This is a genomic window from Flavobacterium sp. B167r (genome assembly GCF_056824315.1).
Window position 1 is genome coordinate 4289451 of the sequence record NZ_CP124859.1, and the last position, 57671, is coordinate 4347121.

At 35.3% G+C, this 57671-nt stretch carries 31 protein-coding genes (2 of these 31 cut by a window edge); 2 read left to right on the forward strand and 29 right to left on the reverse strand.

The window, feature by feature from the left end:
• From QLQ96_RS18980 to QLQ96_RS19100, 25 genes are all read right to left on the reverse strand, one after another.
• On the reverse strand, positions 1-2115 hold the 5' portion of the coding sequence (locus tag QLQ96_RS18980; protein ID WP_482492505.1) for a glycoside hydrolase family 95 protein. 336 nt of this gene lie to the left of the window's left edge; 2115 of the gene's 2451 nt are visible here — the first part of the coding sequence; the start codon lies at positions 2113-2115; its stop codon lies off the left edge, out of view.
• Between the two features lie 235 nt (positions 2116-2350).
• A complete protein-coding gene (locus QLQ96_RS18985; protein WP_482492507.1) occupies positions 2351-3769 on the reverse strand; it encodes an acetylxylan esterase in 1419 nt (472 codons plus the stop codon).
• A 189-nt stretch (positions 3770-3958) separates the two neighbouring features.
• The gene (locus QLQ96_RS18990; protein ID WP_482492508.1) at positions 3959-6739 is read right to left on the reverse strand and encodes a glycoside hydrolase family 78 protein; all 2781 of its coding nucleotides are present in this window, start codon (positions 6737-6739) and stop codon (positions 3959-3961) included.
• A gap of 149 nt (positions 6740-6888) precedes the next feature.
• A complete protein-coding gene (locus QLQ96_RS18995) occupies positions 6889-8754 on the reverse strand; it encodes a six-hairpin glycosidase (RefSeq protein ID WP_482492509.1) in 1866 nt (621 codons plus the stop codon).
• A 219-nt stretch (positions 8755-8973) separates the two neighbouring features.
• On the reverse strand, positions 8974-9891 hold the full coding sequence (locus tag QLQ96_RS19000; protein ID WP_482492510.1) for a glycoside hydrolase family 43 protein: 918 nt from the start codon (positions 9889-9891) through the stop codon (positions 8974-8976).
• Between the two features lie 300 nt (positions 9892-10191).
• Positions 10192-11763, reverse strand: a complete 1572-nt coding sequence (locus QLQ96_RS19005) for a glycoside hydrolase family 28 protein (RefSeq protein ID WP_482492512.1) — start codon at positions 11761-11763, stop codon at positions 10192-10194.
• A gap of 238 nt (positions 11764-12001) precedes the next feature.
• Entirely contained in the window at positions 12002-13405 is a 1404-nt protein-coding gene (locus QLQ96_RS19010; RefSeq protein ID WP_482492514.1) for a glycoside hydrolase family 140 protein, read from the reverse strand.
• Positions 13406-13663: 258 nt separating this feature from the next.
• Positions 13664-16813 carry a DUF6298 domain-containing protein gene (locus tag QLQ96_RS19015; RefSeq protein WP_482492516.1) on the reverse strand — a complete coding sequence of 1050 codons (3150 nt, stop codon included), beginning with the start codon at positions 16811-16813 and terminating at the stop codon, positions 13664-13666.
• A 219-nt stretch (positions 16814-17032) separates the two neighbouring features.
• Positions 17033-18739 carry a polysaccharide lyase gene (locus QLQ96_RS19020; RefSeq protein WP_482492517.1) on the reverse strand — a complete coding sequence of 569 codons (1707 nt, stop codon included), beginning with the start codon at positions 18737-18739 and terminating at the stop codon, positions 17033-17035.
• A 46-nt stretch (positions 18740-18785) separates the two neighbouring features.
• The gene (locus QLQ96_RS19025) at positions 18786-19472 is read right to left on the reverse strand and encodes a DUF3826 domain-containing protein (RefSeq protein WP_482492519.1); all 687 of its coding nucleotides are present in this window, start codon (positions 19470-19472) and stop codon (positions 18786-18788) included.
• 127 nt (positions 19473-19599) lie between these two features.
• Positions 19600-21312 (reverse strand): polysaccharide lyase, encoded by a 1713-nt coding sequence (locus QLQ96_RS19030; RefSeq protein WP_482492521.1) that lies wholly within the window; start codon positions 21310-21312, stop codon positions 19600-19602.
• 104 nt (positions 21313-21416) lie between these two features.
• The gene (locus tag QLQ96_RS19035) at positions 21417-23414 is read right to left on the reverse strand and encodes a RagB/SusD family nutrient uptake outer membrane protein (protein ID WP_482492522.1); all 1998 of its coding nucleotides are present in this window, start codon (positions 23412-23414) and stop codon (positions 21417-21419) included.
• 20 nt (positions 23415-23434) lie between these two features.
• A complete protein-coding gene (locus QLQ96_RS19040; protein ID WP_482492524.1) occupies positions 23435-26770 on the reverse strand; it encodes a SusC/RagA family TonB-linked outer membrane protein in 3336 nt (1111 codons plus the stop codon).
• Positions 26771-27434: 664 nt separating this feature from the next.
• On the reverse strand, positions 27435-28217 hold the full coding sequence (locus QLQ96_RS19045; RefSeq protein WP_482492525.1) for a rhamnogalacturonan acetylesterase: 783 nt from the start codon (positions 28215-28217) through the stop codon (positions 27435-27437).
• A gap of 4 nt (positions 28218-28221) precedes the next feature.
• Complete coding sequence (locus QLQ96_RS19050; RefSeq protein WP_482492527.1) at positions 28222-29205, reverse strand: pectinesterase family protein; 984 nt, start codon at positions 29203-29205, stop codon at positions 28222-28224.
• A 20-nt stretch (positions 29206-29225) separates the two neighbouring features.
• Positions 29226-31247 carry an aceric acid hydrolase gene (locus QLQ96_RS19055; protein ID WP_482492529.1) on the reverse strand — a complete coding sequence of 674 codons (2022 nt, stop codon included), beginning with the start codon at positions 31245-31247 and terminating at the stop codon, positions 29226-29228.
• 136 nt (positions 31248-31383) lie between these two features.
• The gene (locus QLQ96_RS19060; RefSeq protein ID WP_482492531.1) at positions 31384-33834 is read right to left on the reverse strand and encodes a pectate lyase family protein; all 2451 of its coding nucleotides are present in this window, start codon (positions 33832-33834) and stop codon (positions 31384-31386) included.
• Entirely contained in the window at positions 33831-36158 is a 2328-nt protein-coding gene (locus tag QLQ96_RS19065; RefSeq protein ID WP_482492533.1) for a DUF5703 domain-containing protein, read from the reverse strand. The genes QLQ96_RS19060 and QLQ96_RS19065 overlap by 4 nt, the downstream gene beginning before the upstream one ends.
• A 113-nt stretch (positions 36159-36271) precedes the next feature.
• Entirely contained in the window at positions 36272-37696 is a 1425-nt protein-coding gene (locus QLQ96_RS19070; RefSeq protein WP_482492534.1) for a sialate O-acetylesterase, read from the reverse strand.
• 294 nt (positions 37697-37990) lie between these two features.
• Positions 37991-41377, reverse strand: a complete 3387-nt coding sequence (locus QLQ96_RS19075) for a glycosyl hydrolase (RefSeq protein WP_482492535.1) — start codon at positions 41375-41377, stop codon at positions 37991-37993.
• A gap of 292 nt (positions 41378-41669) precedes the next feature.
• Entirely contained in the window at positions 41670-45014 is a 3345-nt protein-coding gene (locus tag QLQ96_RS19080) for a glycoside hydrolase family 2 TIM barrel-domain containing protein (RefSeq protein WP_482492537.1), read from the reverse strand.
• Between the two features lie 125 nt (positions 45015-45139).
• The gene (locus QLQ96_RS19085) at positions 45140-46264 is read right to left on the reverse strand and encodes a glycoside hydrolase family protein (RefSeq protein ID WP_482492539.1); all 1125 of its coding nucleotides are present in this window, start codon (positions 46262-46264) and stop codon (positions 45140-45142) included.
• A gap of 157 nt (positions 46265-46421) precedes the next feature.
• Entirely contained in the window at positions 46422-48098 is a 1677-nt protein-coding gene (locus tag QLQ96_RS19090) for a glycoside hydrolase family protein (protein WP_482492540.1), read from the reverse strand.
• 169 nt (positions 48099-48267) lie between these two features.
• The gene (locus tag QLQ96_RS19095; RefSeq protein ID WP_482492542.1) at positions 48268-50454 is read right to left on the reverse strand and encodes an alpha-L-rhamnosidase-related protein; all 2187 of its coding nucleotides are present in this window, start codon (positions 50452-50454) and stop codon (positions 48268-48270) included.
• A gap of 190 nt (positions 50455-50644) precedes the next feature.
• On the reverse strand, positions 50645-51436 hold the full coding sequence (locus QLQ96_RS19100) for an AraC family transcriptional regulator (protein WP_482492543.1): 792 nt from the start codon (positions 51434-51436) through the stop codon (positions 50645-50647).
• A gap of 126 nt (positions 51437-51562) precedes the next feature.
• Between QLQ96_RS19100 and QLQ96_RS19105 the strand changes: the two genes are divergently transcribed.
• Positions 51563-52771: an MFS transporter gene (locus QLQ96_RS19105; RefSeq protein ID WP_482492545.1), complete on the forward strand. Its 1209-nt coding sequence runs from the start codon at positions 51563-51565 to the stop codon at positions 52769-52771.
• Between the two features lie 308 nt (positions 52772-53079).
• On the opposite strand, the gene QLQ96_RS19110 is transcribed toward QLQ96_RS19105, so the two are convergent.
• The gene (locus tag QLQ96_RS19110) at positions 53080-53295 is read right to left on the reverse strand and encodes a SymE family type I addiction module toxin (protein WP_482492547.1); all 216 of its coding nucleotides are present in this window, start codon (positions 53293-53295) and stop codon (positions 53080-53082) included.
• Between the two features lie 147 nt (positions 53296-53442).
• On the opposite strand from QLQ96_RS19110, the gene QLQ96_RS19115 reads away from it, so the two are divergent.
• Positions 53443-53652: a helix-turn-helix transcriptional regulator gene (locus tag QLQ96_RS19115; RefSeq protein WP_482492549.1), complete on the forward strand. Its 210-nt coding sequence runs from the start codon at positions 53443-53445 to the stop codon at positions 53650-53652.
• A gap of 43 nt (positions 53653-53695) precedes the next feature.
• On the opposite strand, the gene QLQ96_RS19120 is transcribed toward QLQ96_RS19115, so the two are convergent.
• From QLQ96_RS19120 to QLQ96_RS19130, 3 genes are all read right to left on the reverse strand, one after another.
• On the reverse strand, positions 53696-55642 hold the full coding sequence (locus QLQ96_RS19120) for a nuclease-related domain-containing DEAD/DEAH box helicase (protein WP_482492551.1): 1947 nt from the start codon (positions 55640-55642) through the stop codon (positions 53696-53698).
• 198 nt (positions 55643-55840) lie between these two features.
• The gene (locus tag QLQ96_RS19125; protein WP_482492553.1) at positions 55841-57421 is read right to left on the reverse strand and encodes a sodium:solute symporter; all 1581 of its coding nucleotides are present in this window, start codon (positions 57419-57421) and stop codon (positions 55841-55843) included.
• On the reverse strand, positions 57418-57671 hold the end of the coding sequence (locus QLQ96_RS19130) for a Gfo/Idh/MocA family protein (RefSeq protein ID WP_482492555.1). The gene runs 811 nt beyond the window's last position; 254 of the gene's 1065 nt are visible here — the last part of the coding sequence; its start codon lies beyond the right edge, outside the window — the gene reads right to left on this strand; it ends in the stop codon at positions 57418-57420. The genes QLQ96_RS19125 and QLQ96_RS19130 overlap by 4 nt, the downstream gene beginning before the upstream one ends.

Below are 57671 nucleotides of genomic sequence, written 5' to 3' on the forward strand. Positions count from 1 at the left end.
AGGCAATAAATGAATCGCTCCTTCTTGACTTTGCATCAACATTTCAGCAAAACCGGCAGTACAGCCAAAATTTCCATCAATTTGAAAAGGCTGATGCGCGTCTAACATATTCGGATACGTTCCTCCTCCTTTTCTCTGATCTGCTGTTACCAAATGCAACTGATCTTGAATTAATTTATAAGCGTGATTTCCATCTAAAAGTCTTGCCCATAAATTCACTTTCCAACCCATAGACCAGCCTGTAGATTCGTCTGTTCTGTAAATTAGCGATTGTTTAGCCGCTTCAAATAATTCTGGTGTTTTTATTGGCGAAATCTGATTGCTTGGATACAATCCGTACAAATGCGAAACGTGTCTATGATTGTCTTTCGGATTATCCCAATCGTCTTGCCATTCTTGTAATTGATTGTGTTTTCCAATTTTCATTGGTGGCATTTTTGCCAAAGCATCGCTTACTTTTTTCGCATAAGCGGCATCTGGCGAAACCAATGCCGAAGCTTCCATAACATGCGTAAACAAATCAAAAATCAATTGATTGTCCATTGTTGTTCCTGATGTGATTGTTGCTTTTCCTGTTCCGCCAGCATGTGTATTTTCTGGAGAACTTGAAGGCACCACAACCAAATATCCTGTATTCGGATCCACAATCATAAAATCCAAAAAGAAATCGGCAGCACCTTTCATAATCGGATAAATCTCTGCTAAATACTTTTTATCTCCTGTATACAAATATCTTTCCCATAAATCCTGACAAACCCAAGCACCACCAGTCGGCCACATTCCCGAAGCAGCTGAATCTACTGGAGCAGTTACACGCCAAATATCGGTGTTATGATGTAAAACCCATCCGCTGGCATTATACATCATTCTAGCCGTTTCCGCTCCTGTAACACTTAACTCTTTTGCTATTTGAACAAACGGTTCGTGCATTTCCTGAAGATTCGTTACTTGTGCTGGCCAGTAATTCATTTCAGCATTGATGTTTGTCGTGTATTTGCTGTCCCAAGGCGGTGTTACCATATCATTCCAAATTCCCTGCAAATTCGCTGGCTGTCCGCCTGGCTGAGAACTTGAAATTAAAAGATAACGTCCAAACTGGAAGTATAAAGCTGCTAATTGCGGATCGAATTGTTTTGAGAAATCTCTAATTCTTTCGTTTGTCGGTTTCTTAATCAAATCATTCGAACCTAAATCTAAAGAAACTCTGTTGAAGAATTTTTGGTAAAAATCAACATTTGCTTTTTTGATTTCGTCGAAACTTTTTGGCAATGCCTGATCTAAAAATGATTTGCTTTTCGCAATTTCATCTCCAGAAATATCTTGGTAGTTTTTAAAATTAGTTGCAATCGAAATGTACAAAACAACTTCATCAGCTTTGTTAATGCTTAAAACGCCATTGCTTGCATCGATTTCTCCTCCTTTGTTTTTAGCCGTAAGTCTTCCTTGAAATTTTACTTTTCCTTTTACATTTTCAAAGTTAGTTCCAACTCCTGAAAGAATAATTTGATTTCCTTCTGTCGAAGCCGCGGTTTTATCAATCGGACTGTTCATGAAAACATTGCAAGTGATCTGACCTGGTTTATTCGCAGAAAGCTTCACCACAATAACTTGATCTGAAAATGCAGTTAAAATTTCTCTTGTAAACTCAACGCCATTTACTTTGTATTTTACTTTCGCTGTAGCATTGCTAATGTCTAAATCTCGGTAATAATCCGTATATTTTTGATGTCCTGCGAATGAAATATAAACGCTTCCAAAAGTCTGATACGGCATTCCGTCATTGGTTTGCGACATGATATCTTTCGTAGCCAAATCTTGGGCTTCATCAAATTTTCCGTCAAAAATAAGCTGTCTTACTTTTGGCAAAGCCTCAATTGATTTTGTATGTGCATTGCTGTTTGGAGAACCTGCCCAAATCGTTTCTTCGTTCAATTGCAAACGCTCTACTGCTGGATCACCAAAAACCATTGCACCCAAACGTCCGTTGCCCAACGGCAAAGCTTCGTTCCAGATTGCAGCTGGTTTATTGTACCATAATTTTAAGTCGTTTTGTGCAGTTGCAGTCAACGAAAAAATTCCAAAACAGATTGCTGTGATTTTAAATTTTAACTTCATACGTATATTTTTCTTTTTGCCACGAATTACACGAATTGCACTAATTTTTTTTTATTCTTAGCCACAGATTAAAGGATTTTCACTGATTAAAATCTGCCTGATCTGCTAAATCTGCGTGAAAAAATTTTACTCTCGCAGATTTAGCAGATCAAGCAGATAAAAAATCCTTTTAATCTTTTTAATCAGTGGCAAAAAAATAATTCGTGCGAATTAGTGAAATTCGTGGCAACTAACTTTATTTCTTAACCTCGTAAACTTTCAGATTTTTTTCTCCGAACATTTCATATAATTTGTTTATGTCTTTTAGAGCATTTTTTGGCAGTTTTTCTCCTTTATCTCCAAAAACAAAAAGCTTTTCTTTCGGTTCAATCACACAAGTCGATTCGTCGATTTCTCCTTTGTCGTTCTTTACTTTATTCAAATCTAAATTTAAATATTTCGCCATAAACGGATATAAAGCCATACGTTTCGAAATTCCGAAATCATGTCCTTCTTTCGCAAAATGAGCATTTTCAACTAAATCTTTCTTTCGGTATAATTCATAAGTTCTTTGAATGAACGGAAACTCCAATTCTGGAACTGCCAAAGTCCAATCTTTTCCATCAGAAACAATTAATTGCGGTTTTGGAGCCATCATGGCTGAGATTTCGGCATTGTTTGTTCCGTTTCCACATAAATGGATTCCGCGTCCGCTTTCGCATGGACATCCTCCTGAAAAGTGAGACGAAACCATCACAACTGGAGCTGAAACTTTTACACGGTCATCAATCGCTGCTAAAAACATGGTGTGCGATCCTCCGCCAGAACCTCCAGTAACGCCGACTCTTGTCATATCAGCATTTTTTACGGTTGCTAAATAATCCAAGAAACGAATTCCTGTTAACACCTGAACTGTCGATGCAATACTGTTTCGATGCGTTTCTTCAGGAAATTGCAATAACGATTCTCCCCAAGCAAATAAGTCATAAGCCACAACAATTGCTCCCATTTTAGCCATCATGGCGCATCTGTACTGCTCGTCTTTTCTATACCTTCCGTCGCCAAAATGTCCGTCGGGAGTTAGAATAACGGCCGCTTTTTTATTTAACGGATATGGTTTGTAAATTGACCCTGTTGCATAAACGCCAGGCAAAATTTCCAAAGCAATATTTTCTACACTGTAATCTTTGTAGGTTCTCTTTGGAGTTAAAAGTGGTTTAGACTTAGGTATGGGGGGCGCCTTATCCAAACCAAATGATTCAATCATACAAGCTTTTAACTCCATTTTGCGTTTTTCCCATTCTTCTTTCGTCGAATAAAGGCTTTCTAAGTAAAACAAACGTTCTTTTCCTTTATCAACAGAGACTTTATGGTTTTCATATTTACGAATGATATACGTTCCATCTGGCTGTTTGAAATACATTAATTCGAATGGAGCCAAAATATTAGTCAACGAAAGCGGCAAATTTCCCGGTTCAATTCTCCAATCGGCATAATCCAGCTCTTTTCCTTTTAATAAACCTCTGTCATCGTTGATTGTGACTTTAAAAAGCGTTTCAATTTTCTTTAAAGTTTCTGATACCGGTTTTCTGAAATTGGTATCAGAAGTGCTTTGCGCATTCGCAAATGTCAAAGCAAAAATGGAAACTAAGATGATGTATTTTATTTTTTTCATTATTATATTTTTTTGAATTGCCTCCAGTTTTAACTGGAGGAAAACAAATTGATTTTCAAAATTGGCTTTAGCCTAAATTAATCATTTGGTTAAAGCCTTCTGACATGTTCTATTTTGCAACCTCCATCTAAAGATGGAGGCAATTGATTTTTTTGAGCTTAACTATAATTCATAACTTATAACTCATAATTACAATTTGCATTCTATTGTATAAATTCCAGATCCTAATTCTAAAGTCGGCTTTTTATCTTTTTCATTAAAACCTGCTCTAACCTTTTTATCATCAATTTTTATTTCTGAATTCTTCGAAACTGGCAGTTTAATTGTCGCTGTTGTATTCACAGGAATTCTAACATTCAAGATAAACTTACCATCTTTTTTCTCCCAAGAAGAAGCAATTTTACCATAAACCGATTGATAATCCGCTTTCGCGAAAGTCATATCGCCAACCACTTCCGGCTGAATGAAGAAATGTTTGAAACCCGGTTTTTCAGGATCAGACATAATTCCGGCTAAACTTTGGTAAAACCATTCTTCTATTTGCCCTAACATAAAGTGATTCCATGAATTTCCTTTTGTTGGATCCCATTGCTCCGTTAAAGTGGTCAAGCCAAATTTAATCTGAAAACCATAACTTGGCGCATCATAATGATTGTGCATTCTGAACATGGTTTCGTTTTCTCCGTTTCTTGCTAAAGTCTGAAATAAATAGCGATTTCCAACATCTCCCGTTGTTAAACGATCTCCTTTATCTTTGATGTCTGCCAGTAAATTCTGCATTACCGCTTCTTTGTACTGAGGCTCTACAATATTCATAAAAATCGGAACTGAGTTACTAAACTGACTGTTAGTTCCGTATTGTTTGGTTTCTGGATTAAAAAATGCTGCGTTGAAAGCTATTTTTATTTCAGAAGCTAATGTTTCGTATTTCTCAAAATCTTCGGTTTTGCCTAATAACTTAGCCGCTTGAGCTGTCAAATACGCTCCATAATAATAATGTGAAGTTGCCGAAAGCGCAATCGGACTGTTTTTTGAATATCCAGCGGCATGAGTTCCGTAATCGTACCAATCGCCTAATCCGTGAGAAACGATGTGGTTTGTCGATTTTGTTTCTAAATAATCGACGTACTTTTTCATTATAGGGAAATATTTCTCTAATAATGAAGTATCTCCGTAATATTCGTAATACATCCAAGGCAAGATCACGCCTGTAACACCCCATTCTGGAGAATCGGTAAAATCGCCACCAAAAATCACATATTCTGGAACAATAGACGGAATTAAACCATTATCACGTTGTGAATCAGAAATATTCTGCATCGTAGCCGGAATATAATTTTCTAAATTATAATTGAACATTAAACCCGGGCCATTCAAATGAATTTCTTCTAACCAGCCTAACTTTTCACGTTGCGGACAATCCGTAAAAACACTTTGGAAATTACTTTTTATTGAGTTGTTTATCAGCTCATGTGTTTTATTGAAAATTTCATTCGAACATTCAAAACTTCCCGCTTCACCAGACGAATTGTAAATGAAATTCGATTTTAATTCTACTAAAGTTGGAAACTCCGCATTTTTAGCATCTTTGTAATTAATATTTTCAATTTGAACATATTGATAACCGTAGAAACTGAATTTCGGTGTCCATTCTTCAACTCCATCACCTTTTAAAGTGTAATCATAATAATAGGGTTTTCCAGATCTTCCCTGCGCGATTGTGCCTTCTTCATTTAATCCTTCCGCAACCCAAACACGAATCGATTGTCCTCTTTTTCCTTTTACTTTGATCGTTGGAAATCCAGAAAGATTTTGTCCCATATCAAAAACGTAGAAATTCGGTTTTAGCTCTTTTACCGTTTTAACTTCGTATTGTTTTTGGATAGTAACAGGCGGTGCAGTCTGCGGTCTTAAAACTCCTTTTGGCGCTTCTTGAATGACTATTTTTTTCCAATCTCTATCTTTAAAACCTTTTTTATTCCAGTCCTTTTGTTCTAAGTTGGCATTGTAATCTTCTCCACCAAAAATACTGTTATACGTAATCGGACTTTTGCTGTATTTCCAAGTTCTGTCTGACTTTATAATTTCTTCTGAACCATCATTGTATTTGATTTTCATTTTGAAAAATAAAGTCGGCGGACCAAAACTCACGAAGAATTTGGTATATCTTTCAGCCAGCGTATTGTACATTCCGTTTCCTAACAGAACGCCAATTACGTTATCGCCTTTTTGAAAATCTTTTGCGCTTAATTCGTAAACATTGTAATTAACCGTTTTGTCGTAATCCGTCCACAAAGGTGCAAATTGACTGTTACCTACTTTTTTTCCGTTGATTGTCAGTTCGTAATGTCCTAAACCTGAAATATAAACAACGGCTTCTTTGATTTCTTTTTCTACTTCGAAAGGTTTACGAAGCAAGATACTTCTGCGCGCCAAAGAATCGGAAGCATTGATAAACGAGTTCTTTTTTTCTCTGTTGAAAGTCGCAGTATGATACGTTCTTCCTTCCGGCAAATGACTATCTGCTTTTGTAATCGCACCAATCCAAGTTGGATTTAAATCTGATTCTAACGGCGCCATTCTGAAAGAAGCTGTTCTACTCCATTTTGAAATTTTTCCTGATTGATTCCAAACTTTAACTTTCCAGAAATATTTGGTCTCGCTTTTTAATGGTTTTCCGTTATAAACAATATGCAGGTTTTTGTCTGTATTTACTCTTCCTGTGTTCCAGATATCTCCATCGTCATTATTTAGTTTTTCTTCCGAAGAAGCTACTAAAATCAAATAAGCTAATTGTGATGCATCAGATTCTTTTGAAACTAATTGCCAGCTTAATTTTGGTTGAGTTTCTACAACTGCCAATGGATTTTCAGCCATTTCTGTTGTTAAGCGTACAGGCAGAATCTGTCCTTTAGAAACTATAGTTACTAAAAGAAAAAATGCTAATACAATATTTTTGAAATTCTTCATCTTTACTTGTTTGTCTGCTAATTATGTTTTTCGCAGATTTTGCAGATTGAGCTGATTTATTTTTTTGCCACGAATTACACCAATATCACGAATTTCTAGGATGTTCAATAAAAAATTAGTGCAAATTCATGTAATTCGTGGCAACCTAATTATAATTTTTTAGTTACCAAAGACTCGATATTGAATACTGCTTCTGGGATTTGTTTTCCTGTTTGAGGCAAATCATCGTAATCGTCTGTGTCTGGCGCTGTGTCTGGATTTGGAGAATATCTTTGTTCTCCTGTGCGGAACATAATTCGCTCGAAACCATCTGTTGGTGCATAAAATATCTTCGTTGATTCTTTTCCATCGTTTACTTTTATAGTGTATTGACGGTTTTTAGCATCTAATTTAACTGTGATTTTATACGCTTTATTTGCTTCGTATTTCGCAACCGAACTCAAACGAGCGCCATTTTTCACTTTTAATTCTCCGTCAGAATCAAAAATTAATCTTACGGATGGTAAACCTTGTTTATTTTGAAATTCAATCTGCAATAAACCATGATTATTCTGTTCTGGCATTACGGTGAAAACAGCTTCCATTTTTGATGCGAAAGGAATCACTCTTTCCGCACGAGAATAATCAAAATAATCCTGATCTCTTAAAGTCAGCCATTTTTTACCGTCGGCTTTCTTTTCGATTTTTGTGGATGCCCAAGAAAGATCATAAGTATTCCAAAACTTCAATTCTTCTCCGTTTGGAAGCGTATTGAAAACATCATTTACATTTTCTGTCACAACAGAAGTTACTGGAACCGGAATCGAAGCAACCCAAATATCTTCTTTATTTACGCTGTAACCCACCCAAATTTTTCCGTCTGGCGGAGTTCCGTCTCCTTCTGTGATGCCGCGTACGTATTGAGGTCCTGCAGATTTGTAGTTTCCGCCGTAACGCATCGGACTCACTTCTCCGTGAACCAACAATAAATCTTTATAATTCAGTCCGTCATCACTTGTAGAAATCGCCAAGGGCCAACGATATTCTGACGGATTATAAAGCGTTGCATAACGATTATCAGACGTTTTTTGTCCCCAGATTTTAGCATTACTGTTTACAAAACCTGGCGCGCGCAATGGCATATAATCCCAAGATTTTCCGCCATCTTTACTGATAGAAGTTAAAGCATGTTTCCATAAACCAACCACATTTCCATTTGCTAAATGATAATAGCTAAATGCTTTATACGGTTTCTGCAACGGAATCAATTCGTCATCGCGATCGGCTTCTTCTACCCATTGCTGCAACATTAATGGATTAGATAAAATTTCTTCGCAGGCTTTTTTGAATCCTTTGTCTTTTGAAGCGGTATAAAATGGGAATTTCGATTTCGATTTATCCCAAGTTTTATTGTATCTGATGAAATAGATTTCGCCAAAACTTCCATCTTTTTTGATTTCACGAATCACACGTCCAATTCCTTTTCCGTCGTTTGGATCGTCTTTTTCATCCATCGCGATTCCGTAATACGCCAAAGCAAAAAGTCTTTTGTCTTTTGAAGTATAAAAGCCCATTCTTTGGTGCATAATCGCATCTAGATTTTTGGCCACACCTTCAACTCCTTCTTTTTTCCATCCGTCAGGAATTCTATAAATCGGGAAAATAACTTCTGGTTTTGTCCAAGTTACTCCGTCTTTAGAACTCATAAATAAAGTCTGGCTTGGCGGAATATGTTCTCCCGAAGGATCACTTAAATAATGCAAGTAAAAAGTATTATTCCAATACGCCATCATCGGCTGGTGATTGTATGTCCAACCAAAACCATCTGCTTTTTCTGGGTGTTCACGGCTTGCACGCATAATTTGTGTCGCGTGAACTCCAACCGCCGGACTTAACATTCCGTGATGGTAATCGATGTTTGAAAGTGTTTTACCAACATAACGCACTGTGTCGTTTTGCGCATTTACAGCAGTTCCAACCAAAAGAATTGTGGCTGTAGCGATAATGTTGGTTTTTATGTTTTTGAAAGTAATCATATTTATATTTTTGGTTTCACGCAGATTCAACAGATTTTAGCTGATTTGTGCAGATATAATTTTTAATCTTTTTGATTTTCACAGATTAAAAAAATCTGCTTAATCTGCTTCAATCCTTTTAAATCTGCGTGAAATTTTTCTACCCTTTTTATCTGCTTGATCTGCCAAATCTGCGAGAAAAAATTTTTACTCTCGCAGATTTTGCAGATTTTACAGATTTTATTTCTTTTCAATTAATCCTTTTAAAACTTCGCTTGAGATTGTTGTAATCGTTCCATGTTTATGTCCTTCTGGAAGACTTATTTTCGATGAAACATCTTCAAAATGAACAAAATCTGAAGTGCTTAAAGCTTTATAATTTTTTGAACCGTAATTATCATAATACAACAGCCAATTTTTACCCACTTTTACAACGGTTGGACCTTCTGATAAATATTCGGTTAAAGGTTCAGAACTTTTTTCAAACGGACCTAAAGGCGATTTTCCGAAAGCTACTTTTATATTTCGCATTGGTCTTGTGTTGTCTTTTAAAACCAAAACATAGTCTTTCTTTCCTTTTTTGACAATCACACAGTCAATTACGCTAAAACCTGGATCGTAATATAATTTTGTATCCGAAAAAGTTTTGAAATCCTTAGTCGTTACATAATACATTCTGTGGTTGTTTTTCTCTTCTTCCACTCCTTTCGGATATTTAAACGGAATTGTCGATGCCCAAATAATAATGTATTCCTTTTTCTCATCATCATAAAAAATCTCTGGTGCCCAAACGTTTACCACTTCAGGTTCGTTTTTCATTACTGGAATATATTGCTGATCTGACCAATGCATCAAGTCTTTTGAACTTGCGTAACCAAAACCATTTCCGCCTTTCCAATCGGTTGTCCAAACCATGTGATACGTTCCGTCAGCTCCTTTTGTAATTGATGGATCACGCATGATCTTACTCGCTCCGATTTCTGGTTTTAAGAATGAACCTTCTAAACCTTTCCAGTTGTAACCGTCTTCACTATAAGCCAAATATAAGCCTTCTGTTGCTGGTTCTCTAAACGACGTAAAAAGATATAGTTCTTTCTTTTTCTGCGCGTAAGATATCGCAAAAAGTGAAAAGATTAATAGGATGAATATTTTTTTCATGTCTTATTTTATTTTCCTGCAAGGTTTTCAAAAACCTTGTAGGTATATATTTTACGTTTAATTCTGAAACCTACAAGGTTTTGAAAACCTTGCAGGATCAGACCTTTCTTATTGATAGCAAAAAAGCCAAATCTTTCTCTTTAGCCCCGATCGCAGTGGAAATCCTTTTGTGCCGGGGTTCGGCACAAAAGATTGTAACGAAGAGCGGGACGATGTTTCCAAAAATGCCTATTGTTTCTGCTTCTAAATATAATTATTAAAATACCAACAATGTTTTCAAAACCTTGCAGGAACGTGGAATTATTCTGTAATCGCTTTTTTATCTAAAGAAGCGCCTTTTTTAATTTTTGTTGTTACGTTGTTTAAAACATTGTTTTTCAAGAAAATATTTTTCGTTTCTTTTCCATCGGATTCGATAAAAATATCGGTTTGATTGAATGGAAAATTATTACTAATCAACGTGTTAGAAACATTATCTAATTTGATAACTGGAACTCCTTTTATCGGTGTTGAAGATCCAACGTTATCTAAAATAATATTTTTTGAATCTGATATTTTGAAGGAAGAACCTGCCGTTGCGTTTACTTTTACATCATGAAATTCAACATCTGTTGCGGTGCTCACGGTAAAACCTTCTTTTCCGTCCATATTAATATTTGAGAAAGTAATGTTTTGAATTGGCATTTCTGTGATTCCTAAAATCTGTCCCGCTTTGTTCACGTTTGAAGCTGTAATGTTGTTCATGTGAATGTTTCTGAAAATCGGCGTTTTCTCTGTTACAGGCTCAATTTTAGTGCCTTTATCGTAAAAAAGGCTTAATACAATTGCTTCTTCTTTGATGTTTTTCATTACGATATTATCGACGCGAATGTCTTCTACAACTCCACCTCTCCCACGAGCCGATTTGATACGGATTCCTCTGTCTGTTCCGTCAAAAACACAGTTTGAAATAGTGATTTTTTTGATTCCGCCAGACATTTCGCTTCCGATAACCACTCCGCCGTGACCGCTTAACATCGTACAGTTTGTGATGGTTACATTTTCTGTCGCTTTTCCGTATTTACGACCATCGCCATCTCTTCCCGATTTGATTGTGATACAATCGTCTCCCACACTAATATGGCAGTTTGAAATGTGAACATTCGTACAAGAAGAAGGGTTAATTCCGTCTGTGTTTGGCGAATGCGGATTAAAAATCGAAATTCCAGTAACAGTTACATTATCACAGAATTCTGGGTTAATTGTCCAAAAAGGTGAATTTTGAAAGGTCACGCCTTCGATCATAATGTTTTTACAGTTGTAAGCCTGAAAGAAAGAAGGTCTGAAAAATTTCTTATCAACTGTTCTTTTGTAATAGGGTTCTGTATAAAGACCTTTGTTTTGCTCTTCCCACATCGTTTGGTATTTGGTTGGAGGCAAAGGTTCTTTTGCTGATTCGATTCTGTACACTTCATTCCACCAAGCTTTTCCTTGTCCGTCGATTACCCCTCTTCCTTTGATGGTGATGTTTTCTACATCTTTTGCATAAAATAAAGGTTGGAAACTTTTCATTACGATTCCCTCGTAACGCATTTCTACGTAAGGCAAAAAATCATCGAAGTTTTCAGAGAACTTTAAAAGTGCTCCAGAATCTAAATGAATTGTGATGTTGCTTCTTAGTGTTAAAGCTCCTGTTAGATATTCTCCAGCCGGAAAAAAAATAGTTCCACCGCCATTTTTTGATGCTTTTTCAATTGTTTTCTGAATGGCATCAGTGCATTTTTGGCCTTTATTGTTTCCGCCTTCGTTTAAGATGTTGTACCAGCCATCATGTGCGAATGCTGTCAAACTGGTGATGAAGCAGAGTATGAATAGTATATTTTTGATTTTCATAGTTGTGTTGTTTTTTACTCTCGCAGATTTGGCAGATTGTGCAGATTAATTTTTTTGCCACTGATTTCACAGATTAAAAGGATTTTTTATCTGCTCAATCTGCCAAATCTGCGAGAGATTTTTTATTCTTATTTTTGTCACCCTGAGCGAAGTCGAAGGGCGCATTCATTATCATTCAATGTGTCCAATCTTTGCGGTTCTTCGACTTCGCTCAGAAGGATAATACTAGACTTTTATTTTACTTCGATCTCAAAATCAAAACCCAGTCATTTCCATCTTCTTTTTTTCCTTCTGGTTGAAAATTTTGAGTTCCTTTATTATCAAAAATTCCGATTTTGGTTTTCTTTCCATTTCTTGGATTGTACCAAGTTGCTTCGAATTTATCACCAGCAATTTTTCCTAGTTTTACTTCTATTATTCTTCCGTTATAAGTATAAAGTAAAGCATATTTTTCTCCTCTTATTGCAGAAATATAATCGTATTTTTCTCCTTGGTTAACGACTAATGAAACATCTGGAGTTCCTTCTAAAAACGGAAATTCTTCCATTAATTTCTTGATGTAAACCATTTGTTTTGATCCAGGCGCATTGATTGCTGATGTCCATAATTCTTTATTTCCGTAAGCTGGTTTATCGCCTTTTCTAAACATTTGCATTACAGCGTTGTGTCCGTACGTGTAACCTGCTGCTCCTGATAAAACCGACCAATATCCGTAACGACGTACATCGCTTGCGGTCCATTTTGGCTGTAAAGTATCGTGCAAACCGTGTGGAATTGCTTCGTAAGAAGGTTCTCCGTCAAGTGTAGGTTTTGTTGGCTTTAATTCGAAATCTCTTAATACAAATTTGTAATTGTCTTCTTTGAAATTCGTTTTTATTGAATCCTGATCGTATCTTCTGTGTCCTGATTGGAACATATTGAAATCCAACCATTTTTCGTTGTGGAAATTCTCTGAAGAATCGGTTCTTCCAAATGGGTGAAAAGTGACTAACTGATTTGGATTATTTGTTTTTAAAGTATTTCCAATGGCTTTCCAGATATCTTGAAATTCATTTCCGTGCGTGTCTCCACCGTTTAACCAAATTACATTGGTTCTGCTTTTATATCTATTAGCCAAAAACTGAGCGTATTCTGTTGCTTGTTCTTTGCTTACTTTATTTCCTTTTGAAACGTTTGTTCCCCAAACTGGAACCATTGCAACGTAAATTCCGTTTTTCTGAGCCACGTCTAAAGTGTAATCTACGTGATCCCAGTAATCGTATTGTTTTGGATCTTTGAAATCGTTTCCAGCCGTAATCAACGGTTTTGAAACGTCTTCGTTTATCAAAGCGGCATCGCCATAAACGTTAACGGCATTAATGTTGTGCAAAACCATCACCTGAACAACATTAAATCCTTTTTCTTTTCTGTCTTTAAAATATTTCTCAATTCCCTCTCGATCCAATTTTCCGAATGCGAGCCAGCCTGTATCGCCAAGCCAGAAAAATGGTTTTTCGTTTTCGGTAACAAAATAATGCTGATTTTTAGATACTTTGATTTCAGGCAGTGATGCTTTTGTTTTAGCAGATTGCGAAAATCCGCTTTGTGCTGTAAACATAAAGCTTATACTAAGAGCGCATAAAGATTTTATTTTCAGATTCATTTTGGTTTGTTTTTGAATTTATGTTTTTTGGTTTGTTTGCCACGAATTCACGAATTTTTCTTTTACAATCTTTGTGTTTTTATTTCACGCAGATTTCGCTGATTTTAGCTGATTTACGCAGATTATTTTTTTAAAAATCTGCTGAATCTGCTTTGATCTTTTTTAATCTGCGAAAATTTTTTTTACTCTCGCAGATTTGGGTAGTTAATCAGATTTAATTCTTTTCAAATTAATTCGTGAATTCGTGGCTATTAACTTTTACTTTTTCACTACAAAAAGCGCTTTTTCTTTTATTTCGGCTTGTGGAATCGTTACTTTTTTTCCTCCGCTGATGTTGGCTTTTTTGGTTGTATTTCCTGTTGAAGCATTGATTGCGAATACTTCAAATGTTCCTTTTTCGTTTGATAAATCGATTGTAACATCTTGATCGTTTTTTAGATAGAAAAGATAACTTTTTCCTTTGTTTTCTAATTTCCAAAGATTGTCTGAGAACGTATTTCCGTCAACTAATTTCATTTCGCTTAAAGCGGAATAAAACTGAGGCAATTCGATTTTTGGGATGTTTGGCATTGAAGCTCCCGCCATCAAAGCCGGCCATCCGAAACGAGAAGAACCATCTGTTGAATATAAAATCACTTTTTCAGGATATTTTTCTCTGTATTCTCTAACGGCACGATACACTTGATTATCGGTTTCTTTTCCTGTTTTCAGTTTTCTGGCGTGCTGTCTTGGTGCTAAATTAACGCCTCCTTGTGGAGCGTAAGCCGAACCGTCTTCTTTGTAATACCAATAACGAATGTCGATTACATCAACTGTTTTTACTCTTTTGGCGTCATTCAAAATTGCATCCTGAACGTCTTTGGTTGCACTTAAACCGATTAAGCCTTTTTTACCTGTTTCGTCTTTCCATTTTTGAGCTTCATCTAACCAGAATTCCATAAAGTGAAGCGGACCCGTATATTCAGCACTTGTTAACTGAATTACATTGCTGTTTTCTTGAAAATTTTCGAACGATTTTCTAATGAAACCTTGGTGTAATTTTCTTCTATCAGCATTCGTAATATCGTAAAACTGTTCCGCCATGAAAATACGCTTGTCTCCTGCGTATGGCGGTGGTTCTGGAAATCCTGAATTGTTGATGTTATTTGCCGAACGCCAAGGTGAACTTGCCCAATGCGCTCCAGCTTCTAAAATATTGTGCTGAAAATATTGCTGATTGATTAGCATTTGTCCGTTTGGTTCTGCCAATGTTGCAAACTGCGCTAAACGGCTCCAATACCAATCGTTGAATTTTGTTAAATCGTATTTGCTTAAATGATCCCAAGCCAAATCTTTTCCGCTTCTTGCAAAAGGCTGTTCGTAAAACGGAGGCCAAGTATCATCATCAATTCTGCGTACACGTTCGTGATCGTCCATTCTGCGGTCGTACCACAAACCATAATTGTGTTCTAAAGCGATAATGTTATTTGAAGTCAAATAATCAACTGTTTCCTGAACTCTGTCTGTTAATCCGTTTCCTGTTCTTCCTGGTACAAAACGAGTTACGTGCGGTAAAGATTTGTTTACAAAATCATCTGTAAGATCACCTCTCCACCAAGCCACATTCATTTGTTTTCCGGCGATTACTTTTCCGTTAAAAGTTAACCAGCCATTTTCTGTGATTACTTTTGATTTATTCTCCGATTTATTTGAAGCAGCAATCTTTAAATCATTTGCATTTTTTAAACCTGAATTATTAATGTTAATCGGGTTTTGTTTTGAAACCTCTTCAATCCATTCTGGCAAGCTTTGTTTGGTTGTAACCGAAGCTTTAGTCAATTCTTGCGCCACTTCGATTGTCGGGCTTGAAGATGGTTCCGATCCTAAATCATAAATAAAAGCTGGCGTTGGAAGTTTTCCTAATCTGTTTTCTAGTTGTGTGTAGAACAAACTTCTTGGACTAATATGTCCGTTTACGTCTTTCCAGTGTCCGTTTCCTCCAAATTGTCCCCAAACTCCAAAAGCCCAGTTTTGAGCAGTTGGCGGACTATAACATTCTACTTTTGAAGCTGAAGATTCCCAAATTACTGAATTTGCTGCTGTCCATCCTGCTCCTCTTCCGCCTTGTTCTCTGTTGTTGTAACTTAGTGCATCACCGTCAATATTGGCGATGTCAAATAAAACTCCCGTTGTCCAACTTCCAATTGCGCCGCTGTTATTGAATGGAAGATGTGATTCACACTGAACAAAAGCATTTGGACCCGCTGTTCCAAATCCTCCCACAGCAAAATCATGATATCCAAATTCTGAATAACAACGTTGAAAAAGTGTCTGCTGACCTTCTGTATAAAATGTATGTCTTCTGAATGAAGCAATTTCTGAAACGGGTTCAGTTGCAATACAATCTTCAACTGTAATCTGCTGACTTGTTTTTAAAATCGTAACTGCTCCGCCCGCAAAATGTTTGAAATTAACTTGTTTTACCCAAGCATTTCTAGTGTTTTCGATACTGATTGCCTGCCATCTATGTTCTTCGTCTTTTGCATTTGAAGCATTAAAAGTTGATTTAATCAAGATATTTTCAACTCCAGCATTTTCAACTCTTCCCGGCCATGAATAAACCGTAACTTTTGAAGCGCCGAAAACATCATCTAATGACATCGTGATTGGAGCATTCAATGTAACTTCATTTCCGTTGATTTTGGCTACAACTCTATTCCAAGTCATATCCCAAGCACCTTTTTTCCATCCAATCCAAGAAGTTTCTCCACCGAAATCCTGCATGTTTACTTCTTTAATGAAATTATCTGTCAAAGGTTTGCTGATTTCAATTTCGTCTGAAACTTTTAATTTTGAAGCGTTTTTTAATTGGATTTTCTGAGTTCCAAGTGGTGTGTAAGGGTTATTAAATTCGAAAGAATCTTTATACACTTTATCATTTACCCCTAAAATTCGAATTAAAGCTTCTCTTTCTAAACCTGTTCCTAAAAGTACAGTTCCGTTTTCTGTGTTTCCGCTTCCTCTTAAAACAACTCCCGATTTTCTGATGTATAATGTCCCGCTAACTTTGAAAATTCCTTTATCTAAAAGAACTGTTCCGCGAAAACCCGATTTATCTGGTTTTAATGCGCTTACATAATCAATTGCCCTTTGAATTTTCTGCGTTGCATCTTCTTCTTGTTTGGAAACAAAAATCTTGTTTTCCAGATTCGGAATTGCTGCTTCAGAATTTCTGTATCCTGCAAAAGAAAAGTCAGGAATTTGGTTTCCTTGATTGTCTGCTGTAAAAGAAAGTTTTCCTTCTTTTGTTTTTACAATGTCTGGGAAAGTGTTTTGGGCTGTGATTTCGGCATTAAATGACAGAGCAAAATACATTACGAATAATGTGTTTTTGAAAGAAGCAATATTTTTTAAATGAGTGAAATTCAATTTAATACTATTTTAGAATTTTACATTTTCCTCAATTTTGTCATTTCGACGTAAGGAGAAATCTCACGCGGGATTCACACACTGTTGTCGAGCTACTAGTGTGATTTCTCCTTACGTCGAAATGACAAACTATATGGATATTCTTTGTGTTATTAAACCTGACAGGTTTTTAGAACCTGTCAGGTTTGCTTTGAAAATATTCTTAATATAACTAAATCACTATTGTAATAATGACTTCAACTTAGCTAACGTATCTATATTATTTTCGATTTTTGTCCAATCTGTTTTACTCGTTGGATCAATTCCGTTAAAATACTTTTCGATGTTCGTATAACCGTCTCCGTTTGAATCTTTATTTGCATCTGAAGCATCGTTTGGATTTAAACCAAATTTCTTTTCCCAAGCATCTGGAATTCCGTCATTATCAGAATCTTTATAGGTTTTTCCTTTATAAGTCGGATACCCCCCAACTTGATCTGGATGCGTTATAATTCCTTTTTTATAAGAATCTGCAGGCAATCTTCTTTTGACAAAATCCTTTCCAATATTGTTTTCTAAACCGTCTTTCACTTCGATTTTTCCTGTTCTAACCTGCTTCAAAATTCTTTCGTCAACAGCGTCTCTTTTCGGAATTGTCGCTCCAACATTCGTTAAAACAAATTCGTAAGCTTCTTCTGCACCCATAATTTTGAATTGAGGCATTGAAAAAGGTTTTGGCTGTTTGATTGCTGCTAAAAATTCTTTTGTTTCTGCTTCTGGAAGATTTTCCAATTGCACTCCGCCATTCCAGTTATCTGCTGTAACTTCAGGAGAACCAACAACGAAATTCCCTGAAACATAAGCTCTTCCATATTGTTTTGGCTCAATATATCCAGACTCAGGTTTAACAATTCTATGTGCAATAGGCTGATCTGCCGGCGTTATTGGACCAGGTTTAAAATAATTGTTGATGATGTTCAACATCGAACGATAATCACCGCCATCTAAGGTACGATTCCACCAATTAAATACTACGTTATTCACAAAATTAAAGTCGCCATACATTCCGATAGAAGCGTTTCTAGAAATGTTGTCGGCCCACAAGTTACGCATAAAAGTACTATTTAATCCGCCAATTGTACTTCCAAATGCGTGATTATAAGTATCTAAACCTTCTGATGAAATAGTGTTTTGAATAGTGATATTACAAGCTGGTAATTTCTCCAATTTCGATTTTGCATTAGCCGCAAATTGATGTCTATATAAAGAAATATTTTCGTCTAATCCCCAACTAACTGAGCAGTGGTCCACGATGATATTTCCCATCGGATTTCCACCCAATGCATCATCTCTTCTTGTTACTTCAGTTGCACCACGTCTGAAACGCATGTGTCTGATAATAACGTCATGAGTATCAATTTCTAAAGTTTCTCCAGCAATACAAATTCCGTCTCCGGGAGCCGTTTGTCCAGCAATTGTAACGTAAGGCGCACGCATGCTGATTCTCTTTTTTAAGCGAATAATTCCCGAAACATTAAAAACGATTGTTCGCGCCCCAACAGCTTCACAAGCTTCACGAAAAGTTCCTTTTCCGCTGTCTTCTAAACTCGTAACTACGAATATTTTTCCGCCACGACCACCTTGTGTGTATGCTCCTCCGCCTTCTGCACCTGGAAAAGCAGGAATGTCTGCAAAAACAAAATCTTTTGGATAAGAAGCCCAAGGCAAATATGGTTTTCCTTGTTTTGCTTCTTCTTTAATAATATGGAGATTTGCATTCCAGATTTCACTCAATCTTGTTTCTTCGTCTGCTAAAATAGCGTCTGCTTTTGCTTGAACATCTTTTGGAATTACAGGATATTGGGCGTAAGCTGATGAAACTAGAGAACAAAATGAAAATGCCATCAATGTTCTCTTTAAAGTACGGTTTGGAAAAATATTTTGCATGAATTGTGGTCGTGTAGTTAATAGCTGTTGTGTAAGTTTTAAGAGATTATTCTTTTGAAGTAGAATCTTTTACTTTGTTTTTCTCTCTTTGCTCAACACGTTCGTGCCAATCTTTACTTTCTTTGTTCAGATCATAGCCTTGTTTTGATAAATAATTGTTGATTCTTCCTTTGTATTTACCAAACCAGCCGTGTTTTTCTTTAGAAGTACCACCGTCCATTGCATGTTCTCTCGCTTCTACTAAAGCATTATAAATGTATTCTTTTTGTTCTGCAGTTAAATTTGGAAGCATATCGTTGTAACCTGCAACCGTAATTGGAAGCACGCCATACGTCATTCCGTCTTTAACTTCAGTAATTTTTTCTTCTGATAATTCTTTACCTAATTTTTTAAGGTAAGATTTATGCAATTTTGCAATTGACTCATCAGCTTTTGTTTTCAGTTTGTCAATTTTTTCGTTTTGTTTTTCTTTAGCCAAAGAAGTATCTTCTTTTACTTTTTTGATTTCAGCGTCTCTTCCGTCTTGGATTTCGCTTAAATCTCTGAATTGCTGTGCTATTATATTTGAAACTGCTTTTTCTTTCGCTTCATTTTTCAAATCTAATTTCACAACGATTTTAGCGGCTCTTTCGTTTGTAACTTTGATATATTCAGGATCTAGATGTTGTTGTGCTATATTGCTTCCAAACACTAAAAGCATCATTAAAACAACTATATTTTTTATTGATTTCATCTTAATAAATTTTATGAATTACAATATTTAATCTGCCTGATCAGCTAAATCTGCGGGCTAATTTTTTTTCTCGCAGATTTAGCAGACTTGCAGATTTTTATTTTACTTTTTTTAATCTCGCCGATTCTTATTTTAAATCTAGCAAAGGTCTTACCAAAGTTTCTTTGTTATTAGCTAAATCTTTCCAGTTTACTTTTATCGCAGGATTTACACCGTTGATGTAATCTTCAATATTAGAATACCCGTCTCCGTTTAAGTCTCCTTGAGCATCAGATGGATCATTCGGGTTTAAACCGTATTTTTTCTCCCATGCATCTGGCATACCGTCTTTGTCTGTATCTACATAAGGTTTTCCTTTATATTCTGGATATCCTCCAACTTGAGAAATATCTGTAATGATTCCTTTTTTATAAGAATCCATCGGAAGACGTCTGTGTTCGAATTGATAGAATTCTTTTTTCTCTAATCCTTTTGCATATTCCGGAACTCCAGTTTTTACTGTTCTTACGATTCTTTCGTCAACTTTATCTCTAATTGGCAATGTTGCTCCAACATTTTTAAGTACAAACTCATAAGATTCTTCAGCCGTCATAAATTTATTGAACCAAGGCATTGGGAAAGGTTTTTCTGCTTTCATTTTAGCAAAATATTCTTTTGATTCATCGTAAGTCATCAACTCTCCTTTTTTGTTTTCTAACTGAATTCCTCCATCCCAGTTGTCTTTGGTAACTTTTTCGTTTCCGTTAACTACATTTCCGTTTACGAAAGCTCTACCGAAAACCACATAAGGCAATTTACTTCTTCCTGATTCTGGTTTCAAAATTCTATAGCTGATTGGCTGAGTTAAATCGGTTATAGGACCTGGTTTATAGAAATTGTTGATGATGTTGTAATTTGCAGTGTAATCTCCACCATCTGTAGATCTGTTATACCAGTTGAAAACTACGTTGTTTACAAAGTTGAAAATTCCGTTCCATCCGATAGAAGGATTTCTTCCTGCATTGTTCGCCCACATATTTCTCATGAAAGAACAATTTTCTCCACCTAAAGTACTTCCAAAAGCGTGGTTATAAGTATCCAAAGCTTCTCCAAATAAACTGTTTTGGATTGTAATGTTTACGGTTCCAACTTTAATGTCTGGATATCCTGGACCCGGGTTGTACATGTGTCTGTAAATCGACATATTTTCGTCTAATCCCCAAGTTGCAGAAACGTGATCGATCATAATGTTCCCAACAGGGTTTCCTCCGATAGCATCATCACGACGACCAACGAAAGTTTCTCCACGACGGAAACGTACGTGTCTGATAATTACGTCATGGGTATCAATCCAAGTTGATTCTCCAGCAATACAAATTCCATCACCAGGAGCGGTTTGTCCTGCAATTGTAATGTAAGGTGCACGAATAATTAATGGACTTTTCAATCTAATAATTCCGGCAACATTAAACACCACTATTCTCGCTCCACCTTGTTCGCAAGCTTCACGCAAAGTTCCTGCTCCACGGTCTTCTAAACTTGTTACCGTGTAAACTTTTCCGCCACGTCCTCCAAAAGTGTACATTCCTCCACCTTCAGCACCTGGGAAAGCTGGAATTTCAGCCTGAGGTAAATCTGTTGGTCTTGATGCCCACGGAATGTATGGTTTTCCATGTTTTGCTTCTTCTTCAATAACAACTAAAGCTTTTGTCCAAGCTTCGTCAGAAAGTCTTTGAGCTTCTTCTTTAATTGCTTTTTCTTGTGCCTGAACTTCCGGACTTATTTTAGGATACTGAGCAAAACATTTTGCACTTCCTAAAAAAAGCAGAGATGATGCGATAAATAATGCGGAATTTTTCATGTTAATTTCAACTTTTGGTAATTCATTTTAAACAAATCACCTGTATCTTTTAACGAATACAGGTGAAAAGCTTTATATATTAATCTGTTTCTTATAATAAAAATCTATTCTTGGTAATTGTATGATCCTGCTGCTCCATTACCATCTTTCCATCCAACAGTTTGTATCAGCCAAGGATTGTTAACCAAAGCACTTTGATTAAGTCCGTTTACATAATAATTTGGTCTCCATAGAATAGGAGTAGCTACATTTCCAACAGCATCCATCGGAGTTGGAGGAGAACGTAATTCAAAATTATTAGTATAGAAAGTTGCTAAAGCAGTAATTTGAGCTTGGAAATTTGCTGCATCTGGATCAACTGAAATAGAAGCACGAGCAGAAGCTAAAGGATCTGTACCTGCTGCACTAGTTCCGTTTTTATAGTGCAAATAATTCCCAATACGTTGCGTACCGTTTAATTGAGGGATTCCAAGTTTAGTGTTTGTCTGATCATTAAGTGAAGCTTCATCGCTATAAAGCATCCATCTTTGAACATCCCAAAAACGTTTTCCTTCATAAGCTAACTCTACTCTACGCTCATATAAACAAGCTTCAAGAGCTGCATATTTATCTCCCAATGTTCCGATCCCGTAATTATCAGTTGCAGGAATTCCTACACGTTTACGAATTCTTCCTAAATAATTAATTGTGTTACCAATATCTCCTTTAGCTGCATAACATTCTGCAATGTTCAGCAATAACTCAGCAAAACGATAATCTATAATATCTGTACCAGAAACTTGAAAGTTTGAAGAATTACTTACTGTTGGACTAGACATTTTACGAACAAAAGCTGGGCTTGATACATCATTACCTGTACTGAAAGCTACACCTGTAGTTGCATTCGTTGACCAACGGTATGCCCAAACAGTAGGTGCTGCAGTTGAAGGCAAACTGTTGTTGTAAGGCCAGTAACTACCTGAGAAGCCAAATGTTCTGTAAAAACGCGGGTCACGATCTTTAAAAAACAAAAACGGATCATAACTATTAGCTGCGGTTGGTCGTTTTCCATTAGCCATAGGAAATAAATCAATCATACCTTTTGGAGCTTTAACTCCACCGCTTCCTTGTCCTCCTTGGCTTGCCAAACGCATTGATCTTTCCCAAGAACTATTAGATTGTAAAGAAGGAGCAACTGTAGTGCTGCTTGCTAACAATTTAACTGTAATCGCTTCTGAGATAAATGCATTATCATTAATATAAAACATTCTTTCCCAATCTTTCGCAGTTGTTCCGTATAAACCATGCCCTTGCGAAGTTAATTCTGTTTCTGCTGCTAATCCAGCTGCTAAAGCTGCGTCCCAACGATCTGTTGCTGAATCCCAATTTTTGTTAAATAAAGGGCTAGCATACGTTAATAAAACACGTGATTTTTGAGCTAGCGCAGCTCCTTTAGTAAAACGACCATAATCACTTGCTGGCCATTTTGATGGCAGTAAACCTGATGCTAAATCTAGATCGGCAACAATTTGGTTAACCAATTCTGTTACTGTAGCTCTTGGTATTTTTATTGAAGGATCATCTTTAGCAGGAGTCTGAACAACTGTTACGATTGGAACACCTCCATAAGTACGCATTAAATCAAAATATTGGATAGCACGTAAATAATACATTTGCCCTTTGATCTGATCACGAAATGTTTGGTTCAAAGTAGCTCCATCCACATCAATTCTTTCCAACATAACATTAATATCTCTAATTCTGTTATAAGGGTCATTACTAGGATTTTCCACCAATGTTTTCCCGAAATATCCTGATCCGTCAGCAGCGTTTTCTAAAGTAATATTTGGATTAATCATAGCTGAAATTCCTCCTATTTCTTCTGTATAAGTAGTCTGCGTTGTTGTATAAGATCCAACAAGCATTGCGGTTGGTGTTTTATATGCGTCAAAGAAATCGAAATATAAATTATTTACGTACCAATTAACACGTTCTTCGCTTTTAAAGAACTCTGCATCGTAATACTTATATTGTGTTTTTTCTTCCAAAAAGTCATCACTGCATGAAACTCCTAACACCATTAAAAGTATCATCGCTATATATCTACAAAATTTTGCTTTCATAATTGTTTTTTAATTAAAAATTAGAATGATACATTCAAATTAATTGACCAAGTTCTAAGAGTTGGATATCTAGCAGCTGAATCATCATACATATTTCTATAATGATCTGGATAAGGATTATACAAATCCCAAAGGTTATTACCTGTAACTCCTAAAGTAGCTTTTTGAATATTTAATTGTTTCATTGCTTCTCTTGGAAGTTCAAATCCTACAGTCACATTTCTAACTACACATCTAAATGTATCTAATTGCCAGAAATCAGATGGAAGAAAAGCATACTCTTGTTGCCCCATATTAGGATATTTACCGTTAGGATTATTAGTAGCATCGTACATATCTGTCCAGAAAGATTCGTGAGCCCAGTCATTATGAGCAGATGCAGTACCTTGTTTTACTAAATCAATAGCTCTGTAACCACCCCAAGAAGTTTGAAGCTGCGTTCTGAAATAAACCGTTTTGTATTTGAATCCTAAGTTAGTTGTAAAACCGTAAACTCTACTGTTGTTTGCCAACTTAACATAATCCTCGTTTTTCATAATTCTACCATCAGCACCTGCTTGAGTACCTTCTGTAGCATTATAAACCCCTGCTGTATCTTCGTAAGCCAACATACCTTTACGCATAGAAGTTACGTTATTGATTCCCATATAAGTTGGAACACCACCTACAGCCGTAGCTCTTTCTGTCAAATAATTCCAGTAATTCGTTACATCCTGATCTGTTCTTAAGATACCATCACCTGTTGAAGTTCCTTTCCAAGTTTTGAATCCATAAGTTGGAAAATACGTAGAAGAACCAACTTCTGTGATATTAGTATTTGCATCTGTTCTTGCAAGATCAGGGTATTTTTTAACTTCATTATCTGAAAATCCAAAGTTCACTCCAACATTATAGCTGAAATTATCCTTTATTTTATCATTCCAATTTATACTAAATTCAGATCCCCAAGCATCAACTGCTGCATAGTTCACCTCTGCAAAACCACCTCCTACTGTAATTGGAGTACCAGCCTCACCAGCCAATCCAATCAACATATCTGTAGATTTATCGTAGTAGAAATCAGCTGAAACTGCCAATCTATTTTTTAGGAAAGATATATCTATACCAAAGTTATTTTTGATAGTAGTATCCCAATGCACATTTTCATTTGGAGTGGGACGTGGCGTAATTCCACCACCTAAGATACCTCCATTTCCTCCAAATTGAGCTCCTTTGTCTGGTACTGGCTCATAATATTGCAACCATCTCCAGTAATCAATATTATCTTTACCCGTTTTACCAATTGAGTAACGTAATTTCAAATTGTTGATCCAAGAAACATTTTCTGTAAACCAATCTTCTCTAGATACTACCCAACCTAACTGTGCTCCTGGGAAGAAACCCCAGTAATTTTGCGGAGCAAATTTAGTAGAAGCATCACTTCTAAATATAAACTCAACAAGATATTTGTCTTTAAAACTATAGTTTATACGTCCTAAATAAGATTGTGTTCCCGACTCTACTTTTTCAGCTAGTGAATTTGTACTAATTGGTCCTGCAGTAGTACTATTACCTAAATAATCTTTTGAAGTTCCTTCGTAAGCCAAACGAACTCTTTTATTCCATGCTTCCGATTGCTCATAACCAAACATTGCAGACACATTATGATTTCCAAAAGTTCTAGCGTATGTGGCAAAAAAGTTGGCTTGCACCAATTTATCCATATCTGTAGTATAGTAAACTCTAGAACCACGGATATTTGTTTCAACAGCATAAATCGAATTAGGATTTTCTAAGTGATTATCAGCTAAATGATGATTTGTTATTCTAGCTAAATCATAAGGCAATTGATATTGTTCTGTGTAATTACTAGATTGGCTTCTTGCGAAACTTCCTTTTACGCTTAAGCCTTTTACAAATGGCAATTTATATTCTAAAGACAAGTTCACATTATATGAAAACTGCTCTTCTATTTGTTTTCCTGCATCCAAACCTGCAAAATAGTTCCATCCTGCAATAGTAGTGTTAGAGTTCGCGCTTCCTAAGTTACGATCTGTACGAGGAAACGGTGACATCCAATAAGTTTTACCATTTACCGTAGTATCCCACGGAATATATTTTGGCATGTGCACTAAATAAGCGTAATCTGCTTGTTCTCCTCCTGCTGCTGAACCAAAACTGCTATCGTTTAAGTTTGCTGAAGCCTTAGAGAAAGATTTATTCACATCAGTTGTAATAGCCGAAACCGAAGCAGAAAATTCTAAATCCTTAGAGATTTTGATATTAGTTCCTGTTCTGAAATTCCATTTTTTATAATCTTGCTCACCTAAGTTAGCACCTTGATCAAAATAAGTAACACCCGCAAAATAAGTCGCTTTTTCAGTACCACCACTTGCAGAAAGTGACTGTCTTTGTTGAACAGCAGGTTTCCATGCTTTTTTAAGCCAGTCATAATCTAAACCTTTCATTTGCTCAAGTTCTGCAGCAGAAAAATATTTAGTCTGATCAGCCTCTAAGTTAGAATTCAAAAATCTGTTTTTCCAAACTCCATGCTCATAAGCATCCATTGTTTTACTATGTCCTACTGCATCATTCATTGCATATTGGCTATAGTAAGTAAACTTTGGTTTTCCAGATTTTCCTCTTTTTGTCTTTACTATAATCGCTCCTTGTGAAGCTCTTGATCCATAAATTGCTGCAGAACCATCTTTTAAGACTGTCATGCTTTCAATTTCTGAAGGATCCAATTGATTAAAGGTATCCAATGTAGGTTTTCCGTTTTGAGGATCAATCTGCACCATATCATCAATAACTACTAATGGAATATTTGAATTACCATCTTTCGAAAATCCAAAAGTTTGACGAATTTGAAGACTTGCAGCATCTCCAGGACGGGTAGAACCTCCTGAAACACTCACACCTGGAGTCAAACCTCTTAATGCTTCAGATAAATTTGACACAGGCAAATCCTGAAAATCATCCGGCTTTAAAGTAGCAATAGCCCCAGTAACATTATTCTTTTTCTGTGTACCGTATGCCACTACTACAATGTCATCCAATACATTTGAATCTTCAGATAATTTAGCATCTACTGTCGTACGTCCATTAAGAGGAAGTTCTAATTTTTTCATTCCAATAAATGAAAACACCAAAGTAGCGCCTGGTTTTACTTTAATTTGATACTTACCATTAAAATCCGTTGTAACTGTATTCTTTGTAGATTTCTCAGTTACGTTTACCCCAGGAAGAAGACCTGACGTATTATCAGTAACAGCTCCAGTTACAGTAACTTGATTACTTGAGTTTTGAGCATAACTCAGAACACTGATCAGTGTAAACAAAAGAAAACTACATCTTTTTATAAGTGCTTGTTTCATAAATGTTTTTTTGGTTAGGTTATTAAATGTTAGTTAGTCATGTTTAATGTGTCTCGTCTTTAACAAAATTTCTTAATGGAATCTTAAATTAATTTTATTAAATGTTTAAAACACATTTATTTTAATATTCCAAAAATATGACGATGACAGATTAGAACCGTCCTGCTCTATCCTGTTTTAATCATGTTATTTCAAAAAAAAGCACTCAAAAAAAACAATATTAATAAAAAACAAAAGGAAAAAATATACGAACCCAAATATTTAATACAAATGTTTGCTTAAAATAAAATTTACAAATGTCTTTCGACTAAAAAACAATAAGATTATTATTAAAAATAAACATATAGTATATATTATGCAAAACTCAATTGTATTCCATCTGATAAATAAGATCTTAGAAAATACAATTTTTTACGAAAACGATAGAGATAAATACTTAGAGTATATTTATTTCGGATTAAAAAACTTACAAAAATATATAACAGACACATAAAGGTTACTCCAAAAAAAAACTTAATTTTTTTAAGCAAAAAAATATATTTTTAAACGTAAATTCTGACCAACAAAATTCAAACGACTTTTTTTTTGAATTTTTGATCTAAAAAAACAATAAAAAAGCCCGCTAAATCCTAAGATCAGCGGGCTTATATAAAGCTTTTCAAATTTATAATTTCTTCATCGCATTAAAGACCAATCGAGCTACTTCAATTCCGCCCTGAGTCTGAAAATGTGTATTGTCTTTTTGCCCTTCAGGAAAAGCAGAAAACTTACCTGCTTCAAAATTCATGAAATAATTAGCCGTAACATATTCTTGCCCTTTTGAAGAAAAGAAATTCATCGAAAGCTCATTCAAATCAATATACTTCACGTTCAATTCTTTTGCTACATCAATCGCAGCCTGTGGATAATCACCGTGAACATTACTTAGTTTTCCATCTTTCCACGGATAATTTCTAGCAACTGGAGTCAGTACAATCGGAGTTGCACCTTTTTCCTTGGTTTGATTAATAAAAAGTCGAAGAAACTCTTTATAACCTTCAATATTTACATAGCGTTCTGTCTTTTCTACAGAAGAATCATTATGTCCAAATTGCATCATAACAACATCTCCTTTTTGAAGCGACTTGTAAACCGAAGCCCAACGCCCTTCCTGAAAAAAAGTTCTGGTACTTCTTCCGCCTTTTGCACGGTCATCGATTTTCACTTCTTTCGCCGAACCTAAAATAGTAGAAACTAATTTTAAACTGTCTTTTTGAAAGAAAGGCTGAAAGACCTGTCCCCAACCAACTTGCGGAAATTTCTTCGTTTGATAATTTTCTTCTAACGAATAATCAGCAACCGTAGAGTCTCCGATTAAATAAATCGTAGTCACTTTTGATTTAAAACTAAAAGCACAAAATATAAAAATCGAGCATAATAAAATTGCAAAAAATCTAACGTTTTTCATGAGCCTATTTATTTGGATTCCATCCGTTTAAAACTAAATCTCTATCATATTTTTTAATATCTTCTTTCTTTAATTGATGCGACCAAGCAACACGTTGCGATACATCTTTTGCACTAGAACCTTTACTTCCAAACTCTGCATAATAAGCCGTTTTGTCTTTATCAGGGAATCGAGAATCAATCCAAGCGTTCCATCCTTCTGGAATAATATGCGAACCTATATTTGTATTGATAAAAACGGTTTGAGCATAAGGCCTCCAAGGTCTTCCCAAAAATACTTTGTCTACCGATTTGTCTTTCGCGGTAAGCTTACAATCCGTAAAAACAAAGCCATAAGCCTGTCCTTGCGGAGTCGAAGCCGCTGTGATATAAGAGTTTACTAAACTTTCGATTGTACATTTATAGAAATAAGCCGTTGCAGCTCCGAAAATAAAATCGGTTGTTCCGTTGATGAAACAGTTTTCAAAATAAATACGAGTATTTCCTTCTGATAAATAAAGCGTATCCTGATTTGCTAAGAGATTGCAATTCTTCAGAATAACTCTGTCGCCTTTAATATGAAGCGAGACCGCCTGCCCTACTCTTCCCGCTGTGTTTTCGACAGTTAAATTTTCAAGTGTACAATCATTCGCCTTAATCATGAAAGAATAAGAAGTTCCTGTTCCAAATTCCTTTTTCCCTGACGGATCTGGTTCACGAAGCGGTTTACCAGAATAATCGTCAAATGAAATAATGGTTTTATTTCTGTCTGTTCCTTTTAAAGTAATGAATGTTTTAGAAACCGGAATTTCTAACTTTTCAATATATTTCCCAGGCTTTATCGTTATTACAATACGTTTTTCTGAATTGTCTTTTACATTATTTACCGCTTCCTGAATGGTTTTAAAATCTCCAGAACCATCTTGAGCAACAGTTAATGCTACTTTATTATCAAGCGTTTGTGCTGATATAGAAAATGTTATTAAAAATAAAGCCAGAATATATTTCATAGTTTTTCAATTTATTGATTTTAATGCGACATCCAAACTGTCATTTCTCCTTGTCCTTTATTTCCCCATGCAAAATACGGAATCAATTTTACAGTTAAAGCTTTTCCGTCTTTTGTTGAAATAGGTTTATAAAGTGTTTTGTTCCAAGAATTATCAGATGCAACTTTTGAAGTTGCTTCGATCGTAACTAATTTTCTGTTTTTCAATTCCGTAAAATCAGTTTTAAATTCAGAATTCAAATTTAAAATTACATCATTCACACTCGTATTCGCAGGAAGCTGATCAGATTCTAAACAATAAACCAAAGGGCCTCTTTTTACTGCAACCTGATTTTTGACTTCTTCCACTAACGGATTCGCTTCCATCAATTCAACTGGCATTGGCATATTCAATTCAATCACATCGCCTTTTTTCCATTTTTGATTTAATTTCAAATAAGTTCCTGAAATGATTTTATCTGAAATTTTTGAGTTATTAACCGAAACTTCAGCGTTCTGACTCCAACCTGGAATTCTTAAAAAGAAAGTCTGCAAATCTTTAGCCGCTTTAACTATTTTCAACGTTACTTTTCCGTCCCAAGGATAATTGGTTTGCTGTTCAATTTCTAATGCTTCACCATTTAATGTTTTCGTATTCAAATTATTACTTCCATATAAATTAACATACAAACCTTCTTTTGAAAGATTGTAAGCATAATTTCCAACTTCGGCAACCGTTCTCGTTACGTTTGGCGCACAACAATTCGATAAAGCAATATAACCTTCACGCACATTTCCCCATCTTTGGTGAAAAGGCAAATCGTTTGAAACATTCAACGGGTTATTATACAAGAATTTATCTCCTTCTAAATTCATCCCTGAAAGTACACTGTTATAAAGTGCTAATTCTACAATATCAGCATATTTGGCATCTCCAGTAATTTGAAGCATTCTCCAATTCCACAACACATTTCCAATATTGGCACAAGTTTCTGTATGAGCCGTTGCATTTGGCAATTGAAAAGGTCTTCCGTAAGCCTGATGAATCTTCTGAACTACAGTTGGATCATAAGAAGTTCCGTCTGGCGAAACTCCATCATACAAAGAACCACAACCTCCCGTAATGTACATTTTACGATATGTTACGTCATCCCAAATCGATTCGAGATTATCCAATAATTTCTTTTCACCAGTTTCTGCATATAAATCTGCAACTCCTGCGTACAAGTAATTTGCTCTTACAGCGTGTCCCATTGCAGTAGTCTGCTGTCTAAATGGAATTCTATCTTGATTGTCATCTGTTCCGTCATTTGTCGTTCCCCGAATGTCAATCAGATTATTAGCCAATTCTAAATATTTCGGGTCTTTTACCGTTCTATACATTTCGACAATTCCCATATAATGAGACGGACAAATCGCATTTCTAGCCAATTCTGGTGATGCTTTTTTATAAAAATCATACAAGAAATCGGCAACTCCTTTGGCTATATTTAGGAAATTCGTTTTTCCAGTAGCACGATAATGAATGCAAGCGGCAGTCATTAAATGTCCCATATTGTATTTCTCGAAACCTAATTGTTTTTTCACTTCTTCTGGACCTAAAGTTCCCCAGCGTTCGTCAATCAAAACTGGCGTGTGAATATAACCGTCTTTGCGCTGTACTTTCGCGAAAAGCGCAATGGCTTTATCCATTTCGGCATCGAGTTTCTTGTCTTTTGTAACGGCGTAAGTTGCTGCCATTCCTTCAAAAATCTTGTAGAAATCACCATCATGAAATGAAGGTCCCTTGAAAGTTCCTTTGCTTAATCCTGCTGCAATTTCGAAGTTTTTGTACGCATGTGAAGTTTCATTATGATACAAATCCCACATGTACGGCAAAGTGTTTTTGGTTTCTACATCGAATTGTTCTTTCCAGAATCCGTTGGTCCATTTTACATCTTGTAAACCAACACTCTGCAATTTAGAATACGGACTTTGTGAATTCGCCACCAAACCTTTGTTCTGAGCCATTACTCCTGCACTAGCAAAAAATAAACTAAGGGAAACATTTAATAAATTTTTCATTTTATTTTGATTTTGAACCATATAAGTAATATAAGTTCATTTAAACTAAACTTTTTGCAATTTAACCAGATTGATATAAGCTCATTTAAGTCAAACTTACAATTTCTTATATTACTTATATAGTTTAAATATTTATCTACTTCACAAAGAAATTAATAGTTCTGCTCATTGAATCTCCGTCGGCATCTTTTACTGTGATTACGAATGATGCAAAACCTTTATTTTCAGCTGTAAACTGAATTTCTTTTCCTTTTAAACTCACTTTTCCATTTTTAACTTCAGAGAAAGTGAAGACTGGTTTGTTCTCATATCCTTTGAAAAAATCAGCGATAGCTAAAGCTTTTTTATCCTTTAAATTGATAAAATAATGAGGTTGAGCCAGCCAGTCTAAATAATTATCTAGTTGCGTAAATCCGTCTTTATCAACATCTAAATTAGCATCTGAAAAATCTCCAGCTGGCGAATTTTCGTTTAAACCAAAAGCTTTTTCCCACCAATTTGGCAATCCATCATGATCAGTATCCCAATCTGTTGGACGCGTTTCTGATGGAAAGTTAGGCCATCCTCCAGCATCTTCTTCATTATCGATCATTCCGCCATAACCGCTTTTACTTCCTTTATAAGTGAACGTTCCTTTTAAAGTTTCATCAATAATTCGGTTATCATGTTTATCAAAATACGGCTGATTCGCGCCAACATCTGAAAGTACATTTTTATAAGCTCCCTTAGCCGATTGCGTGTTTACAAAAGACTCAAAAAACGGCTTGTTAACGAAAGTTTCATATTCTACCATTTCTTTATTTGTAACGGTCATTTTTCGTCCTTTATCCTGAGATTTTTCGTCGAAATAACCTGGCATTACATTTCCATCAAAGAAATAACGTTGCATTCCTTTTCCAACTCCTTCGTGTTGTGCATTCAAAGCCACAAAAATCTTAGTTGAAGCTCCTGGTTTGTAATAGTTATTTACAAAGTTTACTTCGTTTGCTCCACCGTCTGTTGCTCTTTTTCCCCAGTTATAAACGACGTTATTACGAATATCTAATCTTCCTGTGTAAAATCCATCACCGCTTAAACCACCGCCAATACTCCAGTTACGGCCTTCATTGTGTGCTAATAAATTGTGATGAAAACTTCCGATATCTCCGCCAATTGTAGCTGCATATCCGTGCATTTTTCCCGCTTCATATTTATCATGACCTGCCACATTTAAAGCCTCAGAAATTAAAGTTCTTTGCAATGTGATGTGATGCGCACCACGCGAACTAAACGATTCGTCAATTGTCCAGCTGATTGAGCAATGATCGATAATACTGAAATTAGCCCCTGTTAACCCCATTCCGTCAAACGTTTTTCCACCGCCTATTCTCACTTTCAAAAAACGAATCACACCTTCATTTCCAGTCAATCCAATCGGCGCTCTCGTAACCGTAATTCCTTCGCCCGGAGCAGTTTGTCCCGCAATCGTAATATAAGGCTGATTTACAACCAATCTCGAAGCCAGTTTTATATTTCCCGAAACATTAAAAACAATCGTTCTAGGTCCAATTTCCTGATTAATAGCGTCACGTAAACTTCCTGGTCCATCATCATTAAGATTCGTCACTTCAATCACTTTTCCGCCACGTCCACCAACAGCATAACGTCCGTAACCTTCAGCACCTGGAAAAGCCAATTGAGCAGGCTTAAATGACCAAACATTTCCTAAAGTTTCCTGACCATTATTATCCACTTCATCCACTCTCCAATAGTACGTTGAACCGCTGTATAAATCTGAAATAGAGAAGTTTTTATCTACTAATTTTCCTTTAAATTCTTTCGAAGATTCTGTCGCATTTTCTACTGCATTTTTATCCAAACCAAAATACAATTTATGAGCTGCGACACTTTTTGGAGCATCCCATTTTAAAATCACATTCTTGGTTACTTCCACATGTTCATCTCTGTTTGCGGGTTCTGGAGTACGCGCCTGATTCATTAAATTCGGAGTGTCAATCTCAAAACCATTAATTACAATTTGTTTTACAATATTTGGATCATTTGTTGGATCGATTTCAAAACGAACCACAACATCTTTTCCTTTCTCAGCACTAAAAGTGATATAAGCCATTGTTGCATCAACTTTTGCATTGGCTCTCTGACTTGCATTTACGGTTTCCTGAAGTTTCCCGTTTACGAAGATTTTTATTGGCGAAAAAGTTTTTCCCGTAATCACGTCAAACGCATTATGAAAAGTCAAAAGCGTATGTTTTCCTTCTTTTAAACCGCTAATTTTCAGTTCTAAATTCTCAGCTGTAACTAACCCGTCAGACCCTAGTCTATTGTAATAAGGAGCGCTCATTCCGACTTTATACCATTTAGACGTAAAGTTTCCTTTTAATTTAAAAGTCAATCCATTAAAAGTTTTTTGATCCTCTTTGTTTTCATTGATAACCCACGAATCATAACTCGGATCATGAACTTCTTCTAATCTTCTTTGAAAAAAGTCAAAATCGACTTTTACAAGCTGCTTATCTGCATTCTGCGCTTGCCCGTTTGTTGCTAAAAGCATCGTTAAAGCAAAAGCGCTAACTAATTTCTTAATCATTTTATGGCAATTTTTTCAGTTTCTGATTTTTCAATCAGGTTTATAATATCTTTTTTTCTTTCTTCTGGAACTACTTTTAAAACCTTAATTTCTCCATTAATTAGTTCGGCTTCAATTGTAGTATTTTGCTTGGCATGTAATTTAAAATGAACATTCCATTCTTTTGGCCACGCTGGAAAAAGGTAAATTTTCCCATCTGTTTCCTGCAAAAGCATTTCTTGTATGCCTATCATTCCCGAACCGCCCCAATTGTGATCTGGAACCCAATCAAAACCTGGTCCCCAAAATGCTGGAAAACGTCGTTCTGAATTCGCCATTTTCAAAGTATTATATTTGGCAGCTTCATTAGTCAATCCTAAGCGCGCTGCGAAAATATTATCCTGTTTCCAACCAATATGACTTCTAAATTTCAAAGCATCTGGATCGTATTTCCATGTATTTAAAGCGGTTTCTAAATCTGGTTTTCCTACGCCATAAATTCCCCAAGGATAAACGGGATACAATTGCGGAACTTCCGAATTGTTAACGCGCTCCCATGTTTTTGCAGGAAGCAAAACTTTATGATTTTCAATCTGCCCGAAATTCAAAGGCGGAATTCTATTTTGAAATGCCTTTAAATATTCTATATCTTCTTTTGACAATTCATTCGCAGAAAGGTTTAAAAGATTTTCTGTAATAACTTGCAAAGCCGAAATCGTACTATTAGCATTATTCGCCATTTTATAAGTTTCGGCTGCAGAACCGGGAAAAAGAACTAATTTTCCATTTCCATCTAATGCTTTTCGACCTCTTTGTCTCGCTAAATATTGATAATGTTCATCGAAAAATCGCAGACAACTTACAATAAATGAATTGTAATTCTGAATGTCTTCTTTGGCATATTCTTTCTGCTGCAACATCATTTGGCAGAATTCTAAAACCGTATCCCATTCGTATTCCAACCAAGCATTATATTCCATTCCTGGATCGTAATCTGCGGGACGTTTCCATTCGTATTCTGCTGGATTTGGCAATCCGAAGTTTTCTAGTTGTTCTGTGAAAGAAGCGCCATTATGTTTCCAATAGACTTTACTTCGCAATTCGGCATTTTTCTGAAGGCTTACGTAATAATCCAACTGCGATTTCATCATATCAAAATCACCGCTTTTTACCATCGGAAAATAAACCAATCGCTGATTTTGAGCCGTCATCGTTCCTCCTCCCCAATTTCTAAAATCAGGCGTAAAATTCAAGTCTTTATTGGTGTAAACAGGATCAACTGTAAAAAGTCCACCGTTGAATTTTGTTGGATATTTTCCGTACGCATTGCATCCCAACATGTATCGGAACAACTGATAATTCTGTCCGATTTGATAAACCGAATCTTTCTCAATCGATTGATTTTTTTGTGTAAAAATAAAACTGCGGTTCCAGAAATTATTCCACCATTTTATCGTGTTTTTTTCGGCTTGTTTTGCAGTGTTTTTATTTGAAGCAATGAAACTTTTCAATCCATTATTCCAAGTCGAAAAATCAGATTGACTTGTGTTTAAATAAATTTCTAACGAATGTCTTTTTGAAGGTTTAATGCTCGTTAAATTAAAACCTTTAAAATCGGTATCTTGATATTTTCCTAAATAAGTTCCGTCTGGTTTTAAGTTATCGCCTTTCATGAATCCGCCGAAGGTCAAATTCGCAATTGGATTCATCATTTCATCTTTAACCGATTCCATTTTTTGCTGTTTTACAGCAACATCAAAAACAGTTTGTTCACGATTTCTGTGATAGAATTTTAGTCCGTTATTTTCAAAAGCAATCGAATCTTTAAAATTAACAAGATCTCCTTGAGGCGCCCATTTATAAGAATTGGCGTTGTTTTCTTTTCCTTTCGAAATACGATTCTGATAACGCCAACTTTCATAAGAAGCCGTCATCTTCAACGATTTTTTACTTTCTAAATCGACATGAATAATCGGTTTAAAAACATCTACCCAAAGTTTGATTTTGGTATCATTTTGCCCAACTAAAACATAGCCATCTTTCAATTTTAATTCCTGACGAAAACCTTCCTTACCTTCAAACGGATTTGGCGTTAAAGTAATTTTTACACGACCTAATTTCAGTAAAGTATTATGTTCGTCAAAAGTGCCGCTTCGTGAAAAATAGAAATACAAATTTCCTTTTTCTACCCAAACATTCATACCAATATCACCACCTCCCAAAGGCATAGATTCTGATGAATTTGCGCTTTGCGTTGTCCAAACCTCACTGTAATTTTCAAGCACAGGAATCTGCGCTTTGATGCAAAGCGTAGTGAAGAAAAGTATGTATTTTAAATATCTCATTTTTTTTCGTTCTCCTGCAAGGTTTTCAAAACCTTGTAGGTATTAATATGCCATTCTGGAGCTTCAAATAAGACACCTACAAGGTTTTGAAAACCTTGCAGGAAGCGTAAATATTACCATTCATCAGTCCTAAATGAAGAAACTGGTAAACCTCCCGCACTAAACAATTCCGCTTTTGCGAAATCTTTCCATAAATATCGTATTGCAACTGGTTTGGTAACTTTATCAGAAGTTAGAATAACCGATTTTCTTCTTACAACCGTTTTCGCAGGATAAAAAACTTTGTCTGCTCCTGCAATTTCAAAACCTGTAACTTCTTTTTCGTAAGACGTAATTCCGTTTGCCACATCATCAAAAGAAACCGTTACAGCACCGTCTTTAATTTCCATCGATTTGTATTTTGGACTTTCAAATTCGAAACCTTCAATTCCGTATGTTCTTGCTAAAGCTTGAAAAGCCAAACGATTCCCTCCTTTTTCTTTGTCCATTGGATGAATATTATTTTCTTCTCCAACGTCCATTAAAACTGCCATTGCCGAATTCGGAATTTCTTTTGAAGCCTTAAATTGAGCCTCTCTCAAATAAGCCGAATTATATTTTTCCACATAATCTTTCGGATGAAATGAAGCATAATTAAACGGTGCAATCTGAGCGAAATAAAAAGAAAAATCGCCTTGATTCCACATTGTTCTCCAACTGCTTACCATTTTCTTCATTAAAGCGGTATATTCATTTGCTCTTTCATAATTTGATTCTCCCTGATACCAAATACAGCCTTTGATTCCGTAACCAATAACAGGTGAAAGCATTCCGTTAAACAAAGTCGTTGGAACACGATTTGGATCTTTTGCTAATTCTTCTTTTGTAGTCGGAATTTTGGCGCTTGCGAAATCTTTCAGCATTTCCTTATTCATCCACGCTTCCATGCTTGACCCTCCATACGAAACATGAATTAATCCCACAGGAACATTTAAAACTTCTTGCAAAAGCGATCCAAAATACCAAGCCGTTGCACTAAAATTTGAAGTTGATTTTGGAGAAGCTTCTTCCCATTTTCCTTCAAAATTATCCAAGGGTTCCAAAACTGTAGCTCTTGGAATCGTAATCAAACGAATGTTTTTATTTGTCGATTTAACGATGATTTCGTTGCCGTTTTTAACTGGCTGCCCTTGAAATCCTTTTAAAGGCATTTCCATATTTGATTGCCCTGAACAAAGCCAAACTTCACCAATTAAAATGTTTTTAATCGTTACTTTTTCTGTTCCTTCGGTCACTTCAATTGTAAATGGTCCGCCAGCAGTTGGGGTTTGCAATTCTGTTTTCCATTTACCAGAAGCATCGGCTTTTGTTTTGTAAATTTTAGAATTCCACGAGGTTTTGACTGTAACGTTTGCATTCTTTTCTACCCAGCCCCAAATTGGTGCGTTGGATTTTTGCTGTAGCATCATATTGTCACTAAACAATGCTGGCATTTTGATTTTTGCATTGATTTGAAGACTTGATAGAATTACTAAAAAAGCTACAATTGATCTTTTCATTTTTATTTTTTTTATTGCCACAGATTAAAAGATTATAAAGGATTTTTAATCTTTAAAATCCTTTAATCTGTGGCTCTTTTATTTTTTTCAATTGCCTCCAGTTTTAACTGAAGGTTACATTTTTTTTCTCCTCATTGGGCTTTAGCCAAATTGTTAGTTTGGCTAAAACCCTTTACTTATATTTTTTTAAACCTCCAGCTAAAGCTGGAGGCAATTCATTTTTTCTTTATGCCACTATAAAAGATTTTCACAGATTAAAAATCCTTTCTAATCTTTTAATCTGTGGCAAAAAAATTATTTTTCTTTTACAATACTTACTGGACCTAATAATCCAGCTTTTAGCAACGGATTTCCTTCCAATCTAAATGGTGCTGTTGTCCACGTTAATCTTTCTTCTTTTGGCAATTTTTGATCACCAATTAATCGGTTTACCCAAGTATTTGTCACTTTTATTACAATTGTATTTTTTCCCTTTTGCAATGCTTGCGAAATATCTGTTTTGAAAGGGAAAGTCCAAAGTGTTCCGCAATCTTTTCCATTGATTGAAACTTCAGCCATATTAGCAATTTCACCTAAATCAAGCCAGATATTATTAGCATCTTTTCCTTTCCAAACAAACTCTTTTTTATAAATGACAGTTCCTGCATAATATTTAATCTGATCATTTTCAGAAGTGCTCCAATCAAAAAGTTTATTTGTTTTTACGACTTCTTTCGGACCTTTAAATTCTGGATCAAACTGAAGTTCCCAGTTTTCATCTAAAACCTGAACTTTTTCAAATTCAGCTGTTTTTCCTTGAGCTAAAATTGCTTTGGTTTCTTCTTTGAAAATAACAAACCCAGATTCATTTTTATCTAAAGTTAAAGCGACAATTGTTCTTCCGTTTTCAATTTTCCAATTGGCTAAAGCCGAAGTTTTATCGGTAACCGGATTGTACCATTGTGGTATTTTCCCAACTATGCGAAACGAAGCTTCAAACTGCCTTTTTTCTTCTTTTTGATTGGAAAGAAAATATACTTCTTCGTTATCAGCTTTTCGGTGCGCCCAAGCAATAGTTTCTGAATCGGCTCTGTTGAGATTTGGAAAATAAACGTCTTGTGTAATTCCGATTGAAGCAAAATCATTTCCTAAATATGGCAATTTGACAACCGTTCCTTTTCCGATTTTCCATGAAGATAAATTGCCGTTATTCCAAATTTCATCAATTACATTCTGCCATTTCTTTTGATCTGATTCTGATTGAATTCCCGGTTGAATAGTTGGTTTTTCATCTACAAAAATTGTTGCTCCGTCTTTTAGCAATTGCAGAATTTTTTCGGCTGAAGCCAAAGACAAAATTTTATTTGGCGCCATTTTATGACTTCCTGGGAACAGTAAAGCTCCGTATTCGATTCCTCCTTCAAAAGTTACTTTTCCGTTTACAACTTTCGCTCTATTGATTAAAACATCTGCGTTAAATGAATCGTATTGATAACCATTTAAGGAATTAATCCATTGAGATAAATCGGTGATGTTTTTAGAATACGTTACTTCTTTGGGCATTTTTGCAGTTGGCTGGCCTTCATTTTCTAAACGGATTTTCTCGCTTTCCAACCTTTCTTTTCCAAACACATTCGGAATAAACGGCACCAAACGATCTGGCACAAAAGAACGTGAAGGAAAATCTTCGCCAATAAAAACTGCCAAATCAATTACCGGTTTTCCTTTTTGCAATTGAAACTGCACTCTTTGACAATAATCAAACCACGCTTTTCCGGGTTTCCACCAAGTTTGATCTCTTTGAAAAAAAGTTCCAATATCGTCTAAAGTCATACCTGGTTTTCTATCTGTCCACGGATTATGTACAAAAACGTGGTAGAATAATCTATTGATTCCTAACGCATAATTTCGGTCTGCAGTTGTTTTTAGATTTCCCGGATGCTCGTCCCAATCCATTCGCAAAGCCGTAAAAGATTCTGCTTGAATAATGTCTTTTCCATAAATATGTCCGCCCGAAATAGCATCGACCATATCAAAAGGTTTGTCGTGTGTTGGGCTTTTCAGCCAAAATTCACCACCCGGATAATCGACATATTTATAATGCAGCAAAGCATCACTCATCATGGTTGGCGCGACATTTTCAGAACTTAATTTAACGTTATATTCTTTGGCAATTTGAGCAACAGTTCCGTAGAAATTATCGGCTACTAAATCGCTAATTGTTTTTCTAACATCGTATAAAACTTTCTCTGAAAAATCAGCACTTTCAATCGGAATTCCAGCCATTACAGGCAGATATTCTACTAAATCATAACCGCGTCTTTTTTTAAATTCGGCCTGAAAAACCGAAGACCAATTTTGACTTCCGCATTCCCAACTGTCAAAATGAAGAATTTCTAAAACTTTTGAAGCCAATTCTGGACCAGCAGAACGAACTGCCTCTCCAAACCAGTGATCCAATTGAAAACGAATTAATTCTGGATTAAATTTATCTACTTCCAATCCTTTTCCTGCTCCGCCAGTTGCATTTTCGTGACCTGTAGAAGTATGTCCCATTCGGATAATTTTCCATTTCCCTTTGGGAGCTTTCCAATTTAGGTTACCATTAACATCAACAAAACTCGAAATATTGATAATTTCTGATTTTTTGAATGCATCTGAATTCGGAATTTGTTTCTCAGTAGTTTCTGGAGTCAAACGCCAAATCGCTCCCGATTTTCCTTCGTAATTATTAATTAAGGACTGATTTGAAAGTGTAATTTTACTGACTTTCAGGTTCTGTTTCCATTTCGCAAAATCTAAATCTTCTGCTCCTGGTTCAGTTCCTACCGGATCATACACAAATCTGAAATATTTTGCTGTAACAGGTGCGATTGTATGTGTGTTTGGAAAATCCATATCCTGCCAGCCGTGGCGTGGTGCAATCAGTCTTTCGTGGAATTTAAAATGAACTCCGTCATCGCTCACTTCAACAATTAAACGCTGTGCTTGATAATCTCTTCCTTTGGTTTCAATTACAATAGATTTGCACGTAAAAGGCTGTGCAAACTCATACTGAATCCAACCTACATCTGCAAACTTGAAGTTTTCATCTTTCTTCGAATCAGTCAAAAATGAAGCATCAGTATTGTTTGATGTCGTTACTTTTGGAATTTGAATTTGGGAAGTGATTATGTACTCTTTAATAGGAATTGCAAAAACAGCAATGTCTTTGTAATAGTCTTTATAATGCTCTATTTCAGGTAGTTTTAATAAAATTTTTTTTCCTCCTAAAATTTCAGTTGTAGACGAAACTACTTTCTGCATCGAGATTTCTGGCGTAATCCAAGGGCCGCCTGCTACGGCAAATCCGTCTGCGCCGTGAAAAGCGAGTTTTAAACCTAAACGATCTGCTTCTTTAAAAGCCCAATTAATCATGTCCCAAAATTCAGGAGTCAGCTGCAAAACTGGAGGATCAATCAACGGTGGATTTGCTGGTCCTTTGATGGTCATTAAATACGCGCCCGCAATTCCGTTTTGTTTCATTGCTTCTAAATCGGCTGTGATTCCTGCTTTAGAATACGCCGATTTCATCCAATACCAATACACCCAAGTTTTGGAGGATTCTAACGTTGGCTGAAAAAATTCTTTTTTATGGACTTCCTGTGCAGAGACAATGCTCGCGAGTAAGAGGATAAAAAAGAGGTGTTTTTTTTGAAACATTTTAATCGTTTTATTTCGTTTGTAAACCCCACAGGCTTTGAAAGCTATCGGGTTTGCAATATTTATAACGTAGCCAATGGTTTCAACCATTGGGACGCAACGTGATTACACAATACGTTTCCCAAGGTTGAAACCTTGGGCTATGTTTGATAATCAGTTAATGTTGCGCCTTTTGTCATTTCGACGTAAGGAGAAATCACACTAGAAACTCCTCAAAGTTTGTCTTCAATCTGTGCCGAATCCCGCGTGTGATTTCTCGTTTCTCGAAATGATAAACTATATCTTTAATTTTTTAATACTTAAACTTCTTCAAACTACTTTCTAACTGATTCTTCGACCCACTGAAAGGCGTCAAATAAAAACTATATTGATAATTTCCAGACTTAATCTGATATTGCTCAATTGGCTGAGCTACAATTGTCCAGCTGTCATTTCCTCCCACTCCCATTTGGATTAAATCGATGTTTAACGTCAAGAATCCTGGATCTTTTAAATCATATGTATGACCTGATGCGCTTAGATTTTCTTGTGTATAAGGCCAAGCGCTCATACTTAAGGCTTTGGCATCATTAACTACAATAAAACCTTGATTTTTCTGAGGCGTTGTTAATGCCATCCATCTTACATCACATCTGTTTCCGTTCTCTTGTGGTTTTGGATAATGTTCAATAAAATCATTAATTGGAAGCGAATATTTCCCAGCAAAAGAACCAAAACTTCTGTCGCTGTAGTTTTCCAATTCTCCTTTTCCGTACCAAGAAATCTGATCGAATTTTCTTTGAACGCCCATTTGCATTCCGATTTTTGGAATGTTTGGCAATTTGTCTGAAGCTTTCAAACGGTAATCTACTTTTATCACTCCGTCTGGACTGATGTTGTAAACTACATTTACGCTCGCACTGTCTTTTATAATTTCGTAATCGCTTATCACTTTGATTTCAGAAGCCGATTTGTCAATTTTCACATTCACCAATTTTGGCTTTGCTTTATACCATTGTTTCAAAAGCTTTTGCGATTTCCATCCGCGTTTGTCGTTGTCTGTAAGTGGTCTTACGAAGTTAGGCAACAATGGCGCAAAAACCTGTTCTTCTCCGTTGAAAACATATGAACTCAAAGCTCCGTTTGTTTTTCCAATCGTAATATCGAAAGTTTTTCCTTTGATTTTAAATTCTGAATCTGATTCAGAAACATTTAGAATTTCTTTTTTAGCATTTAAAACTAAAGCTTCTTTCTTTTTCAGCTCAAATTGATCTTCAGCAACCACATATCCTTTTGAAGCCCAAAGTTGATCGGCAGAAAGCTGAAATTCAATATTTAAAAGATATTCAGCATCATTCTTCATTTTTGGAAGATAAGAACTTACATCTATTGTTGTCGATTGTCCTGCTTCTACTTTTAATGGTTTTAAAATCTGAGTTTTGATTACGTTTCCGTTTTCTAAAACTTTCAAAACCGGAATATAACCTTCTAAAGATTTAACCGCCTGACGATTTTTAATTTCTAAATTATTTCCGTTTAAAGTTGAAATCGCTGGCTGATAAACCCATTTGTTCTCAAAAAGAGAACCTTTTGGTTTTCCGTTAGAATCTACAATTCCCTTTGTATTGAAATTCCCATCATGGTATTTTTCGCCGAAATCTCCGCCATGAGCGAAATAATTCTGACCTGATCTTGAATCGTATTTTACAATTCCCTGGTCTTTAAATTCCCAAATACAGCCTCCGATAACTCTTGGAAGCGAACGGAATTCATCCCACAATTCTTTTAAATTTCCAACTGAATTCCCCATTGCATGTGAATATTCAACGAAAATAATCGGACGTGTATCTTTCTTTTGATCTACTAAAAATTTCGGTGTGAAAACGCCTGGATAAAAACGGCTGACCATATCAACATATGAATCGTCTTGTGGGTTTTCGAATCGGTAAGCATGATCGATTGTTTTTGGATATCTGGGATCAAGCGGATCAATGTATCCGTCTAATTTTGCATTTCCTTGCGCTGGTTCATATTGAACGGGACGCGTAATGTCGAAATCGTGAACCCAGCCTGACATTGCGGCGTGGTTTGGTCCTTTTCCGCCTTCGTTACCTAAACTCCACATTACTACAGATGGATGATTTTTATCGCGTTCTACCATTCTCGTCATACGTTCTAAATAAGCGTTTGTCCATTTAGGATCGTTGCTCAATTTACCGCCAATTCCGTGAGTTTCTTGATTCGCTTCGTCCATAACCATAATTCCGTATTGATCGCATAATTCGTAGAAATACGGATCGTTCGGATAATGACTTGTACGTATAAAGTTGAAATTGAATTTCTTAATCGTCGTAATATCTTGTTTGATGTCTTCTCTCGTAACCGCTTTTCCTCTTGTCGGATGATGATCGTGACGGTTTACACCATACACATAGGTTTCTTTTCCGTTGATGAGCATTTTACCGTTTTCTTTCGAAAATTCAATCGAGCGGAAACCAACTTTACAACTTTTGGCTTCTGTAAGATTTCCGTCTTTGTCTTTTATCGAAATCACCATCGTATATAAATTCGGTTCTTCTGAACTCCATTTTTTAGGATTTTTAATGTTTTCTTGGAAGAATCCGAAGCGAACATTATCCAAACGAGGATAACTTTCGTTAATCAAATCAATCACAGGTCTTTTAAGCGGTTCTTTGAACATTGCCGTATTATTAGCATCATACAATTGAACATTGATAGTATAATCTTTGATTTTTTCTCCTGTAAGGTTTTCTACTTTTGGTCTTAGTTTGAAAATCGCATCTTTGTATTCTTTGTCTAATTTCGTTTGAACAAAGAAATCCTGAATACGCAGTTTTGGTTCCGCCATGATGAAAACTTCACGCTGGATTCCGCTCATACGCCAATGATCTTGATCTTCTAAATAAGAACCATCTGTCCAACGAATTACACGAACTGAAACTACATTTTCTCCTGCTTTCAAATAAGGCGTAACATCAAATTCTGAAGGAAGAAAACTGTCTTCTCCATATCCTAAAAATTCTCCGTTTAACCAAACTTCAAAACCTGAACTTACAGCTCCAAAATGAAGCGTAACTGTCATATCTTTCCAGTTTTCTGGTACGGTAAAACTTCTTTGGTAAGAGCCAACTCCGTTATAATCTTTAGGAATATAAGGAGGATTTATAGGTCTAAACGGATAAACGGCACTTTTGTAAATCGGGTTATCATATCCTTTCATTTCCCAGTTGGACGGCACTTCGATTTTATCCCAGCCCGAAACTGTATTTTTATAGAAATCTTTATTCGCTTCTTTTAAGTTTACCGCATATTTAAAGTTCCAATCACCGTTCAGCATCTGAATTCGGCTTTTGGTTCTGTCGCCTTTTAAAGCGTCTTCAATACTTGTGTATGAATAGGAAGTTGCTCTAGACGGTTGTCTATTGATACTTGTAACCGTTGGATCTTCCCAAGGCGCAAATTCGTATTTTTTATGAAGTTCTGGAATTCCTGCCGGTTCACCTGTTACGGATTGTGCCTGTATTGTGTAAGATGTGAATAGTAAAATGTAAAATGCATACGTCGCAAATCGAAATTTGAAAAATGGATATTTGTATTTTGTTTTTGACGTTAATATTGGTTTTATATTTTGTTTCATTATTATTTGGTTTAATTGTCCCTACTAGACAAATTTGCATTGGCTTAATTCTGTTTTCTACCGACCAAAGACTCCTAACGGAGTCATTTTTCGTTAAGAGTACTAGTTATTCACATAACTCATAATTACTTTTTTCCTTTCTTCTCCGGCGGCGCCACAAAATTCAATTTGCTTTTTCCTAAATCTTTAGAAGTTGCAATTGCGATTCCTCTTTGTTCTGCTTTGTTAACAGCACAATAGAAATGATATACAACGCCATCATGTTTTACAACAAATGATTTGTGGGCAAACATATCATCGTAAGGTTCAGATGATTTCACTAAATCGTCGCCTTTCCAATCCGTCCAGTTTACTAAATCATTTGAAACTGCGAAACGGTTAAATGCGCCTTGATTCCAACCCGTCCAAAAAGCTCCGAAATAAAACATTACCCAAGTATCATTAATACGCTGAATATAAGCATCTCCTGAGATTCCTTTGTGATGATTGATTAATGGTTTATCCCCATAGCGTTTCCAATCTTTCATATCGTTCGATACAGCCATTGCGATACGTTCTGCCCCCTTAGCAGGATTTATACTGTCACCACGGGCATTGTAATACATTATGAAATTGTGCCCTGTCAATTTATCTTTATCCCGAATCACGCTGTTTTTGTACATCGTACTATTATCCCACCATTTAGCATCTTTATCTTTTGGCGTTAAAACTGGACTTTCTAATCTTTGAAATTCGTGTGGTTTTGTTGGCGCTTCTTTTGTGTAAGCCATTCCAATTGATAAAACACCTGCTTCATAACCTTTACTGTCTCCACCAAAATAACTCATCCAATATTTATCATCGTATTTTTCCCATTCGTAACTTCCGCCCCAAGTCATGTCTTGCAGCGAAATATATCCTGCTTTTTGGTTGACATCCCAATGTTTTTCATTTTCTGAGAACGACATTACTTTTCCTAGGTATTTCCAGTCTAGTAAATTATCGCTTTCTGCTAACCAAGTTTCGTAACCTCTTCCGTCATAAATTAAATACGTCATGTACCATTTGCCGTCTTTTCTGAAAACGCTTGGACAATCCATTTTATAAGAGTTGTCTGTTGGCACCATCACCAAACCGTATTTATAAGGTGTTTTTACTTCTTCGTAAATTTCTTGCATTACGCTGTCGGTAATTTCTCTTTTCTTGTATTTGGTTGCACAACTGCTTATAAAAAGCGCTGAAACAGCAATTAGGAGATATTTAATTTTCATTTTTCTTGGTTATATTTTCTGGTTCCTTTTGCCACGAAGGCGCCAAGACTCAAAGTTTTTTTTTCACGCAGATTTAAAAGGATTTATGCAGATTTAATTAGATTTTTTTTAAACAATCTGTGCCGATCTGCTTCAATCATTTTAAATCTGCGTGAAATTATTTTTTCAATTGTTTTAAACGTGAATCCATCACATCTTTGTTCAATTTGACTTTTACCATTCCTGTTGGATGAAATCTTCTTTTTAAGTCGATTGCATTATAAACTATGGTGTAAACGTCGTTTCCTTCTGGGATTAGACAAAGCGGTGTTCTCATAATATCCCACCATTTATCTACTTTGGTTTCGATTGGCAAATAATGCGCTTCACCCCAATTAACGCCATCTGCTGAGAGAGAATACGCAATCATGTTTGGCAAATGATGTCCCCAACCGTCTGGGCCTCCATCGAAAATCGCGATGTATAGACCATTTGGTAATTGACTCACAATCGGATTTTCAACAAAAAGCGGATGCATTGTTTTAATTGGTTCCAAACCTTTGTTCATTCTCAACCAAGGCCCTTCTAAACTTTTTGATTCGGCTAAAGCCACAAACCAGCCTTTTCCTGATTTCTTCGGATAATCTGCCCAAGAATTAAACGGATAAGCTCCACTGTAAAATCCGAAATACTTATCACCGACTTGGTATGGAAAAAAAGAAGCCACACCTTGACGTCCTTCCCAAGGTTGAGAGTCTAATCCCGGTTCCATAATGATTCCCATATCTTTATAAGGACCGCCTATTCCCTCAATACCTTCTACCATCGATTCACAACGCCAGATTCTTCCAAATGAGTGATTTGGTTCTATTTCTTTACTCACAGTATACGCCAAATAATAACCGTACCATTTGTTTGCTTTTTCATTAAAAACTGGCATATACGACCAAATCGCAGCACGACGATCGTTCATTGGGTTATCATCTTCGGTTACAGCGTAAGTTCCGCTTGCTTGATAAATTGTTGATTCTCTTTTCCAATGAATGGCATCTTTACTTGTCCAATGTCCGATTTTAGTTTTTACACGATCATAGTAATAATCAACGCCTTTTTCACCAGCTCTTTCTGTTGGAAACATATGATACGTATCGCCCACTTTTACCACACGTCCTCCTTCAAAACCTCCTTGGATTCCATCAGTTCCAAGCATTCCTTCATCAATAACCGGTTTATTTTCTCCTCCGATAACTTCGAAAAGTGGTTTTTCATCTGAAAATCCTTCTACGATAAAAGTTGGATTCCAAAGTTTTCCGTCAGGCAATTCAGCATTTCTTAATTTTAGATTTTCAGAAGCTTTTACAACTCCTAAAATCGCAAATAATCCTTTTCCTTGTGGATTTAGAGTTTGAGTTCCTTTTGAAAAAGAAAGTGCATAAACATTTACTGGAGGCAATCCAGTAATTGTAACTCCATTTTCTAAAACCAATTTGGCATCTTTAAAATTCTCAGATTGAATATATTCAGCATTTTTATCCTGAAAAACACCAACCAAAACCGTAACTGACTCTTTAAACTTTAATTGTAATGGAATATTTGTTCCATTTTTATATTTATCTAAAGGAAGTTCAATTCCCGTCAAACCTTGCAATTCTGGAGCTAAACGAACAATATTGTGTTTACTTCCTGAAAAAACATGCGCGTATTGAGTGGTTTTGAAAGTCTTGTAATTTGATTTTATGATTTCAAATGAAGCTGGTTTCCAAGCGTTTTGTGCTGTTGCTTGAATGCAGAATGCTAACGCAAAGAAAATGGCTGCTTTTAATTTGAAATTGTATTTGGTACTTTTTGAAAACATTGTTTTTTATTTTTTTGCTTGTAGTTTGTCATTTCGACTGAAAGGAGAAATCACACTCGTAATCACAAAGATTGCCAACTATTGTTGCGGAATTTCTAGTGTGATTTCTCGTTCCTCGAAATGACAAACTGTATGTTTTAAACTATATTCGAATCAAGAATCATAGAACTTAAAGCGCTTTATAATTCACTATATACTCCACATTCGGTTTTACAACCAGCTGATATTTATTTTTTGCTAATTCTGTAATCGTTCCCGAGTTAGATTTTGGTTTGCTTGCACTTTTAAAAATTAATTTTCCTTCTCCTTCGCCTGCTTTTACTTTAATTTCTTTGATACTGCAATACACAGCAACTTCTCCGTTTGGAGTTGGCACTTTTCCTTCCATCCATTTCAAACCTCCTAAATTTGGTTTAATTTCATATTCTGAATACCCTGGAGCGGTTGGTTTTACCCCTAAGTAATATTTCCCTAATAAATAAATCGGACTTGCTCCCCAAGCGTGGCAAAGGCTTTTTCCGTAAGGACGACCATACATTTCTAAATGATCTTTTCCGCTTTGTTTTGGATCGTATTTTTCCCAGAATGATGTTGCTCCGAGATTTAACATTCCGCCCCAATAATCGCGAATTTCATTTAAAACAAATTTCTGTTCGTCCATTGCGCATAAAGCTTCCAACTCGTAAAAACGCATGTATGGAGTTGTAATTTGAAGAACATCTTTATTCAGTAACACTTTATTTTTTACACTTTGTTTTTGTTCTTCCGTAAAATAATTGAAGAAAATACCGAACATATTAGCGTATCTGGTTACAATATTTTGCATTTTACCATCAATGCGCTGGTGCTTCATCACGTTTTCTTTTTTATCCCAAAAAACATCAAATAAGCTGGTTTTTAAATCAGCAGCTAATTTTTGATATTGTTTTTGATCTTCATTTTTACCAGCAATTTCAGCACTAACGGCCATAGCTTCTAAACTTCTTGCCAAAAGCATTTGCTCAAAACTAACTTCGCCTGTTTTTGGCAATCCGTCAGCCCAATCAATGAAAACCCAGTCGCCTTCTAATGGTTCTAAGAATCCATTTTTGTTTCTTCTTTCTAAACAGAAATCCATCAGTGATTTCATTCTTGGATAATATGTTTTAATGAATTTCGTATCTCCCGTATGCAAGTAGTAATCGTAAACACCTACAAACCAATACAGTGAATAATCCATAATAATATTTACGTGAGCCGTTACAGGATCTTTTCCGCGAAGCGCAGACATTGTTCGTTCTACAGAAGACGAATCAAAAAATAAATAATAATTCATCAAATAACTTTGATACGCATCGCCAGACCAAACCCAACGGTCCCGTTTGATTCCGTCAATAAAAAATTCGCGGGAAGTCAAATGCATCGTGTAAGCCGACACATCCCAAATTTTATTCAATAATTCATCCGAGGATTTGAATGCGCCGCGATAATCTAATGGCAGATATTCATACAACATCGAAATCGAATCGTATTTTACTCCAGCATCTGCTTGTACTTGAACATAGCGAAAAGCTTTCGATCCATCGTGTGTATACGTTTCTGGCTGTTTTCCATCAAAAGATAAATGATCTAATGTTTCGCATTTAGCAGAATCCAAAGCTTCTTCGCGAGATTCTCCATAATAAAGTGAGACTTTACCTTTTCCTTTTAAACCGTGAATTTTAATATATCCAAAAGTCTCTTTTCCAAAATCTACTAATTCACCACCTGCTATTTTTTCTGTTTTTTTAGCACTTAAAGGTTTGGTTGTAAGTTTAAATTCTGAAGGTTTGTTTTCTGGCGAATTAAAATCCCAAGAACCAACAGGAACCCACGGCGTACCAGATTGCTGTGCTTTTCCAGCTTCGTCAATCCAAAGTTTGTCTTCGTTGGTTACTTTCCAAGAAGTATCAGATTTCACATATTGACCAGAAATATAAATTGCTGGCAAGACTTCTTGATTGTAAACTTTAAAAGAAATTTTATGTTTTCCGGCCGGAATTGTTATTGATTTTGGCTGTCCGTAAATTTGGACGCCATCTAAAAGTAATTGAAAAGGTCCTTCAGAAAATATTTTTACTTCGTCTGGTTTTGGAATATCTACTTCGGTTTGAAAAGTTACCAAAGCATACGGACTGTAATATTGCCAAAGCGGTGGAAATACGGCTTCGCGTTCTGTACGTCTTACTTGCATTTTATTGCTTAACCAAACTTCGAAATCGCCTGGATACCAAATCCATGTCGCTTCTTTTGATTTCTCTTGAGCTAACAAGGAATCGGAAGGACAGAAAATAATAAGAACCAATAAAAGTTTGAAAATGGAAAAGCGGTTTAGCATAGTAAGTGTATTTTGGAGCTAAAGATAAGTGTTATCTTTACATTTCACAACCTGTACTATCCTGCTATTTTATAAAAAACATTACTTTTTGATAATTTTTTAAGGGAAAAATTATGAGGTATCACTTTTTTAGTATTAAAAAAAATGATGTTGAAATTTTTATGGAACCCAGATGAAACGGATTTATAATCTAAGCAATCATCTTGTCAGATTCATTTTCATCTTCTAAAATATAATTAGAAGGTGTTGTACCTAAATGTTTCTTAAACATAAAAATAAAAGCGCTAGCTGTTTCGTAACCCAAATCTAGAGCGATTTCTTTTATGGATTGCTTTTCGCCTAATCTTTTAATCGCTTCCAATAATTTCATTCGGGTACGCCAATCGCTGAAGTTCATTCCCAATTCTTTTATGAATAAACGCGACAAAGTTCGGCTGCTCATAAATGAAAGTTCAGCATAATAATCAATCGTTTGTTTACTCGAAACATCATTCATTAAAAGTTCTACCACTTTTTGCAATCTTTCGTCATTTGTAGTGGGTAAAAAAGTGGCACTTGGCATAATTAACGCCAATTCATCCAAAAAAACATCAATAATTCGTCGTTGCGAATCTGTTAATTTTCCGATTGTTCCGAAAGAAATAATTTTGAAAACCAATTGCTTTAAAAACATCGGAATATCAAACGAGAAACTGTTCTCTGGCAATCCTTTCATTGCAGATGGATCAATAAAAACACTGTAATAATTTACGTCTTTCTGAAAAGTAACTTGATGCTCTACTCCGCCCGGAAGCCACAAGCCTTGAAGCGGATTCACAACCCAAATATTATTTCCTACCACAACATTCATAACGCCGCGTGTTGCATAGATTAATTGCCCTCTTGGATGGGAGTGCGAAATACACTCTTCGTTGGTTACCATTTCGGTATAACCGACAACTGGGATTGAGGAATCTACTTTGTATCCAAAATCCGTTGCCATTCTATATGTCCGATATTGACTATTCATTGTCCAAATATAGCAATTTTGACATTCTAATTTATTTCAATTTTGTAAAAAATTAGACAGCTGCTATTTTTAAAATTACCATTAACCTAAAAATAACTCATGGAAACCGTTAAAGTACAACCAGAAGTAATTAAAAAAACGACGTATTCGATACTTTTTATCATCAGCTTTTCGCATTTAATCAATGACCTTTTACAAGCAATTGTTCCGTCAATTTACCCGCTTATCAAAGACAATTTCGGACTGAGCTTTACTCAAATCGGAATCATCACTTTTACATACCAAATCGTAGCTTCAATTCTACAGCCTTTTGTGGGAATGTATACCGATAAAAATTCTAAACCCTATTCGTTAATTATCGGAATGTGTTTCACAATGATTGGACTTTTCTTAGTTTCAATTGCTACAAACTTCACTTTCTTGCTAATGTCAGTAAGTTTAATCGGAATTGGTTCTTCGATTTTTCACCCAGAATCTTCTCGTGTAGCACATTTGGCATCGGGCGGTAAAAAAGGTTTGGCGCAATCTATCTTTCAATTAGGAGGAAATGCTGGAAGTGCCATCGGACCTTTATTGGCGGCATTTATCATCATTCCGCACGGACAAAGTTATGTGGCTTGGTTTTGTATTATTGCTTTAATTGGAATTTTTGCTTTGTATAAAATTGCAATTTGGTACAGCAATCATATGTCTGAGAGAAATGCAAATAAATCGGCGTATGTGATTGAAACGCATCATTTATCTAAAAATAGAGTTATCGTTTCTTTAGCGGTTTTATTGATTCTAATTTTCTCTAAATTCTTCTACATGAGCAGTATTACAAGTTATTATACTTTCTTTTTGATTGATAAATTCCATATTTCAGTTCAACAATCACAAATCTATTTATTCTTGTTTTCTGGAGCAGTTGCGGCTGGAACTTTAATTGGTGGACCAATTGGTGACCGTTTAGGAAGAAAATATGTAATCTGGGTTTCTATTCTTGGAGTTGCGCCATTTACTTTAATGTTACCTTACGTTTCTTTATTCTGGGTTGGAACTTTATCTGTAATTATTGGATTGATTATTTCTTCTGCTTTCTCTGCAATCTTGGTGTATGCAACTGAATTAATGCCCGGAAAAGTCGGTTTAGTAGCTGGTCTTTTCTTCGGATTTGCTTTCGGAATGGGCGGATTAGGTTCTGCTGTTTTAGGAAAAATCGCCGATGCAACGAGTATAGAATATGTATTTAAGATTTGTGCATTCCTGCCTTTGATTGGTATTATAACTGGATTTTTACCAAATATTGAAGGGAGAAAAAAATCTTAATTTTTAAGTTTTGCCACGAAGTTGCTAAGGCGCAAAGTTTTTTAATAAAATAATTAATTTAATTGCGTCCAGCTTTAGCTGGATGATAGATTAATACAAAGCCTTTTTCTATTCTTGCTTTATACCTCCAGTTGAAACTGGAGGCAATTCATAAAAAAACACATAGTTTTCTAGATTGGAACTATGTATTTTTTATTTATAATCCTTTTCAGAACATAGCCCAAGGTTTCAACCTTGGGAACGCAATGCAAATACGCAATAATACGTTTCCCAAGGTTGAAACCTTGGGCTATGTTTTAATGCATGATTTATTCTGATTCGTTATTTAATGTGATAACAATTTTATTCTTCTCCTGCTCAACCGTTACGAAATTCCCGTAATTAAAACCGATTTCCTGAAGCCATTTTCCGCAAAGACGAATCTCAGGAAATATGACATAACGACTATACGATCTTGAAATGTATTTTCTATGAATTTTTAATTGTCTTTTTGCTGATTGTTGAGTTATATTTTCTTGCTTCATATTTATTAATAATTTACACAAAATTACTATAAACAAACATTAAAAGAAAATAAATTTACACTAAATGTAAATTTATATTTATTAAACTTTGATTTTCAAGTCTTTAAATTTTTGCGATATTTGCAGGAGAATTCATAAACTAACAATGTGTCAAAAGTAAATTTGAATAGAATAAAATCTGTTTTGGCAGAAAAAAATAGAAATGGTAAAGATTTAGCAAGTCATTTAGGAAAAACAGAAACCACTGTTTCTCGCTGGTGTACAAATGAAATTCAACCTTCTGTTGAAACGCTTTATGAGATTTCTAAATATTTGAAGGTTGATATTCGGGAATTGTTGGTTTCGACAGGAAAGTAATCCCTAAACCAAAAATATTTAGTAAAATATTAAATGGAAAAAATTATTCAATATCAACGAAATCAATTTTTCGCATAAATCCATCAAGTTCTAAATCGTTAATATTTATAATTACTAAATTATTCATACATCTTGTAAAACCTGTATATATTAATTCCTTATAAGATGATTCTAATATTTCAGGCTGAACAATCAAGAATAAAGTTTTAATTTCCCAACCTTTATAGCTATGTACAGTGGAAAACTTTGTAATTCCAGAATTCATCCAAAAATGAAGTTTTTTGTTTTTTCTAATTCTGTCTACTTCTTCTTTTAGCTTTTTCGACTTTCCATTTAACTTAAAAAGATGATTATAATATTCCGATGTCTCTGACATAATAAACGTTTTTTCATTAGTCTTTTTTCTAAAAAGACAGTCTATTTCTCTAATAACTTCAACGGATAAAGAAAGCACACATATATCGTTAGGGTGAGAATTGTATTTCTTAGAAAAATTTATAATAAAATCTGCAATTTCTGAATATTCAAGATTACTCAAATATTTATAATGAACTCTATCAAAAAGTTCCGGTTTTACCAAATTTTCAAAGACATCGATATTATGTCTGTCCACAAGAAATTTTTGTTGAAATAATAATGCAAACGTAGTAATTGATGGAGTTAATCTAAAAGATTGATTTAACTCTCCCCATCTACCAGGACTATCTGGTATTATTAGTTCTTTCTTGTCGTTAACTAATCCAACTCGGTTGTAAATATCTTGTTTACTATCACCAAAAACTACAAACTCTCCGTTATCACTCAAAAAATATTTTTTCAATTGGCGAAGCCAGACTGTTTTAAAATCTTGAACTTCATCAATCATTATAGTAGAATATTTTTGGATTTCATTTTTGTGTGATTCAAATAATCCAATATTTCCATAATAATTATCATTAAAAAACCTCTCCTTTTGATTACTATCAAAATTGTCAAAATTATCTGGAATATCAAATTGAATCCCTAGATTATTCAATACCGAATTAAAAAAATCATGATAATTTACAATATGAAAATTATTCCATATAAAATCTTCCCTCACGTTACTAATTTTATCATGAATATAATTTTTTAATGAAATATTATATGTTAAGATAAGAACTTTATCATTTGTTCTTTTGTGCGCGTTAACTGCCCTTTTGGCCAATACTAATGTTTTACCCGCTCCTACGATTCCTCTAATTTTTTGTTCACCTTCCTTACTTTCAAAAAATTGCTCTTGTTTTTTTGTATAGTTAAAGTTCTTACCATCTTCAAAAGAATGAAAAGACGGAATCAAATATCTACTAAAACTTTCATACAAATCATCTTTAAAGTAATGAGATTTTTTACTTATCCATGTCCTATCTAATATATCTTCAAAATCCTTTTTATTTAAAGTGTCTCGCCCAATAATTTCTACATTTTTTTTAATGAAAGTTGCATAATTATTCCTAGATTTTTCTAAATAATCAAATTCTTCATCTTTAGGGTTTCCAAGAGTTAAAGACTCATACTTACTATCAAACGGAGTAAATAGAAAATCAAAAATTTCATCTCTAGTTTCATTGTAGAAAAATAAAGCGCAATTAACTACAAACCAATATCTATAATCTTTTAAACGAAGTTCTAATAAATTCTCGATATGCAAATTATAAATATTCTCTTTATATTGCATTACTTGATAAATAGGTGATTTTATTAATGCATTATTATAATTAACAAACCATCTTTTTTTTTGGTCTAGATGATAACTTTCAAGTTTCCAATCTTTTACCTCTATAATCAAAACACCCCCTCCTTTTCGCATTAAAATTACATCCGGACAATCTCCATTCAAAAATGGCTGAAAGAAAATTTCATATTCATCATCTAATGTCTCAATAAGAAAATCTAAAAGCCTAAGTTCTCCCATAGTAGGTTGAACTTTCATTGATTTTATCATTTCATAAGACGGATAAATTTTTGCCATAATTTATTTTAAAAAACCTTATATAAAAATTAACTCAAATATCAGATTAAATCAATCTGAATATCTTATATAAACAAACCTAGTATTTATTCTTCGCAAATTCATAAGTATTTACACCCATTTTCACTATTCTTCATTTTATAGAAATAAAAAACGCTTTCCATAAGAAAGCGCTTTTTATAATATATATCAAATTATTTAATTCCCATTAAAAACCAAATACAAAGCCAAAATTACCAATCCCAACAACCCAAACAACAACTTCACTTTCTTACTAGTTTTAGGAATATCAGTTTCATCTGAAACATTAACCTCAGGATTTTTATCGGTTAACGAAATTAGAACTGCAGCAATTAAAAGCACCGCAAAAATGTAAAACGAAATCAATAAAAAGTGAGGCCAAACTGGGTATTTATCGGCTGGGAAAATCCATAAATATAAAACCCCAACAAATAAACTAAAAGCAGAACCCCAAGAAAGCGTTGCGTTTACGGCTTTTTTAGTGGTGCGTTTCCAGAAAACACTCAAAAGGAAAACCACAGATAACGAAGGCGCCAAGAAACCTAAAACCGCTTGAAAAATGTTGAATAAATTCTGTCCTTTGATATTGTCAATCGCAATGGCAATCAGAATCGCAAATACACATCCTGCCGCAATCGTTAAACGACCAATTCTAATTTGATCTTTAATCGTCGCAGTCGGGTTGATTTTCTTTACATAAATATCATTAGTAAAAACGGTGCTCAAAGCATTCAGCGAAGAACCAATTGTTCCTACCAAAACCGCAATCATTACACAGATTACCAAACCGTTCATTCCGCTTGGAAAAAGATTGGTAACCATTGTCATATAAGCCAAATCGGAGTTGCTTCCTAATTCTGGATATAAAGCGTAGCACAAAATTCCAGGTAAAATAAATAACGGAAGCGCCATTACTTTCAGCCATCCAATAAAGTTTACGCCAAGCTGTCCTTGTTCTAAGTTTTTTGCTCCCAAAACACTCTGCACCATCGATTGATCGGTACAGAAAAAAGCAACTGCAGCAACTGGATAACCTAATAAAATAGCTGGCCACGGATAATGAGCATCGTCAGAAGGGCGAACTAAATTCCAAAAATTAGAGGGTGTTTTAGCAATTAAAACATCAATGCCTCCCAATTTTTGCAATCCTAAATATGAAAGCGTCAATGAAACTATAATTAATAAAATCATCTGAAAAACGTTGACTTTAGCAATCGCTTTTAGTCCTCCTGCAAAAGTGAAAATTCCAGAGAAAATCACTAAAACAGTAACGCTCTGCCACATCGGAATTCCCAAAATCTGACGCACTAAAACGCCTCCACTGAACAATCCTAAAGACAACCAGCTTACCAGAATTTTAACCAAAGCGTACCAAGCTAAAATATTCTGAGTGCTGTCCCCGTAGCGTTTTCCCATATATTCGGGCATTGTGCTTACTTTACTTGCAATATAACGCGGTGCAAAAACCATCGCCAACAGCAGTAAAAAAACAAAGGCATACCATTCAAAATTTCCTGCTACAATTCCCGTTGCGTAACCAATACTCGCAAAAGCTAATAAAGACGACGGACCAACATTGGTTCCCCACATATTAAACCCGATGCTGTACCAATTTAATGAATTTCCGGCCAAGAAAAGCGTTTCATTTTTCTTTCTTTGTTTGGCACTTACCACAAAACCAATCACTAATAAAGCGACCAAATAAATGGCAACAATTACAAAATCTAGTGTCGTTAATTTATTGTAGATACTGTTCATAGCCCGTATTCGTTAAGAATATCGGCAATTTTAACCGGCATTCCAGTTTGTAGCGATTTGTCCATTGCTTGCAATAAAGCTACGGTTCCAATTCCTTCTTCCATGTTTGGATACGCTTCGAAATTCTGTTCGATACTATCTACAAAATATTCTAAATAGTTCTGATATTCTCCGCCATGATGGCTTTGTCCTTCAAAACGGAAATAATATTTTAAAGTGCTGTCGCCCCAAGTAACTACCTTTTCTTCGC

What these genes read in the sequence shown, in the direction of transcription:
- QLQ96_RS19085 (WP_482492539.1), bottom strand. Translation starts at nt 46,264, where the DNA reads ATGAAAATTAAATATCTCCTAATTGCTGTTTCAGCGCTTTTTATAAGC.
- QLQ96_RS19120 (WP_482492551.1), bottom strand. Translation starts at nt 55,642, where the DNA reads ATGGCAAAAATTTATCCGTCTTATGAAATGATAAAATCAATGAAAGTT.
- QLQ96_RS19020 (WP_482492517.1), bottom strand. Translation starts at nt 18,739, where the DNA reads ATGCAAAATATTTTTCCAAACCGTACTTTAAAGAGAACATTGATGGCA.
- QLQ96_RS19035 (WP_482492522.1), bottom strand. Translation starts at nt 23,414, where the DNA reads ATGAAAGCAAAATTTTGTAGATATATAGCGATGATACTTTTAATGGTG.
- QLQ96_RS19005 (WP_482492512.1), bottom strand. Translation starts at nt 11,763, where the DNA reads ATGAAAATCAAAAATATACTATTCATACTCTGCTTCATCACCAGTTTG.
- QLQ96_RS19055 (WP_482492529.1), bottom strand. Translation starts at nt 31,247, where the DNA reads ATGAAAAATTTATTAAATGTTTCCCTTAGTTTATTTTTTGCTAGTGCA.
- QLQ96_RS19110 (WP_482492547.1), bottom strand. Translation starts at nt 53,295, where the DNA reads ATGAAGCAAGAAAATATAACTCAACAATCAGCAAAAAGACAATTAAAA.
- QLQ96_RS18990 (WP_482492508.1), bottom strand. Translation starts at nt 6,739, where the DNA reads ATGAAGAATTTCAAAAATATTGTATTAGCATTTTTTCTTTTAGTAACT.
- QLQ96_RS19000 (WP_482492510.1), bottom strand. Translation starts at nt 9,891, where the DNA reads ATGAAAAAAATATTCATCCTATTAATCTTTTCACTTTTTGCGATATCT.
- QLQ96_RS19070 (WP_482492534.1), bottom strand. Translation starts at nt 37,696, where the DNA reads ATGAAAAGATCAATTGTAGCTTTTTTAGTAATTCTATCAAGTCTTCAA.
- QLQ96_RS18985 (WP_482492507.1), bottom strand. Translation starts at nt 3,769, where the DNA reads ATGAAAAAAATAAAATACATCATCTTAGTTTCCATTTTTGCTTTGACA.
- QLQ96_RS19050 (WP_482492527.1), bottom strand. Translation starts at nt 29,205, where the DNA reads ATGAAATATATTCTGGCTTTATTTTTAATAACATTTTCTATATCAGCA.
- QLQ96_RS19100 (WP_482492543.1), bottom strand. Translation starts at nt 51,436, where the DNA reads ATGGCAACGGATTTTGGATACAAAGTAGATTCCTCAATCCCAGTTGTC.
- QLQ96_RS19080 (WP_482492537.1), bottom strand. Translation starts at nt 45,014, where the DNA reads ATGAAACAAAATATAAAACCAATATTAACGTCAAAAACAAAATACAAA.
- QLQ96_RS19040 (WP_482492524.1), bottom strand. Translation starts at nt 26,770, where the DNA reads ATGAAACAAGCACTTATAAAAAGATGTAGTTTTCTTTTGTTTACACTG.
- QLQ96_RS19030 (WP_482492521.1), bottom strand. Translation starts at nt 21,312, where the DNA reads ATGAAAAATTCCGCATTATTTATCGCATCATCTCTGCTTTTTTTAGGA.
- QLQ96_RS19075 (WP_482492535.1), bottom strand. Translation starts at nt 41,377, where the DNA reads ATGTTTCAAAAAAAACACCTCTTTTTTATCCTCTTACTCGCGAGCATT.
- QLQ96_RS19045 (WP_482492525.1), bottom strand. Translation starts at nt 28,217, where the DNA reads ATGAAAAACGTTAGATTTTTTGCAATTTTATTATGCTCGATTTTTATA.
- QLQ96_RS19105 (WP_482492545.1), top strand. Translation starts at nt 51,563, where the DNA reads ATGGAAACCGTTAAAGTACAACCAGAAGTAATTAAAAAAACGACGTAT.
- QLQ96_RS19090 (WP_482492540.1), bottom strand. Translation starts at nt 48,098, where the DNA reads ATGTTTTCAAAAAGTACCAAATACAATTTCAAATTAAAAGCAGCCATT.
- QLQ96_RS19010 (WP_482492514.1), bottom strand. Translation starts at nt 13,405, where the DNA reads ATGAATCTGAAAATAAAATCTTTATGCGCTCTTAGTATAAGCTTTATG.
- QLQ96_RS18995 (WP_482492509.1), bottom strand. Translation starts at nt 8,754, where the DNA reads ATGATTACTTTCAAAAACATAAAAACCAACATTATCGCTACAGCCACA.
- QLQ96_RS19065 (WP_482492533.1), bottom strand. Translation starts at nt 36,158, where the DNA reads ATGAGATATTTAAAATACATACTTTTCTTCACTACGCTTTGCATCAAA.
- QLQ96_RS19060 (WP_482492531.1), bottom strand. Translation starts at nt 33,834, where the DNA reads ATGATTAAGAAATTAGTTAGCGCTTTTGCTTTAACGATGCTTTTAGCA.
- QLQ96_RS19025 (WP_482492519.1), bottom strand. Translation starts at nt 19,472, where the DNA reads ATGAAATCAATAAAAAATATAGTTGTTTTAATGATGCTTTTAGTGTTT.
- QLQ96_RS19095 (WP_482492542.1), bottom strand. Translation starts at nt 50,454, where the DNA reads ATGCTAAACCGCTTTTCCATTTTCAAACTTTTATTGGTTCTTATTATT.
- QLQ96_RS19125 (WP_482492553.1), bottom strand. Translation starts at nt 57,421, where the DNA reads ATGAACAGTATCTACAATAAATTAACGACACTAGATTTTGTAATTGTT.